49 protein-coding genes, 1 tRNA gene and 1 pseudogene (1 of these 51 only partly in view) are annotated in these 57,671 nt (G+C 57.1%); 18 read left to right on the plus strand and 33 right to left on the minus strand.

Annotated features, from left to right (window positions below; translation table 11 throughout):
- The first annotated feature begins 96 nt into the window (after window positions 1-96).
- From rpmF to AB1495_RS14640, 7 genes are all read left to right on the plus strand, one after another.
- Window positions 97-303, plus strand: coding sequence for a 50S ribosomal protein L32 (gene rpmF, locus AB1495_RS14610; protein WP_005853791.1), 207 nt, complete (start codon window positions 97-99; stop codon window positions 301-303).
- A gap of 42 nt (window positions 304-345) precedes the next feature.
- A complete protein-coding gene (gene plsX, locus AB1495_RS14615; protein WP_037953718.1) occupies window positions 346-1,422 on the plus strand; it encodes a phosphate acyltransferase PlsX in 1,077 nt (358 codons plus the stop codon).
- Complete coding sequence (locus tag AB1495_RS14620) at window positions 1,419-2,390, plus strand: beta-ketoacyl-ACP synthase III (protein ID WP_037944395.1); 972 nt, start codon at window positions 1,419-1,421, stop codon at window positions 2,388-2,390. Before plsX ends, AB1495_RS14620 begins: the two co-directional genes overlap by 4 nt.
- A 97-nt stretch (window positions 2,391-2,487) precedes the next feature.
- Window positions 2,488-2,790, plus strand: a complete 303-nt coding sequence (gene ihfA / locus AB1495_RS14625; RefSeq protein ID WP_005853794.1) for an integration host factor subunit alpha — start codon at window positions 2,488-2,490, stop codon at window positions 2,788-2,790.
- Between the two features lie 4 nt (window positions 2,791-2,794).
- Window positions 2,795-3,805, plus strand: coding sequence for a MerR family transcriptional regulator (locus AB1495_RS14630; RefSeq protein WP_074634823.1), 1,011 nt, complete (start codon window positions 2,795-2,797; stop codon window positions 3,803-3,805).
- Between the two features lie 69 nt (window positions 3,806-3,874).
- Window positions 3,875-3,951, plus strand: a tRNA-Pro gene (locus tag AB1495_RS14635).
- 64 nt (window positions 3,952-4,015) lie between these two features.
- On the plus strand, window positions 4,016-5,095 hold the full coding sequence (locus tag AB1495_RS14640; RefSeq protein WP_074634822.1) for a 2'-deoxycytidine 5'-triphosphate deaminase: 1,080 nt from the start codon (window positions 4,016-4,018) through the stop codon (window positions 5,093-5,095).
- 25 nt (window positions 5,096-5,120) lie between these two features.
- Here AB1495_RS14640 and AB1495_RS14645 read toward each other — a convergent pair whose 3' ends face one another.
- From AB1495_RS14645 to AB1495_RS14675, 7 genes are all read right to left on the minus strand, one after another.
- Window positions 5,121-5,363: a hypothetical protein gene (locus tag AB1495_RS14645; protein ID WP_037953720.1), complete on the minus strand. Its 243-nt coding sequence runs from the start codon at window positions 5,361-5,363 to the stop codon at window positions 5,121-5,123.
- 83 nt (window positions 5,364-5,446) lie between these two features.
- A complete protein-coding gene (scpB, locus tag AB1495_RS14650; protein ID WP_074634821.1) occupies window positions 5,447-6,100 on the minus strand; it encodes an SMC-Scp complex subunit ScpB in 654 nt (217 codons plus the stop codon).
- Window position 6,101: 1 nt separating this feature from the next.
- A complete protein-coding gene (locus AB1495_RS14655) occupies window positions 6,102-6,887 on the minus strand; it encodes a ScpA family protein (RefSeq protein ID WP_005853799.1) in 786 nt (261 codons plus the stop codon).
- The gene (gene nagZ / locus AB1495_RS14660; RefSeq protein WP_074634820.1) at window positions 6,880-7,884 is read right to left on the minus strand and encodes a beta-N-acetylhexosaminidase; all 1,005 of its coding nucleotides are present in this window, start codon (window positions 7,882-7,884) and stop codon (window positions 6,880-6,882) included. The genes AB1495_RS14655 and nagZ overlap by 8 nt, the downstream gene beginning before the upstream one ends.
- Entirely contained in the window at window positions 7,884-8,888 is a 1,005-nt protein-coding gene (locus tag AB1495_RS14665; protein WP_244268830.1) for an SPOR domain-containing protein, read from the minus strand. The genes nagZ and AB1495_RS14665 overlap by 1 nt, the downstream gene beginning before the upstream one ends.
- 75 nt (window positions 8,889-8,963) lie before the next feature.
- On the minus strand, window positions 8,964-10,706 hold the full coding sequence (gene argS, locus AB1495_RS14670; protein WP_074634818.1) for an arginine--tRNA ligase: 1,743 nt from the start codon (window positions 10,704-10,706) through the stop codon (window positions 8,964-8,966).
- A gap of 63 nt (window positions 10,707-10,769) precedes the next feature.
- Complete coding sequence (locus AB1495_RS14675; RefSeq protein WP_074634817.1) at window positions 10,770-11,912, minus strand: deoxyguanosinetriphosphate triphosphohydrolase; 1,143 nt, start codon at window positions 11,910-11,912, stop codon at window positions 10,770-10,772.
- A gap of 84 nt (window positions 11,913-11,996) precedes the next feature.
- Between AB1495_RS14675 and AB1495_RS14680 the strand changes: the two genes are divergently transcribed.
- On the plus strand, window positions 11,997-12,320 hold the full coding sequence (locus AB1495_RS14680) for an iron-sulfur cluster assembly accessory protein (RefSeq protein ID WP_009824761.1): 324 nt from the start codon (window positions 11,997-11,999) through the stop codon (window positions 12,318-12,320).
- An 83-nt stretch (window positions 12,321-12,403) separates the two neighbouring features.
- Here the strand turns inward: AB1495_RS14680 and AB1495_RS14685 are convergent, their stop codons facing one another.
- Window positions 12,404-13,495, minus strand: coding sequence for a hypothetical protein (locus AB1495_RS14685; protein WP_074634816.1), 1,092 nt, complete (start codon window positions 13,493-13,495; stop codon window positions 12,404-12,406).
- Between the two features lie 55 nt (window positions 13,496-13,550).
- Window positions 13,551-13,781: a hypothetical protein gene (locus AB1495_RS14690; protein WP_074634815.1), complete on the minus strand. Its 231-nt coding sequence runs from the start codon at window positions 13,779-13,781 to the stop codon at window positions 13,551-13,553.
- A gap of 349 nt (window positions 13,782-14,130) precedes the next feature.
- Here AB1495_RS14690 and xth point away from each other — a divergent pair, with 349 nt between their 5' ends.
- Window positions 14,131-14,913, plus strand: a complete 783-nt coding sequence (gene xth / locus AB1495_RS14695) for an exodeoxyribonuclease III (protein ID WP_074634814.1) — start codon at window positions 14,131-14,133, stop codon at window positions 14,911-14,913.
- A 26-nt stretch (window positions 14,914-14,939) separates the two neighbouring features.
- On the opposite strand, the gene AB1495_RS14700 is transcribed toward xth, so the two are convergent.
- From AB1495_RS14700 to AB1495_RS14715, 4 genes are all read right to left on the minus strand, one after another.
- On the minus strand, window positions 14,940-15,524 hold the full coding sequence (locus AB1495_RS14700) for an HNH endonuclease (RefSeq protein WP_005853809.1): 585 nt from the start codon (window positions 15,522-15,524) through the stop codon (window positions 14,940-14,942).
- Between the two features lie 213 nt (window positions 15,525-15,737).
- Window positions 15,738-16,403 (minus strand): alpha/beta hydrolase, encoded by a 666-nt coding sequence (locus AB1495_RS14705; RefSeq protein WP_005853810.1) that lies wholly within the window; start codon window positions 16,401-16,403, stop codon window positions 15,738-15,740.
- Window positions 16,400-17,032 (minus strand): DNA-3-methyladenine glycosylase, encoded by a 633-nt coding sequence (locus AB1495_RS14710; protein WP_074634813.1) that lies wholly within the window; start codon window positions 17,030-17,032, stop codon window positions 16,400-16,402. Before AB1495_RS14710 ends, AB1495_RS14705 begins: the two co-directional genes overlap by 4 nt.
- Window positions 17,029-17,787 (minus strand): precorrin-6A/cobalt-precorrin-6A reductase, encoded by a 759-nt coding sequence (locus tag AB1495_RS14715; protein ID WP_074635190.1) that lies wholly within the window; start codon window positions 17,785-17,787, stop codon window positions 17,029-17,031. The genes AB1495_RS14710 and AB1495_RS14715 overlap by 4 nt, the downstream gene beginning before the upstream one ends.
- A gap of 75 nt (window positions 17,788-17,862) precedes the next feature.
- On the opposite strand from AB1495_RS14715, the gene AB1495_RS14720 reads away from it, so the two are divergent.
- Window positions 17,863-19,086, plus strand: a complete 1,224-nt coding sequence (locus AB1495_RS14720; RefSeq protein ID WP_009824766.1) for an MFS transporter — start codon at window positions 17,863-17,865, stop codon at window positions 19,084-19,086.
- A gap of 2 nt (window positions 19,087-19,088) precedes the next feature.
- Here AB1495_RS14720 and AB1495_RS14725 read toward each other — a convergent pair whose 3' ends face one another.
- From AB1495_RS14725 to cysS, 3 genes are all read right to left on the minus strand, one after another.
- A complete protein-coding gene (locus AB1495_RS14725; protein WP_074634812.1) occupies window positions 19,089-19,856 on the minus strand; it encodes a squalene/phytoene synthase family protein in 768 nt (255 codons plus the stop codon).
- Window positions 19,857-19,861: 5 nt separating this feature from the next.
- Window positions 19,862-21,478 carry a citramalate synthase gene (cimA, locus tag AB1495_RS14730; protein ID WP_074634811.1) on the minus strand — a complete coding sequence of 539 codons (1,617 nt, stop codon included), beginning with the start codon at window positions 21,476-21,478 and terminating at the stop codon, window positions 19,862-19,864.
- 172 nt (window positions 21,479-21,650) lie between these two features.
- The gene (cysS, locus tag AB1495_RS14735; protein WP_074634810.1) at window positions 21,651-23,093 is read right to left on the minus strand and encodes a cysteine--tRNA ligase; all 1,443 of its coding nucleotides are present in this window, start codon (window positions 23,091-23,093) and stop codon (window positions 21,651-21,653) included.
- Window positions 23,094-23,318: 225 nt separating this feature from the next.
- Here cysS and AB1495_RS14740 point away from each other — a divergent pair, with 225 nt between their 5' ends.
- Window positions 23,319-24,497, plus strand: coding sequence for a pyridoxal phosphate-dependent aminotransferase (locus tag AB1495_RS14740; protein ID WP_074634809.1), 1,179 nt, complete (start codon window positions 23,319-23,321; stop codon window positions 24,495-24,497).
- 151 nt (window positions 24,498-24,648) lie between these two features.
- Here AB1495_RS14740 and AB1495_RS14745 read toward each other — a convergent pair whose 3' ends face one another.
- Window positions 24,649-25,257 carry an outer membrane protein gene (locus AB1495_RS14745; protein WP_074634808.1) on the minus strand — a complete coding sequence of 203 codons (609 nt, stop codon included), beginning with the start codon at window positions 25,255-25,257 and terminating at the stop codon, window positions 24,649-24,651.
- Between the two features lie 371 nt (window positions 25,258-25,628).
- On the opposite strand from AB1495_RS14745, the gene AB1495_RS14750 reads away from it, so the two are divergent.
- Entirely contained in the window at window positions 25,629-26,993 is a 1,365-nt protein-coding gene (locus AB1495_RS14750; protein ID WP_074634807.1) for a phosphatidylserine/phosphatidylglycerophosphate/cardiolipin synthase family protein, read from the plus strand.
- Window positions 26,990-27,697 (plus strand): endonuclease/exonuclease/phosphatase family protein, encoded by a 708-nt coding sequence (locus AB1495_RS14755; protein ID WP_083350861.1) that lies wholly within the window; start codon window positions 26,990-26,992, stop codon window positions 27,695-27,697. The genes AB1495_RS14750 and AB1495_RS14755 overlap by 4 nt, the downstream gene beginning before the upstream one ends.
- A 99-nt stretch (window positions 27,698-27,796) precedes the next feature.
- On the opposite strand, the gene AB1495_RS14760 is transcribed toward AB1495_RS14755, so the two are convergent.
- Window positions 27,797-31,213 (minus strand): indolepyruvate ferredoxin oxidoreductase family protein, encoded by a 3,417-nt coding sequence (locus tag AB1495_RS14760; protein ID WP_074634806.1) that lies wholly within the window; start codon window positions 31,211-31,213, stop codon window positions 27,797-27,799.
- Between the two features lie 118 nt (window positions 31,214-31,331).
- Between AB1495_RS14760 and AB1495_RS14765 the strand changes: the two genes are divergently transcribed.
- A complete protein-coding gene (locus AB1495_RS14765; protein ID WP_074634805.1) occupies window positions 31,332-31,802 on the plus strand; it encodes an Lrp/AsnC family transcriptional regulator in 471 nt (156 codons plus the stop codon).
- A 337-nt stretch (window positions 31,803-32,139) separates the two neighbouring features.
- On the opposite strand, the gene AB1495_RS14770 is transcribed toward AB1495_RS14765, so the two are convergent.
- The 12 genes from AB1495_RS14770 to AB1495_RS14825 all read right to left on the minus strand — a co-directional run bounded on the left by AB1495_RS14770 (window position 32,140) and on the right by AB1495_RS14825 (window position 49,675).
- Window positions 32,140-33,978 carry a TniQ family protein gene (locus AB1495_RS14770; RefSeq protein WP_074634804.1) on the minus strand — a complete coding sequence of 613 codons (1,839 nt, stop codon included), beginning with the start codon at window positions 33,976-33,978 and terminating at the stop codon, window positions 32,140-32,142.
- Window positions 33,979-34,977: a TniB family NTP-binding protein gene (locus tag AB1495_RS14775; RefSeq protein ID WP_074634803.1), complete on the minus strand. Its 999-nt coding sequence runs from the start codon at window positions 34,975-34,977 to the stop codon at window positions 33,979-33,981.
- A 208-nt stretch (window positions 34,978-35,185) separates the two neighbouring features.
- Window positions 35,186-36,409 carry an IS256 family transposase gene (locus AB1495_RS14780; protein WP_367581959.1) on the minus strand — a complete coding sequence of 408 codons (1,224 nt, stop codon included), beginning with the start codon at window positions 36,407-36,409 and terminating at the stop codon, window positions 35,186-35,188.
- Between the two features lie 45 nt (window positions 36,410-36,454).
- Entirely contained in the window at window positions 36,455-38,515 is a 2,061-nt protein-coding gene (locus AB1495_RS14785; protein ID WP_083350922.1) for a DDE-type integrase/transposase/recombinase, read from the minus strand.
- On the minus strand, window positions 38,512-39,186 hold the full coding sequence (locus tag AB1495_RS14790; RefSeq protein WP_074637682.1) for a hypothetical protein: 675 nt from the start codon (window positions 39,184-39,186) through the stop codon (window positions 38,512-38,514). The genes AB1495_RS14785 and AB1495_RS14790 overlap by 4 nt, the downstream gene beginning before the upstream one ends.
- A gap of 3,136 nt (window positions 39,187-42,322) precedes the next feature.
- Window positions 42,323-43,360 carry a reverse transcriptase family protein gene (locus AB1495_RS14795; protein WP_074637683.1) on the minus strand — a complete coding sequence of 346 codons (1,038 nt, stop codon included), beginning with the start codon at window positions 43,358-43,360 and terminating at the stop codon, window positions 42,323-42,325.
- Window positions 43,361-43,612: 252 nt separating this feature from the next.
- Window positions 43,613-43,972, minus strand: a complete 360-nt coding sequence (locus tag AB1495_RS14800; RefSeq protein WP_074637684.1) for a hypothetical protein — start codon at window positions 43,970-43,972, stop codon at window positions 43,613-43,615.
- Entirely contained in the window at window positions 43,969-44,754 is a 786-nt protein-coding gene (locus AB1495_RS14805; RefSeq protein WP_139283866.1) for a hypothetical protein, read from the minus strand. The genes AB1495_RS14800 and AB1495_RS14805 overlap by 4 nt, the downstream gene beginning before the upstream one ends.
- Before the next feature lie 470 nt (window positions 44,755-45,224).
- On the minus strand, window positions 45,225-45,692 hold the full coding sequence (locus AB1495_RS14810) for a hypothetical protein (RefSeq protein WP_139283868.1): 468 nt from the start codon (window positions 45,690-45,692) through the stop codon (window positions 45,225-45,227).
- 333 nt (window positions 45,693-46,025) lie between these two features.
- Entirely contained in the window at window positions 46,026-46,607 is a 582-nt protein-coding gene (locus AB1495_RS14815) for a hypothetical protein (protein WP_074637687.1), read from the minus strand.
- A gap of 453 nt (window positions 46,608-47,060) precedes the next feature.
- A complete protein-coding gene (locus AB1495_RS14820) occupies window positions 47,061-49,025 on the minus strand; it encodes an FAD-dependent oxidoreductase (protein ID WP_074637688.1) in 1,965 nt (654 codons plus the stop codon).
- Window positions 49,026-49,051: 26 nt separating this feature from the next.
- Window positions 49,052-49,675 carry a cupin domain-containing protein gene (locus AB1495_RS14825; RefSeq protein ID WP_083350924.1) on the minus strand — a complete coding sequence of 208 codons (624 nt, stop codon included), beginning with the start codon at window positions 49,673-49,675 and terminating at the stop codon, window positions 49,052-49,054.
- Between the two features lie 1,078 nt (window positions 49,676-50,753).
- Here AB1495_RS14825 and AB1495_RS14830 point away from each other — a divergent pair.
- Window positions 50,754-51,233, plus strand: coding sequence for a CIA30 family protein (locus AB1495_RS14830; protein WP_074637689.1), 480 nt, complete (start codon window positions 50,754-50,756; stop codon window positions 51,231-51,233).
- A gap of 210 nt (window positions 51,234-51,443) precedes the next feature.
- Here AB1495_RS14830 and AB1495_RS14835 read toward each other — a convergent pair whose 3' ends face one another.
- From AB1495_RS14835 to AB1495_RS14845, 3 genes are all read right to left on the minus strand, one after another.
- Entirely contained in the window at window positions 51,444-52,715 is a 1,272-nt protein-coding gene (locus AB1495_RS14835) for a Y-family DNA polymerase (protein WP_074637690.1), read from the minus strand.
- A complete protein-coding gene (locus AB1495_RS14840; protein WP_039911895.1) occupies window positions 52,712-53,146 on the minus strand; it encodes a LexA family transcriptional regulator in 435 nt (144 codons plus the stop codon). The genes AB1495_RS14835 and AB1495_RS14840 overlap by 4 nt, the downstream gene beginning before the upstream one ends.
- Window positions 53,147-53,322: 176 nt before the next feature.
- Window positions 53,323-54,045 (minus strand): hypothetical protein, encoded by a 723-nt coding sequence (locus AB1495_RS14845; protein ID WP_074637692.1) that lies wholly within the window; start codon window positions 54,043-54,045, stop codon window positions 53,323-53,325.
- A 260-nt stretch (window positions 54,046-54,305) separates the two neighbouring features.
- On the opposite strand from AB1495_RS14845, the pseudogene AB1495_RS14850 reads away from it, so the two are divergent.
- The 3 genes and pseudogenes from AB1495_RS14850 to AB1495_RS14860 form a co-directional block, all read left to right on the plus strand.
- Window positions 54,306-55,616 (plus strand): annotated as a pseudogene (locus AB1495_RS14850) (transposase); the annotation flags it as partial.
- A 63-nt stretch (window positions 55,617-55,679) separates the two neighbouring features.
- Window positions 55,680-56,869 (plus strand): IS3 family transposase gene (locus AB1495_RS14855; RefSeq protein ID WP_139283870.1). Its coding sequence is split into 2 segments (ribosomal slippage): window positions 55,680-55,932 and window positions 55,932-56,869, totalling 1,191 coding nucleotides; the frame shifts between segments, so codons are not numbered across the junction.
- A 7-nt stretch (window positions 56,870-56,876) separates the two neighbouring features.
- Window positions 56,877-57,671 carry the 5' end (the start) of a TrlF family AAA-like ATPase gene (locus tag AB1495_RS14860; protein ID WP_139283872.1) on the plus strand. It continues 1,734 nt past the right edge of the window, so the window shows 795 of its 2,529 coding nt (coding positions 1-795); the start codon lies at window positions 56,877-56,879; the stop codon falls past the right edge of the window.

Here is a 57,671-nt window from a genome sequence, read left to right on the forward strand (position 1 = left end):
CTAAACGCACGTCACGCCCAAACCGGGAGTTGATCTGAAACACGGTCGTCTTTGGCAGGAAGCCGATGAACGACCCCGAAGGCAAAGGCACCAGACATGGCTGTCCAACAGAATAAAGTTTCCAAATCGCGTCGCAACAACCGCCGCGCACACGATTCGCTGACTGCAGCGAACCCGAACGAATGCTCCAACTGTGGTGAGCTGAAGCGCCCGCACCACGTTTGCGCAGCATGCGGTCACTATGACGACAACGAAGTTGTTTCTCTGAACGAAGAGATCGACCTCGACGAAGACGCGGCGTAAGCTCGTCACGTCAACCGCAGTTCATAAGAGGCATCGCACCAGATGACGGCCACGTCCGATCAGCCTAGCGCGAGAACTCAGCGCACCCTTATCTCAGTTGATGCGATGGGGGGCGATCAGGGCCCGGCAATCGTTGTTGCCGGGTGCTCTGCGTCCGCGCTAAAGAATCCCGATATCAGCTTTATCCTGCACGGCCCTGCCGAAACGCTGGAACCGCTGGTGGCAAAGCGGCCCGAACTGAAAGGGCGCTGCACCATTCGGGATGCCCAAGGGGTTGTCACAATGGATGACAAGCCCAGTAATGTCGTGCGCAATGGCAAGGGCACATCGATGTGGTCCGCCATCGAATCCGTGCGCGACAACGAAGCCTCGGTCGCGGTCAGCTGCGGGAACACCGGCGCGCTGATGGCGCTGTCGATGATCCGCCTAAAAAAGCTGCCGGGTGTGAACCGCCCTGCCATCGCCGTGCTCTATCCCTCCACCAACCCTCAGGGCTTTAACGTTCTGCTGGATGTGGGTGCGGATGTGCGTGCGGATGCCGATGACCTGCTGCGCTATGCGCTGATGGGCAAATCCTACGCCCGCAACGGCATGGACATCGAACGCCCGCGCATCGGGTTGCTGAATGTCGGCACCGAAGAACACAAAGGCCGGACCGAACTGAAAGAAGCCCACGAGTTGATTCGCGACGCCGCGGATGACGCGGGTTTTGAATTTGTCGGTTTCGTCGAAGGCGGCGATATCTCGGGTGATGTCGCAGATGTGATCGTCACCGATGGATTTACAGGTAATATTGCGATCAAGACCGGTGAAGGCACCGCGACGCTGATCGGCAATGGCCTGCGCCAAGCGTTCAAGAATTCGATCTGGTCCCGCGCGGCATCGCTGCTGGCCTATACCTCGCTGCGCCGCGTCAGCAAACGGTTTGACCCGCGCCGTGTGAACGGCGGTGTGTTTTTGGGGTTGAACGGCACGGTCGTTAAATCACACGGTGCCGCTGACGCGACGGGGGTTTCCTCGGCGATCAAACTGGCCGCGCGATTAGCGGAGAGTGAATTTACAAATCGGTTGGCTGCGCGTGTTGCTGCAGCAAAGCCGACGAAAGAGACCGAAGAATGACAAAAAGAGCCGTCGTAATTGGTGCCGGACACTACCTTCCGGAACGCATTGTCGAAAACGCAGAGTTTGAAGGCAAGATCGACACCAGTGACGAATGGATCCGGTCACGCTCCGGCATTGAACGGCGTCACTTTGTCGGCGAAGGCGAAACCACGTCGACCATGGCCACCGCAGCCGCCAAGGCCGCGTTGGCCGACGCGGGCAAGACAGCCGCCGATGTGGATGCGGTGATTGTCGCCACCTCTACCCCCGATCTGACTTTCCCCTCCGCCGCAACGATGGTGCAGGCGCAGCTTGAGATGGAGCGCGGCTTTGCCTTTGATGTACAGGCTGTGTGCGCGGGCTTTGTCTATGCGCTGGCCAATGCCAACGCGCTGATCGTCTCGGGTCAGGCTGACCGCGTGCTGGTCATCGGCTCCGAGACGTTCTCGAAAATCATGGACTGGACCGACCGCAGCACCAGCGTGTTGTTCGGTGACGGTGCGGGCGCGATCCTGCTTGAAGCGCAAGACGGCGACGGCACCGCAGCCGACCGCGGTATCCTCTCCACCGATCTGAATTCGGACGGGCGCTACAAAGACTTGCTGTATGTCGACGGTGGCATAAGCACGGGCACGACCGGCTATCTGCGCATGCAGGGGAATCAGGTCTTCCGTCACGCGGTCGAAAAGCTCGCCGCGTCGGCAAACACAGCGATGGACCGTGCCGGTGTCAGCGCCGAGGACGTCGACTGGATCGTCCCGCATCAGGCGAATATCCGTATTATTCAAGGCACTGCCAAAAAGCTGAACCTGTCGATGGATAACGTCGTCGTGACGGTTCAGGACCACGGCAACACCTCTGCCGCGTCGATTCCGCTGGCCCTTTCCGTCGGGCAAGAGCGCGGCCAGATCAAGAAAGGCGACCTGCTGGTCACCGAGGCGATCGGCGGCGGGCTGGCCTGGGGCGCGATCGTTCTGCGCTGGTAAGCGGCTTTTCTTCGCGCGAACAGCACGTTACGCCCCATAGTTGTTGACTTGCGGAAAAATCACAGCCTATGCTGCTTAAAACACATGGGGGGAAGATATGGCCGACAAAACGTTGACCCGGATGGATTTGAGCGAAGCAGTCTTTCGTGAAGTAGGTCTTTCCCGCAATGAAAGCGCACAGCTGGTCGAAGCGGTGCTTGAACATATGTCCGACGCGCTGGTCAAAGGCGAACAGGTCAAGATTTCATCTTTCGGCACTTTTTCGGTGCGCGACAAGTCGGCCCGCGTGGGCCGGAACCCCAAAACCGGCGAAGAGGTCCCGATTAACCCGCGCCGCGTGCTCACATTCCGCCCGTCCCATCTGATGAAGGACCGGGTTGCAGACGGGAACAAGCGATAACCTAATGCCCAAGTCTCCGGACGCATTCAGAACCATCTCCGAAGTTGCAGAATGGCTTGAAATTCAGGCACATGTCCTGCGTTTCTGGGAAAGCAAGTTCACGCAAGTCAAACCGATCAAACGCGCAGGCGGGCGGCGATATTATCGCCCCAACGATATGCTGCTGCTTGGCGGTATCAAACGCTTGCTGCATGAAGACGGGCTGACGATCAAAGGCGTCCAGAAGGTATTGCGCGAAGAAGGCATGGGCCATGTCGCGGCCCTGTCTGCGCCTCTTGACGGGGTCACGCAGGATGATCTGGATGCGGGTGGCGACACGATCGACATGACCCCCGCGCCGATGCACGAGGATGCAGAACAGACCCACGAGGGTGTTGTCCTCCCGTTCGAGCAACGCGGGAGCAAAGCGGCCAAGCCAGCCCCTGTCGAAGCGCCCGAAACACACGCAGAAACCACTTCGAAGCCCGAGGTGTCGGCAGAGGATACCCCCCCCCTGCCTACCGACGAACCGACCCTCGACGCGACAGAGGCGGAGCCGGAAGAGACCACCGTCGCCCCCGCTGATACCTCTGCGGAGGACGGTGCTACCCTGCCCGGCTTCCTGCGCCACCCGATGACCGACGCACCGGTGCCGCCAAGCGATAACACGCCGGACGAAGCCCCTGACGCTGCGCAAACACGCACCCCGGATCAGGACGCGCCCGCGCCGACCATCGACAGCACGCCAGAGGCAGCGCCGGAAGACAGCACCGCCGAAGCGCGGAACGTCGAAATGCCAGAGATCAACGCCGCACCGGAAGACCCTGTTGTTGCAAGTCCCAAGCCGCGTGTGATCGATCTGCCGCCTCTGACGGCAGAAGAAGACTTCCCCGCCAAACCCTCTGTGCTTTCTGCTGCATTGCTGTGCCGCGATCTGCCCGAGGATTCGGCCCGCGATATCGCCCCTTTGCTGAGCCGTTTGGGCGAACTGCGCGATTCCATTCGGGCCGATGTGGTCCGCGGCACAAAAGTCTAAGCCGCGCGTGCGATTTGCGACAATTCCCCCTTGCACGCACGGTTTTATCAGGTATGAAACGCCTCATGTCGGGCTATGGCGCAGCCTGGTAGCGCGTCCGTCTGGGGGACGGAAGGTCGCAGGTTCGAGTCCTGCTAGCCCGACCAACCGACATACAACAAACGCCCGTACCCTAATGGGTGCGGGTGTTTGCATTTGAAAGGCCCGGATATGATCGGCGTAGTTCCCAACCAGCATATCACCGACATGATCGCTTCGGGTCAGATCATCGGCACACCGCCTGTCGACAGTGCCCAGATCCAGCCTGCGAGCCTAGATCTTCGTCTAGGAACAGTGGCTTACCGCGTGCGTGCGTCTTTTCTTGCGGGGCATGGGGCAAAGGTCGCCGACCGTCTGGAAGAGTTCGAGATGCACCGCGTCGACCTGACGAATGGGGCGGTGCTGGAAAAGGGCTGCGTCTACGTTGTCCCGCTGATGGAAAGCCTCGCCCTGCCCCAAGGCACCTCAGCGGCGGCGAATGCCAAAAGCTCCACCGGGCGGCTGGACCTGCTCACGCGCACCATCACCGACGGCGGGACCGAATTTGATCGCATCGCGCCGGGCTATACCGGCCCGCTTTACGCAGAGATTTGTCCGCGCTCTTTTTCGGTGCTCGTACGTCCGGGCATGCGGCTGAACCAGATCCGTTTTTCCACCGGTGCCGCCACGCTTGACGATGCCGCGCTGCGTGCATTGCACGCCGACAGCCCGCTGGTGGACGGCGAGGCCGTGATCGATGATGGTCTGGGATTCTCGGTCGATCTGCGCCTGCCTGACACCACGCTGGTCGGCTACCGCGCCAAGCCGCATACGGGTGTGATCGATCTGGACAAGATCGGCCATTATGACCCCGCGCAGTACTGGGAAGAGGTCCACAGCGACAACGGTCAGATCATCCTCGACCCCGGTGCGTTCTACATTCTGGTCAGCCGCGAAGCCGTGACCATCCCGCCCGAATATGCCGCTGAAATGGCCCCCTATCTGGCGATGGTGGGCGAATTCCGCGTGCATTACGCAGGTTTCTTTGACCCCGGTTTCGGCCATGCCTCTGCAGGGGGTGCGGGATCACGCGGCGTGCTTGAAGTGCGCTGCCACGAGGCCCCTTTCGTGCTGGAGCATGGTCAGGTTGTCGGACGGTTGGTCTATGAGAAAATGACCGACGTACCGACCCAGCTTTACGGGTCGGGCATCGCGTCGAACTATCAGGGTCAGGGTCTCAAGCTCAGCAAGCATTTCAGCGCGCCGCGCTAAGCTTCGCAGCGCCTGATCACGCGGGTTAGAAACGCGTCAGCTTGCGCATGTTCTTGACCATATTGCGCGCCTGTTTGCCCTGCTCGCGGCTGCTTCTGTCACGACGGGCCATTTCCTCGGCGCTTGGTTGGACAGGATTACCGTCACGGTCCACTGACGCCCGACGCCCCTTGCCCAGTTTTGATGCCTGATCAAAGCCGATATCCACGCCTTTGTTGATCAAACGCCCCATCACGCGACGCATGATCATATTGATTATCTGGTTCATGTCCTGACCTCTTTACCGCGCGTTAAACTGTGTCTGAGGTCAATATAGCACCTATTGCGGCGATTTTCAGGCCGCCTGCGGGATTAATCCTCGAACAGCTCGCTCTGGCCTTCGGTCGCTTCTGGCTCTTCTTCGCTGTCGACACCGGGCATCTCGCCAAAGGCGGGGCGGCTTTCCAGCAATCCGGCAGAGCGGAGCTCTTTCAACCCCGGCAGGTCGCGGGGGCTTTCCAGCCCGAAGTGGGCCAGAAATTCCTGTGTTACGACAAAGGTCACCGGACGACCGGGGGTCATTTTGCGGCGGCCAAAGCGAATCCAGTCCAGCTCAAGCAGCTGATCCAGCGTGCCGCGCGATACGGATACGCCGCGGATCTCTTCGATCTCGGCGCGGGTGGCGGGCTGGTGGTAGGCGATGATCGCCAAGGTCTCGATCGCGGCGCGCGACAGTTTGCGCGTCTCTACCGTTTCGTGCTGCATGAGATACCCCAGATCCGCCGCCGTGCGCATGGCGTAGGCATCCCCGATGCGGCACAGCTCGACACCGCGGCCGGTGTAGCGTTTGCGCAGATGCACCATCGCTTCGGCAGGGTCACAGCCATGCGGCAGACGCGCCGCGATCTCGCGCAGGGTCATCGGCTCTGCGGTGGCGAAAAGGATCGCTTCGATCATGCGCTCCTGTTCGGCCAATGGCGGGGCCTCGAACAGGCTTTCTTCTGTGTGTTCAACGGGTTCGGCCACGTCAGATATCCTTCTTGCGCAACTGGATCGGGGCAAACACGCCCTCTTGGCGAATTTCCAGATGCCCTTCCTTTACCAATTCAAGCGACGCCGCAAACGTCGATGCCGTGGCCGAGCGGCGCATTGCCGGTTCTTCGCCCCATCCGTCGGGCATGTAGCTGGTCAGGTCAGACCAATCACCAGAAAAGCCAATCAAGCCGCGCATGCGTTCCAGTGCCTGCTCCATCGTAAAGACCTTGTCACGGTCCATCACGAAGGGGCGGAAATCGTCGCGGGTGCGGATACGCGCGTAGCCCTGCATCAGGTCCAGCAAGGTCGCGGTATAGGTCACGCGGCGGGTCTGGCGCATTTCCTGCGTCTGGCCGCGGGCAAAGAAGTCGCGCCCCAACTGGTCGCGGGCCATCAGCTGGGCCGCCACGTCGCGCATCGCTTGCAGACGTTCAAGCTGGAACGCCAGATGCGCGGCCAGTTCCTCGCCCGAGGGGCCATCGTCCTGCGGATCAGGCGGCAGCAGCAGGCGGGATTTCAGAAAGGCGAGCCACGCAGCCATGACCAGATAATCCGCCGCAAGCTCAAGCCGCAGCGCCTTGGCCTTGTCCACGAACATCAGATATTGGCGTGCCAGTTGCAGCACAGATATCTTGCGCAGGTCGACCTTCTGGGTGCGGCTGAGGGTCAGCAACAGGTCCAACGGGCCCTCGAACCCGTCGACATCCACGATCAGCGCCTCGGCCGCGAGCCGTTCAGCAACTTTCGTTTGCCCGTCTTCCAACTGCGTTTCAGCCATATACCGTCCCGCCCAAAAGCCTGTCGAGCTTTGCAGTCAGGGCAGGAATGTCAACATCATCAGGCGTCCGGCGCATGGCAAGGGCGCGCACGGCCCGTGTTTGCGCGGCCTCGGACATCTCTCCGGCAGCATCGGCAACACGGGTGCGATCCTCAAGCGTGGCGTTGCAGTACAACACCACATCACAGCCTGCGGCCAACGCTCCGGCGGCGATGGCATCCACCTCGCCCGCCAGTGCTTTCATCGAGATGTCATCCGTCATGATCAGGTTATCAAAGCCGATATCCTCGCGGATCAACCGCATCATCACGGGCGACAGCGTGGCAGGGCGCGGATCAATCGCGTCATAGACCAGATGCGCCGTCATTCCCATCGGCAGGTCGTTCAACGCCTTGAACGGGGCGAAATCATGGGTGTCCAACGCGGCACGCGGCGCATCAACCTGCGGCAAGTCGAAATGACTATCCATGGTGGCGCGCCCATGTCCGGGCATATGTTTGACCACGGGCAAGACGCCCCCCGCCAGCATTCCGTCAGCCGCCGCACGGCCCAAAGCCGCCACCGCATCGGGCGTCGTGCCGTAACAGCGGTTGCGTAAAAATGCGTGGGTTTGCGCCCCCGCGACATCGACCATCGGCGCGCAATTGCTGTCGATGCCCACGCGGTGCAGCTCGTCCGCGATCAGTCGAAAGCGCAGATACATCGCCTCTGCCGCGTTGGGGCCTGCTGCCTGCACGAAGTCCAGCGGTGCCGTCCAGTCACGCCAATGTGGAGCGCGCAAACGCTGCACCCGCCCGCCTTCTTGATCCACGGTGATCACAGCCTCGTGGCCCGCCGCCTCGCGCAGTTCATCACACAGCGCGCGGACCTGATCCGGCGTGTCGATATTGCGCGCAAAGAGAATGAACCCAAAGGGCTTTACGGCGCGAAACAACGCCTTTTCCTGCGCCGTCAGCCGAAGCCCCGACGCGTCCAGTATCGTCGCCCCGTATCGCATCAGCGTGTAACGACGGGAATGCAGTCGGTGTTTTCAGCAACCAGCGCCGAACAGAAGCGTCGCGCATCCGCGATGTCCGAGAACCCATGCGCGCGCAAACGGTAGAAGGTGCGCCCGCCGCTGCTGGCCTCTTGGATGATGCGGTCCTTGCCTTCCATATAGGCCCCGAAACGCGCGTTCAGACGGACCCATTGCGCACGTGCGATCTGCGGTGAATCGAATGCGCCAAGCTGCACCAGACGCGTCCCTGTCGGCAGGCTGTCGGGCGAAAGCTCTTTCACTTCGGCGGCGGCAACCGGTGCGGGTTCAAACGACGCTTTGGTCGCCACGGCACGGCCACCGGGGCGCGTTTGAGGACGCAAGGAGGCGCGCACGCCCGGCTCTTCGCCCATGGCAACGGCCACCGCGTTCGACACCGCCATCTCAAGCGGATCGACATCCATCGTGGCACTTGCGTTCATCGGCTCTGGCACGGCGGTGCCGTCTTCTTCGTCTTCCAGTGGTTCCACCCCATCGGTGAGAGAGGCGACAAGATCGTCCACATCGCCGTTTTTCAACGCCTCTGCCACGTCAGCCGCAGGCGAAGATTGCGTTGGTGCCTGTTGCGCAGGTGCAACCATCGCGACGGGAATGGGCTGGTCTTCTTCTTCCAGATCCAGTGGCTTCGGGGCCAAAATCAGCTGTTCCGCGAATTGGTTCGCCGTCCCTTCAGAGGCCACGGCATTGACCGACAGACCCTGATTGTCCGCCAGTTGGCCGCCCGGATTTTCGGGCCGCACGCGCATATCGCCCTGGGCCGCACGCACCACCGGAATGCCGGTAACATCGCGCACCAACAGCTTGTAGCCCCAGACCCCGATGCCGACGATCAAGGTGATGGAAAGCGCCGCGCCTGCGAAATTTGCAAACTTGGTCAAGGGTTTGGCCGCAACTTGCGGTGCCAACCCTGCGTCATGTTCAAAGGAGTACCCCCCACCCTGGGAGGAGGACGTGTAATCTGCCATTTCTGCCTCACTGCCCGCGTCAGATATCACCCGCGCGGGTCTGTTTTTTGAACCTGCCTGACCAGCATTGGTGCGTTATCGCATCTCTTCCGCTGGCTTGACCCCAAGAATACCAAGACCTGACGCAATTACAATCGCTGCGGCTTGGGCCAGCGCGATTTTTGACTGGGACAGGGCCGCATCATCCTGCAGGAAACGCAGTTCAGGCACGTCGTTGCCGCGGTTCCACAGGCCGTGGAAATCGCCCGCCAGCTCGTAGAGATAAAAGGCGATCCGGTGCGGTTCGTTGCTGCGCGCCGCGGTCTCTACCATCCGGGGCCATTCGGCCAGCTTTTGCGCCAGTTTCAACTCTGCTTCGTGGTCAAGCTGGCTCAGGTCGGCACGCTGCAAGGTTTCCATATCCGTGGCAACACCCGCCTCTGCCGCCTTGCGCAGGACAGAGTGCACACGCGCATGGGCATATTGCACGTAGAACACCGGATTCTCGCGCGACTGTTCCAGCACCTTGGCAAAGTCAAAGTCCAGCATCGCGTCATTCTTGCGGGTCAGCATGACAAAACGCGTCACATCAGGGCCCACCTGATCAACCACATCGCGCAGGGTGACAAATGTCCCTGCCCGTTTGGACATCTTGAATTCCTTGCCGTTCTTGAACAGCTTGACCAGCTGCGTCAGCTTGATGTCGAGCGGCACCGACCCCTCGGACAGCGCCGAAACAGCGGCTTTCATCCGTTTGACATAGCCGCCGTGATCCGCGCCAAAGACGTCGATCAGCATGTCAAAGCCACGCTGCACCTTGTCATAGTGATAGGCGATATCGGGCGCGAAATAGGTCCAGCCGCCGTCGGACTTCATCACCGGACGGTCAACGTCATCGCCATGGGCGGTGGATTTGAACAGGGTCTGCTCGCGCGGCTCCCAGTCCTCGGGCTTCTTGCCTTTTGGCGGCTCAAGCACGCCCTCATAGATCAGCCCCTTGGCTTTCAGATCATCAATCGCGGATTCAATCCGGCCCGTGCCATAAAGCGACTTTTCAGAATAAAATACATCCATCTCCACCCCGAGAGAGGCGAGATCATCGCGGATCAGCTTCATCATCTCGTCGGTGGCAAAGTTGCGCACCTCTTCAAGCCAAACGGATTCATCGGCGTCGATATAGGCGTCGCCCACCTTGTCTTTCAGCGCGGCCCCCACATCCTTCAGATAGTCGCCGGGGTATGTGCCTTCGGGAAAGGCGACCTCTTGGCCGTGCGCCTCCAGATAGCGCAGATAGACAGAGCGCGCCAAAACATCGACCTGCGCGCCGCCGTCGTTAATGTAATATTCACGCGTGACATCGAAACCCGCGAAATCCAGCAAGGACGCCAGCGCATCGCCAAAGACCGCACCGCGGGTGTGCCCTACATGCAGCGGCCCCGTCGGGTTGGCCGAGACATATTCGACGTTGACCCGTTTGCCCTGCCCCAGATCGCCGCGGCCAAAGTCTGTGCCCTGCCCCAGAACGGCACCGACAACGCCCTGCCAAACCGCAGCACTCAGCCGCAGGTTCAAGAACCCCGGGCCCGCCACATCCGCCGCCGTGATCCGTGGATCCTCGGCCAGTTTTTCGGCCAGTTTCTCGGCGATATCGCGCGGTTTCATACGGGCCGGTTTCGCCAGCACCATCGCGGCATTGGTCGCCATATCCCCATGCGCCGCATCGCGCGGCGGCTCTACGGTGATGGCGTCAAAGCTCAGCCCCTCGGGCAGAAACCCGTCGGCAACCAGCGTATCAAGGGTGGACAGCACGAGGCTGCGGATATCGGCAAATAGGTTCATAACGGGGTTCCTTCGACTTGGCCCCGTGTATCACCTGAATATGCGCCCATAATCAAGGGCGGTTCAGCCTTTAACGATCAACCGCTCATGTTCCTGCAAGGCAAAGCGATCTGTCATCCCCGAGATATAGTCGCTGACGATCCGCGCAAGCGCCGTATCGCCGTCCGCGTCCTCTACATCCTTGCGCCATTGCTTGGGCAATTGGTCCGTATGCGCGCAGAAATAGGGGAACAGATCCTCGACCACCTGCGTGACCTGCTTGCGCATGATCACCACGGATGGCGCGCGGTACATGCGGTCGAACAGAAAGGCGCGGATGACCTTGAGATCCTGGAAAACCGGATCGGAGAACTGGATCAACGTGCGCCCGGCCATGCGAATATCGGTGGCGGTTTCGGGCTTCATCTCGGCCAGACGGTGCCGCGCGACGCTGATCACGTCCTCCACCAGTACGCCAAAGAAACGGCGCAGCGCTTCGTGACGGCGGCGATAGTAGTTCAGACCGGGATACAGCCTGTCCACTTCGGCGAAATTCTGCTTCAGGATCGGCAGTTCGGCCAGCTCGTCCGTCGAGAACAGCTCGGCCCGCAGACCGTCATGCAGGTCGTGGTGGTTATAGGCCACATCATCGGCAATCGCCGCCACCTGCGCCTCGGCACTGGCGAATGTCTCCAGCTCAAGATCATGCTGACACTCATAGGCCGCAAGCGCCCACGGCAGCTCTCCCGTCACCGGCCCGTTATGTTTGGCCAACCCCTCCAGCGTGTCCCAAGTCAGGTTCAGCCCGTCAAAATCCGCGTAATGCCGCTCCAGATGGGTGACGATGCGGATGGCTTGGGCGTTGTGGTCAAACCCGCCATAGGGGGCCATCAAGGCTTCCAGCGCGTCCTCGCCCGTGTGACCAAAGGGCGGATGCCCCAGATCATGGGCCAGGGCGACCGCCTCTGTCAGCTCGGCATTCAGACCCAACGCACCGGCGATCGTGCGTGCCACCTGCGCCACCTCGATCGAATGGGTCAGCCGCGTGCGATAGTAATCGCCCTCATGTTCGATAAAGACCTGCGTCTTGTGCTTGAGCCGCCGGAAGGCGCTGGCGTGGATGATCCGGTCGCGGTCCCGCTGAAAGCAGGAACGAAAGGTGCTTTCCTCTTCCGGTATCAACCGTCCCCGGGTCAATGCCGGATCAGAGGCAAAAGAAGCGCGCATAGTCGGTGGTCCTTGTGGCCTGTCCTGCGGGTTTCTATATTGTAAGACAACACAGATGGAAACCGATCACACCGGAGCCCGAAAATGAACCTGCCCCCCCAAGTTACCCCGCGCGCCTTTGACCGCCTTGCCGAAATCGGTGCCGCCGCAGAGGGCAAAGCCCTACGCGTCGCAGTAGAGGGCGGCGGCTGCTCCGGCTTTCAGTACGACATCGCGCTGGATGATCCCAAAGACGATGACCTGATCCTTGAAGGGGCCGGCCAGAAAGTTGTGGTCGACAGCATCTCCCTGCCCTTTCTTGCCAATGCCGTCATCGACTTTTCCGAGGAATTGATCGGCGCGCGTTTCGTGATCGAAAACCCCAATGCCACCAGCGCCTGCGGCTGCGGCACGTCTTTCTCGATGTAACGCCCGCCCGATACACGAGCCCGCTTCATTTTGCCGAAGTAAACTCCCGCCGGAGGCTGGCCTCATGCCCGCATGAGGCCATTCTAGTGCCGTCGCTGCACCATAGAAGCCACTGCCGGGATCGGTGCCCGCGCAAACCGCGCGAAAAACGCTTCAAATTGCGGGCAGGACGCCTCTGCTCCGGTCAGTATCTCTTGCGCCTCAGGGTCCAGCGCTCTCATGACCCGTCCACGCATAAGCGACCACTGCGCTTGCCGCGTCTCTCCCATGTCAAAAAGCGCCGCCGACAGCGCCTGCAGCGCCCCGTTTGGCGGGGTATACCGGATGGCCACTGCCCCTTGTGGCACCGGTTGGCAGAATGCCGCCCCTCCGGACATGTGCGCGGCCCAGCCGCTCACCAGATAGGCGTGATACCCGTCCACCGGTCCGCCCCCCTGCTGCGGTACGATCCGGCAGGCACGCGCAGCGGACTGAACCGCATCCTCCCACAGTGCAGGTGCCGCAGCGCCTGCAAACCGTAGCGCGGCACAAATCTCGGCCAGCAGATCCATATCCTGATCAAGATACGCCAGAATACCGGCAAAATTCAGGCCTCTGATCGCTGTCGCCGGCAGTTGGGGGTCGCGCTGACCGTAGTCGGACAGATAAAAAACGATATGTGCCAGCTCATAGGATGCTTTCTTGTTGGGCAGCGCAAAGGTTTCGGATCGCGTGAAAAACCGGCGCAAGCGTGACTGCAGAGCGTCATCGCGCGGCACGGACATCCGACGCGCCAGTAGGCGCTGCGCTTCGGCGCGTTGCAGGTCAGACAGTTCCCCATCCGCCAGCCGCATGCGGGCCACCCAATGCACCAACCGCTCCCCCGCGTCGCCGGGCAAGCCCAGATCCTCAAGGTCCAGCGCGAGGGACAGGAAAAAGCGGTAGTACTGCGGAAAAAAGCGGATCGTCTCTTCGATGTGGTCATAGAAGGATGCATAGGGCACCAGAGCGTCTGGCGGGACAGGCATGTCCGCGCTTGCCAGAATCCCCAGCCATTCCGCGTTTTCCTTCAACCAGAACACATCCCCCGCAAGGCGTCGCTGTACCGCAAACATACGGCTGATCGCGGCGCTATCGGCGTGTTTGCGACCGCTATTGCGCGCACGTACGGATGAAAGCGGTATAACATTCGACATAGGCCCCCCTTGGCAAGAAACCCCTGCGCCGGTTCCAGCGCAGGGTGTGTTTGGATTAGCAGCCGGTGGTAAACAAACCGGTAAGCTCCCCAGTCGCCATGCCGCCTGCCTGCGGTCCCGACTGTAGCCCTGTGGTGAACAGCCCGGTGCCGTGGCCGCAATGGGGGTCTTGCCCTGCACGGATACAGCCGGTGGTATAAAACCCTGTCCCCGCCCCCTGATGGAGCGATGCCGCCCCGGCGTGAACATTCGGGAAAGCAGTTTCGACGTAGGCAATAGCGGTCATGAGTTTTCCTTTTTGACGTGATTTTGAAATCGGCAACTAAACCTCAAGCTGCACTCTCTTCATCAATCACCACCTAAGGGCTTTAACCTAGGCGACAAAAAGATCGCATTTTAACGATGTAAATCATCCACATGCGCTGCGTCTTTGATCCGGTTGAAACCACGCGACGATGCCGTGTTCTCCACAATAGCGACAATTGTAACGGAACGCAGGCAAAGCACCCCGCGGCGGCGCAGGCACTGTCGGCTCACCTTCGAATCGCGGGCGAAACATGCCCAAACCGGTGCAGCCCCCTTGCCCCATATTGCGGTATGCGCGATAGCTGCGGGGACCAATGCAGGGGGCCGCCATGAAAATCGCCACGTTCAACATCAACGGGATCAAAGCGCGGATCGACGCCCTGCCCCAATGGCTCGACGAAGCGCAGCCCGACGTCGCCATTCTGCAAGAGATCAAATCCGTCGACGAAGGCTTCCCGCGCGAGCTGTTCGAGGATCGCGGCTATAACGTCGAGACCCACGGGCAGAAATCATTTAACGGCGTCGCGATCCTGTCAAAGCTCCCGCTTGAGGATGTGACCCGTGGCCTGCCCGGGGACGACAGCGACGAACAGGCGCGCTATATCGAGGCAACGGTCGTGGGCGATCATTCTTCGGTTCGGCTTTGTGGGTTGTATCTGCCCAACGGCAACCCCGCGCCGGGCCCGAAGTACGATTACAAACTGGCGTGGATGCAGCGTCTTGAAGACCGTGCGCGCGCACTCTTGGCCGAGGAAACACCGTTTCTGCTGACGGGCGACTTCAACATCATTCCCCAGGCCGAAGACGCAGCAACGCCGGATGCCTGGCGTGAAGATGCGCTGTTTCGCCCTGAATCCCGCGCCGCCTGGCGACGTCTGCTGGCCCTTGGCCTGACAGAGGCGTTCCGCGCACGGACCCAAGGGCCGGGGCATTACAGCTTTTGGGATTATCAGGCAGGCGCGTGGAACCGCAACAACGGCATCCGTATCGACCATTTCCTGCTGAGCCCTACCATCGCCGACAGCCTGCGCGACTGCCAGATCGACAAGGATGTACGCGGACGCGAGAAACCCTCCGATCACGTGCCCGTCTGGGTGGAGCTTGACCTCTAGCTCGGACGCACAAGCGCGGCCCTAGATCACGCCTGAAGCTCGGCGTCCCAATAAAGAAAATCCATCCAGCTATCATGCAGGTAGTTGGGCGGGAATTTCCGGCCCATATTGCGTAAATCCTCGGCTTGCGGCTGGCGCGGCGGTTTGCGCAGCTGAAACCCGGTCTGGTGCAGCGCCTTGGACCCTTTTTTCAGATTGCACGGGCTACACGCCGCAACAACGTTCTGCCAGCTTGTGATACCGCCCGCCGCACGGGGCACCACGTGGTCAAAGGTCAGATCCCCCCGTGCACCGCAGTACTGGCAGCAGAATTCGTCCCTCAGAAATAAATTAAAGCGCGTGAAGGCCACGCGCTTTTGAGGTTTGACATAATCTTTGAGAACGACCACCGACGGGATGCGAATTTGCATCGACGGGCTGTGAACATAGTCGTCATATTCAGCGACGATATCCACCCGATCCAGCCATTTGGCCTTCACCGCTTCCTGCCAGGGCCACAGCGACAACGGATAGTAGGACAAGGGCCTGTAATCCGCGTTCAGCACAAGGGCCGGTTTGTTTTTCAGCCCTGCCGGGCTTCGGGTGAATTCAGTTCTAAAGTCGCCGTCCATTGTTCGATAGCCCCTTGCCGTTCCGCGTCCGGTCCAGCGGGACAGCCCCGCTGATGCTTTCGACTATATCTCGTGGTTTGCGTCTGACAAGTCGCAAACGGATACAAGATGTCGCAGAATGCGTAAGCTGATTACGTAACAGGCATGTGACGGAAACGGCCAATCCGGCCGGGGCCTTCCTGCGGGTCGCGCATGCGCCCGCAGGGGATGGGATCAAAGACCCAGTTTGTCGCGCATAAAGGCCAGCGCCACGCTCAGCCCGTCGGGGGCGATTCCGTGGCCTGTGCCCTTCATGATATGGGCGAAAACGTCCGTCCATCCGGCCTCTTGCAAGGTTTCGGCGGCCTGCGGCAGGGATTGCGGCGGGACAACATCATCGGCGTCGCCGTGCACCAGCAAGACCGGAGGGCGCACGACCGCTTCGTCTTTCAGGCTCTCGGGAGACAGCAAGCGGCCCGAAAACGCGACAACACCGGCCACGGCATCTTCGCGGCGCGGCGCGACATGCAGCGCCATCATCGTACCTTGGGAAAAGCCAAACAGCACAACCTGTTCGGGCAGCAGATCTTCGTCGACCATCAGCGCATCGAGAAAGGCGTTCAGGTCGTCGACCGCCTGCATCATCCCGCGTTCGGCTTCTTCCTCAGAGGAGTTATCGATCCAGGGGATCGGGAACCACTGGAACCCCATGGGCGCACCGGCACAGGCTTCGGGCGCATCGGGGGCCACGAACAGGGTGTCGGGCAGATGTTCCCCCAACGGGTCGGCAAGCCCCAGCAGATCGGCACCATTCGCGCCATAGCCATGCAGGAACACGACGGCAGACCGCGTTTCCCCCGAGACCGGTTCGCGGCGCTCTGCGTTTAGTACTCGTGTCATGAAATCCCTTCCCGTTGTTTTGCCACGCGGTAGTACGAAAACAGGATGCGGGCTGCAACCGATCGCCAGGGCGACCAGTCCTGCGCCATGTCCGCAAGCTGCTTCGGCTTTGGTCGCTGGGGCAGATCAAACAGGATTTTTGCGGCCTCTTGCAAGGCCAGATCGCCCTGCGGCAGGATATCGGCGCGGCCCAGCGAAAACATCGCATAGATCTGCGCCGTCCACAGCCCCACACCGGGCACCGCGGTCAGCGTCTCGATCACCACGGCATCAGGCGCGTCCCGCAACGCGGTATAGTCGATCCCGGCCTCGGCCAACGCCAACGCATAGCGGATTTTCTGGCGGCTCAGCCCCGCCGCGCGCAGGCCATCCTCGCCCGCGGTGAGTATCGCCGTCTCATGGGTCAGTCCCGCCGCATCCATCTTGGCACGCATGGCATTGGCCGACGCGACAGAGACTTGCTGGCTGATGATCGCCCCGATCAATGCGTCAAACCCGTCCGCACGCAACCGCAGAGGCAAAGGGCCAGTTGCGGCCAAGGCGGTAGCAAACTGCGGCACATGGGCCGCGAGCCACTCCGCCCCTTCAGCGACATCCGCGTCGCCAGTGATAATCCGTCCGATGCTCATCCGGTTTTGCCCCCCTTTGTCAGCGTCTCGACCCAGTGGATCGCCGCATCCGGCGCAGCGCGAACCTGCGCGCCGACGGGGGCCGCCGGACGGTCAATGGCAATCACCCGTAGACCCAATGCGCGCGCTGCGTCCAGTTTGGGGCGGCTTGGCACGCCACCGACGTTGCGCAGGACCAGCGTATCGATCTGCAAGGCGCGAAACAACGCCTCCTCCGCCGCCCGAGTGAAGGGCGGCTGGCCATAGACGGCTTCGGCAAAGGGGGGCAGCTTGGTCCGGGCATGCGCGTTGGTCTGCCGCAGATAAAGCCGCGCGCCTGCGAAGGGGGCGTAATCCTCCACCGTTCCGCGCCCCGTCGCGGCAAAGACCCGTGCTTTGGGTCGGATCATCCGTGCCGCCGCCGCGACCGACGCGGCCCGTTCGACCGGTGCCGCGATGTCCCACATGGGCCGCAGGACACGCAGATAAGGCAGCCCCAACCGCGCGGTGGCGTCATAAGCGATCTGCGAAATATCCGCGTCAAACCCGTGTCCTGCGTCCAGCACCGCGGTAAACCCATGGGCGCGCAGGTAAGCTGCCATCTCATCCACGGTGCGCGGCGACCAGATCTCTGATGGTACGGCCAGCGGGCCAAAGCTGCGCTCCGCCCGCCTTAACACCGCCCTTGCAGAGACGTCAGACCCCGCCAATGCAACAGCGATCTCATGCGCTTCGGCGCTGCCAGCGATCAGCAGAATATGGGGGGCCTGGTTCATGGCGCGACCATCGTTGACCCCGCCGCGGGACGCAAGGCCCTTGCAGCCCCCCAAAGCCCGGTCTACGCATTCACCATGACAGTGATTGATGACACCCGCGCCAAGCGCAACGTCGCCGTGCTGGTGACCGCGCAGGCCTTTCTTGGCAGCCAGATGCCGATGTATTTTGTGGTCGGCGGATTGGCGGGGCAACAGCTGTCGCCGAACGTCTGCCTCGCGACGCTGCCGATCTCTATGATCGTCTTCGGGTCGATGACCACGGCCCCGTGGCTGTCGACGGTGATGCAACGCTTTGGCCGTCGCGCGGGCTTTGTGGCGGGCGCATTTGGCGGGATGACGGGGGCCGCACTTTGCGCCTATGCCCTGACGATCCAGAGCTTCATGACCTTCCTGCTGGGCAGCTATCTGATCGGCATCTACATGTGCTCGCAAGGGTTTTTCCGCTTTGCAGCGACGGACACCGCATCTGACGCGTTCCGGCCCAAGGCGATTTCCTATGTCATGGCGGGCGGGCTGATCTCGGCCATCATCGGGCCGCAGCTGGTAGGGTTTCTGACCGGAGCAAACGGCGATGCGACGATGATGCGGTTTTTCCCGGTCTACCTTGCCGCGATTGCGCTGAACGCTGTGGGCATGGTGCTTTTCGCCTTCCTCAACATCCCCAAGCCGCCGGTGCCGGCCGTGGATGCCCCCAAGGGCCGCACCCGGATGGAGCTTTTGAAGACCCCGCGCATCGCCGTCGCTGTGATCTGCGGGATGGTATCCTATGCGCTGATGAACCTTGTCATGACCTCGACGCCGCTGGCGGTTGTGGGCTGCGGCTATGACATCGTGGATGCGTCCCATGTGGTCACAGGCCACGTTCTGGCGATGTATGCGCCATCGTTTTTCACCGGCCACCTGATCGCGAAATTCGGGGTCGAAAAGATCCTCGGCCTTGGCATCGCGATCCTTGCGGGGGCCGGTGTGGTCGCGCTGCAGGGGGTGGAGCTGAACAACTTCTACATCGCGCTGATCCTGCTGGGGATCGGCTGGAACTTCGGCTTTATCGGCGCGACATCCATGCTGGCCGGTGCCCATGAACCGCACGAGCGTGGCCGCATGCAAGGTCTGAACGATCTGCTGGTCTTTGGCGGGGTGACCTTTGCGTCGCTGTCAAGCGGCGGGCTGATGAACTGCTCGGGCGGCAACCCCGTCGAAGGCTGGGCCGCCGTCAATATCGCGATGATCCCGTTTCTGGTGCTGGCAGGCGGGTCGCTGATCTGGCTGATGCTGCGGCAACGTAGCGCGCGGGTCTAGCGCTACCAACGCCCCGACAAAGCCCGCCACGACAGGGCGAAATCATTCATCGGCGGCAGTTCTGCGGCGCTGACACGCCCGGGGGCGGCGATGGCCGCGCTCAGCACCTTGTCTGCCGCGCCGACGCTATACATCGCCGGTCGCGCCGCTATCGAGATCTTACCACGGTTGGCCCGCGCCTGTCGTAACCGCGCCCGTGCCTTTTGGGCCAGCGCCACAACGCCAGCGTCGGTGCCGTCCAACAACGGGACGCGCCCCTGCTCTACCAGCTGCGGGATTGCGTGCAGCCAAGCCGCCACCCCCGCCCCATAGGCCGCACCGCGCACCGTGGTCTCCTCCGCTGGTCCCAAAGCCCGCGCGGCCACCCACATCAGATGGCCCGCGGTCTGGTCGATATAGGCGTCGAAATGGGCGGCATCTTCAAAGGCGTCGCGGTAGATATCCCACCGCCGCGCGGCGGCCAGCGTGTCCAGCAACACAGCGTCTTCGGGCGAGATAGCCAGTGCAAGGGGCGTCGCAACCTCGTGCCGCCGCACAACGCCACGGTTCGCGATCTCGTCACAGACATCGCGCCACCACTGCAAACGCATCTCGGCGATCATGGTTTCCTGCGTCACCCAGGGCGCGCGCGCCACCTCGATATTAAAGGCATACAGCGGGAACAACACACGGCGTGCGGCCACGGGGGCCGCCATGCTGGCGCGAAAGCGCAGCGGATCGGCACGCTCGATAATTGCCGCGCAGGCGCTTAGATCGGCATCAAATTCCATGGGTCCTATCCCTTGCGGTCGCGGATCAGCTTCCAGCGGATCGCGTCCAACAGCGCTTCGAAAGACGCATCGACGATGTTGGCCGACACACCCACGGTAGACCAACGCCGCCCCTGCCCGTCTTCGCTGTCGATGATCACCCGCGTCACCGCCTCTGTGCCACCTTGCGTGATCCGCACCTTGAAATCCACCAGATGCATATCCTCCAGCAGCGCCGAGTACTGCCCCAGATCCTTGACCAGCGCCTTGCTGAGCGCGTTCACCGGCCCGCGGTCGCAGCCTTCGGCATCCATGCTCTCGCTCACCGACAGACGTTTCTCGCCATCCACCTTCACGACGACAACCGCTTCTGACAGGCTGACCATCTGGTCGTATTTGTTTTTGCGCCGCTCGACGGTCACACGATAGCGTTTTACCTCGAAGAGATCCGGCATCTGCCCCAGAGCCTTCCGCGCTAGCAGCTCAAAGCTGGCCTGAGCGGTGTCATAGCTATAGCCTTCGGCCTCGCGCGCCTTCACCTCGTCAAGGATCTGCCCCAAGGCCGGATCCCCCTTGGCGATGGTCAAGCCCGCACTTTCAAGGCGCCGGCGCAGGTTTGACTGGCCCGCCTGGTTCGACATGGGGATGATGCGCGTGTTGCCGACCAGCGCGGGGTCGATATGTTCATAAGTGGACGGGTCTTTCAGGATCGCGCTGGCATGCAGCCCCGCCTTATGCGCAAAGGCCGACGACCCGACAAAGGCCGCCTGTTTGGTCGGCACCCGGTTCAAGATCTCGTCCAGTGCACGGCTGATCTGGGTAAGGTTCGCCAGACCGTCTAGCGGGATTCCCGTGTCGAAACGGCTGGCATAGGGTTCTTTCAGCAGCAGGATCGGGATCAGCGTGGTCAGGTTGGCATTGCCGCAGCGTTCGCCCAAGCCGTTCAACGTGCCCTGTATCTGCCGCGCGCCCGCGTCAATGGCGGCCAGCGAACAGGCGACCGCGTTTTCGGTGTCGTTATGGGTATGGATGCCCAGATGATCGCCGGGGATGCCTGCGGCGATGACCTCGGCTGTCATACGCCCGACCTCGGCGGGCATGGTGCCGCCATTGGTATCACAAAGCACGATCCACCGCGCGCCAGCCTCATAGGCCGCCTTGATGGCGGTCAGCGCATAATCGGGATTGGCGCGGTAGCCATCAAAAAAATGCTCCGCATCGAACAGCGCCTCGCGGCCCTGCGCCACCAGATGCGCGATAGACTTCGCGATATTATCCGTGTTCTCATCCAGCGTGATCCCGAGCGCTGCCGAGACGTGAAAATCATGGGTCTTTCCCACCAAGCAGACCGTCCGCGTGCCCGCATTCATCACCGCCGCCAGCACATCATCGTTCTGCGCCGACATGCCGTTGCGCTTGGTCATACCAAAGGCCGTCATCTTCGCCCGCGTGGTCGGTGCCGCGTCGAAAAAGGCACTGTCCGTCGGGTTCGCGCCGGGCCAGCCGCCCTCGATGTAGTCCACCCCCAGCGTATCGAGCGCGGTCGCAATCGTGATCTTTTCCGCGGTCGAGAATTGCACCCCTTGGGTCTGCTGCCCGTCGCGCAGCGTGGTGTCATACAGATAAAGGCGTTCGCGGGTCATAGGCTGCGCCCTTTCAGTTGCTCACTCTTGAGGTCGTGCACTTCGCACGACCAGCCCCCGTCCGCCCCCACGGGCGGGGGCTTCGCCCCAACCCTCGGCCGGGGGCTGGTCTGCGTTGTGATATGGGTCATTAAGTGCCGATTTTTCGTGCGCAGACGCGAACAACCATTCATCACGTATCCGCCCATAATCTATCTAGTTTAGTGGCGTCAAAGTTCGGGAGCCGTTCGAAATGCGCTTCCGCACCAGTGTCTTTAACCAATACCCCAGCACCAAGCATCTCATCACGTATTTTATCTGCCAGATTAAAATCTTTGCTTTGCCTAGCAGTTTGACGCCTTTGCAAAAGGTCCTGAATCAACCCTGCCTCAGCATCGCTAAATCCATCAATTCTGGCCCAGTCTGGAATAGTACCGTCGAATAATCCTAGAAATGCCATCGATTGCCTTAGCTGCGAAACATCACCGCCAGTGGATAACGCGTGGCAATTTGTGATGGCATCCGGTGTGTTGAGATCATCTGCCAACGCGGCCAAAGTACCATCGTGTACATCATCGCCAAGTTTCGTAGTCGACAGACCAATTTGACGATACCACTTCCTCAACGTCTTCTCCGCCTCGTCCCGCTTTTTCTCGGTCCAGTCCATCGGCTTGCGGTAATGCGTGCTGAGCATGACGAAACGGATCACCTCTCCCGGAACGCCTTGATCCAGCAGATCGCGCACGGTGAAGAAGTTACCAAGCGACTTGGACATTTTCTTGCCCTCGACCTGCAACATCTCGTTGTGCAGCCAGTAGCGTGCCATCTCGTCGGTGCCATTGGCGCAGCAGCTTTGGGCGATCTCGTCCTCGTGGTGCGGGAATTGCAGGTCCAGACCGCCGCCGTGGATGTCAAAGACGTGCGGTGTGCTCTTCGCCTTGTCCGACAGACGGTCCTGACGCAGGGGCTCTTTCCACAGCAGCTCGTCCGCCATGGCGGAACATTCGATGTGCCAGCCGGGGCGGCCTCGGCCCCAGGGGCTGTCCCACCCCGGCGTCGCGTCGTCAGACGGTTTCCAAAGCACGAAATCCATCGGGTTACGCTTGTAGGGCGCAACCTCGACCCGCGCGCCGGCAATCATATCGTCGATCGACCGGCCCGACAGCGCGCCATAGGCTTTGTAGCTTTCGACTGAAAATAGCACATGCCCCTCGGCGGTATAGGCGTGGCCCTTGGCGATCAGATCTTCGATCATCGCGACCATCTGCGGAATATAGGCGGTGGCGCGTGGCATGTGGTCGGGCTCAAGCGCGCCGACGGCGGCCATATCGTCCAGAAACCACTGGGTTGTCTCGGCGGTGATCTCTCCGATCGACCGCCCGCTTTGCACTGCGCGCGCGTTGATCTTGTCATCCACATCCGTGAAGTTGCGCACATAGGTCACGTGGGCGTCGCCATAGACATGGCGCAGCAACCGGTTGAGCACGTCAAACACGATCACGGGGCGCGCATTGCCCAGATGGGCGCGGTCGTACACCGTGGGCCCACAGACATACATCCGCACGTTTTTATCATCAATCGGGGTGAAATCCTCGCGTTTGCGGGTTTTCGTGTTGTGCAGCTTGATCGTGGTCATGGCGCGTCCTTACGCAAGGATTGCGCGGGCATGGCACAGAAATCTCGGGAAGAAAACGATGTGAGCAAGCCCGCCGGAAGGTCTTAGCAGGTAATACAGCAAATAATGAGTGGCATCATCTTCATGCCGTCTGCGTAGCCCGACCCGCCACTGGCGGTCAAGCCTGATTGACAAATCAACCATGCTCTGCGCCCCTGCGTCTTCAAGTTACGAGGGAGAGACGGCATGCAACTATCATCGCGCATCACAGGGCTGCTTGGCGGCGGATCAGACGGCTGGGGCGTTTTCCTGCGCGCCCGCCAGATGATTGAACAGGGTACGCAGGTGACAGAGCTGACGATTGGCGAACATGACATCCGCACCGCCGCACCGATCCTGCAAGATATGCACCGCGCCGCTTTGGCCGGTCACACCGGATATGCGGCCATCCCCGGCACCACGGGTCTGCGCGATGCCGTGGCCGCGCGGTTGCAGGAACGTACCGGCGTGCCGACGACGCGCGACAATGTGCTGATCACGCCGGGCGGACAAAGCGCGCTGTTTGCCGCGCATATGGCGACCTGCAACCCCGGCGAGACAGCGCTTTATATCGATCCCTATTACGCCACCTACCCCGGTACGATCCGCGGTGTCAGCGCCCTGCCCCATGCGATCGCCGCCCGTGCGGAGGATGCGTTCCAGCCCCGTGCGGACGTGATTGCCGCCGCTGCGAAGCAGACCAACGCGGCGTCGCTGCTGGTGAATTCGCCCAACAACCCCACCGGCGTTGTCTACTCCCGCAAGACACTTGAAGGCATCGCGCAGGTCTGCCGCGATCACGACATGTGGCTGATCTCGGACGAGGTTTACGACACACAAGTCTGGGAGGGCGCGCATCTCTCGCCACGCGCGCTGGACGGGATGGCGGAGCATACTCTGGTCGTAGGGTCGATGTCGAAAAGCCACGCGATGACCGGCTCGCGCTGCGGCTGGATCGTCGGGCCCGTGGATGCGATCGAGCATCTGACCAATCTGGCGACCCACACGACCTATGGCGTGCCCGGGTACATTCAAGACGCGGCGCTGTTCGCGCTGAACCAAGGCACCGGTTTCGAGACAGAGATCGCCGCCCCGTTCCAGCGCCGCCGTCTGCTGGCGCAAGACATTCTTGCGCGACAGAACGCCGTCAGCCTCGTGCCCGCCCAAGGCGCGATGTATCTGATGCTGGATGTGCGCAGCACCGGCATGAGCGGCGAGGATTTCGCCTATGCGCTGCTGGAAAAACACCACATCGCGGTGATGCCCGGCGAAAGCTTCGGGACGGCAGCAGCAGGCCATATCCGCGTCGCGATGACCATCGAGGACACGCGCTTTGCCCAAGCGCTGGCGACAGTATGCGACTTCGCGGAAAGCCTCGCCGCCTGACGAAAACGTCGCGCGACCGCAGCTGCCAACATACGAAAAAGGCCGGAGGATGATCCTCCGGCCTTTTTGACTGGCACATTATTATTTCCTGCCGAGAGCACCGTTATGCGACGCCCTCGGCAGATACACCGCCAGTTGTCAGCGTGTCAGCTTAGAAGCGGTAGGAACCACGGATGTTGAATGTGGTTACGTCCGCGTCGTCACCGGAAACACCGTTTACGTCGTCAAACTTGTGCTCAAGCAGTTCTGCGCCGACGCTGTATTGCTCGGTGATTTTGTAATCCATGCCGATACCGTAGAAGGCACCGTCTTCGTCACCCAAGGATGTGTCGGCACGAGCGTAACCGCCGGTTGCGTAGATCAGAGTGCTACCCAAGTCGTAGCCACCTTTGATTTTCGCACGAGCAACGGAGTCGATGGAACCCTGTGTTACGCCTGCAGCGTCTTCTAGGTCGATGTCTGTCTTGTCGTAGTCAAGCTCACCGCCCAATACGAAGCGACCGAAGTCGTAGTTGTAACCAGCGTGGAAACCGTAGGACCCGTTGTCACCTTCCAGACCGTTGTCGATCTCAGCGTCGGAATAGCCCAGTTGCAGACCGGTGTAGAAGCCTGTCCAGTCGCCACCCAGGTCGGGTGCAGGAACAGGTGCGGTCATCACGGGCTCAACCACTGGCTCTGCCAGGCTACCGGCGTATGTTGCGCCAGCGAATGCTGTGGATGCCAGAACGGCTGCGGATGCAAGTTTCATAGTGCGTTTCATAATCGTAACTCCTCGATCAGTTTGTACCGGAGCGGGCGCTTCCCGCTTCATCGACACAACACGGCAGCTAAGATCTGGTTTCGGGATTTCCCAATCACGGGTTGGTGATCGGTAAATTGTTGCTCAAATGCACGGCGTCTCGGCGGCCCGTCGCCGCTATTAATCCTTTTTACCAAGGCCAAAACGCAGTTCCGCGGAGATGCGCCAAAATCACCCGAAATTAAATTTTCAAGAAGATGGAACAATCTGCGCGTAGGCTGCAGCAGGAATCCCGCGAAAATGCTGCAAAAAGTGGCGTTTACCCCCCTATGTGCTAGGTAGCGATGCGGCGCGGATGACAGCATGTCCGGCATAATCGAGGCGAAACGAGTATGATCAATTTCTTCATTACCCATATAGAGGTCGTTGGCGTCATCCTTTTGACCCTCGGCGTGGCCTTCATCCTGCTTCAGCAGCGCCGCAGCCCACAATCTACTGCCGCTTGGATCCTGTTTCTGGTGGTGATGCCCTATGTCGCCGCGCCCTTGTTCTTGGCGCTTGGCTTTCGCAAACAGGGCAAACGCTACGAGCCTATTATCTTTACCCAAAAAGAAGACCCGCAAACGCCCGTGCATGCTCTGGACGAGATGTTCCAGAGCTTCAACCTGCCCCCCGCGCTGGAAGCACAGCGACTGAACCTGCATGATACACCGCAAACCGCCTATGCCGCCGCGATGGAGGTCATCGAGAGCGCGACACAGACGATTGATGTGCTGTTCTATATCGTCTCGGACGATGACACCGGCAATCACGTGGTCGACGCCCTGACCGAAAAAGCCCGCAACGGCGTCAAGGTGCGCCTGCTGATGGACCGGCTTGGCACCCTGCGCGGCCCCTCCAAGGCGGTCAAGGCGCTGCGCAAGGCCGGCGGCGAGGTGCTGTTCTTTTCGCCGATCCTGCAACTGCCCAGCAGTGGCCACCTGAACCTGCGCAACCATCGCAAGATGATCATCGCCGATCATGCCCGTGCTTTTTCAGGCGGGATGAACATTGGCGAACACTATATGTCAGACCATCCCCACACCGATCACTGGGTTGATCTGGCCTTCACCCTTGAAGGGCAATCGGTACAGACCTTCTGCGATGTCTTCCGCTCGGACTGGGAAGTCGCCTGTGGTGAAGACGTGGATCATATCACAACGCCTGCCCCGACCACTGCGGGCAATGCCACCGTGCAGTTGATACCCTCGGGCCCCGATATTGTCGAAGACCCGCTGCACGACGGGATCATTCGCGCGCTGCATCTGGCGAAAACCCGTATCTGGATCGCCACCCCCTATTTCGTCCCGACCGAGCCGCTGGCCAATGCGCTGCGCATCGCGGCGCTGCGCGGGGTGGATGTGCGTATTCTGGTGCCACAAAAGTCGAACCAGCATATCGCGGACTTCGCCCGTGGCGGCTATCTGCGCGATGCGCATACCGCAGGGGCCAAGGTCAAATACTTTGAACCTGCGATGATCCACGCGAAAGCCGCGCTGATTGATGATGTGGGGCTTGTGGGCACGGCGAATTTCGACGTGCGCAGTATGCTTTTGAACTTTGAGGCGATGTTGTTCGTTTATGATGCACGCAGCGTGTCAACCCTGTCGGACTGGTTCACGGCCCGCGAGGCAGACTGCCACGAGAATATGCCAAGCCCGCATTTGCCCCGCCGTCTGGCCGAGGGCGTCTTTCGCATAGGAGCACCGATCTTGTGACCCAAGCCCCCCTTCGCATCGCCAGCTACAACATGCGCAAGGCCATGGGCACTGACCGCAAACGGGATCCCGCCCGCATCCTGCGCGTGATCCAGACGCTCGCGGCGGATATCGTCGTGCTGCAAGAGGCCGACATGCGCCTTGGCCCCCGCCCCTCGGCGCTGCCCATGGATCAGGTGACGGCGCAGACCGGTTTGATCGCCGTGCCTGTCCCCAGTGAGGTCAGCATCGGCTGGCATGGCAACGCGGTCTTGCTGCGCCCCGAGGCAGAGCTGATCGAGGTCAAACACCTGAACCTGCCGGGGATGGAGCCGCGCGGTGCGATGGTGGTGGATTTCGACCTGCGCGATATCCCGCTGCGCATCATTGCCACCCATCTGGGGCTGATGCGCCGGTCGCGGCGCGCTCAGCTTTCCGCGCTCATCGCCCATCTGGATGCACAGTCCAAACGGCCGACGTTGATCGCGGGCGATATGAATGAATGGTCGCTGAACGTCGGGCTCGGACGTCTGGCGCATCACTTTGACATCTACGCACCGGGTAAAAGCTATCACGCGCGCTTGCCTTTGGCCGCATTGGATCGCATCGCGGTGGACGACGCGCTGCATGTGATTGACGGTGGCGTCTGCGAGACTGACGATGCGCGCCGCGCCTCGGACCACCTGCCCATCTGGCTGGATTTCGCGCGTTCTACAGGTCAGTAGAGCGCGCGAAATCAGCTAAATTATCAGGTGAGACTGCCAGCACAACCTATTGATAATTATAATACAAACGCCACACTTAAACCAATTTATGAAGTACCGTCAGAGCAGTTTCCGCAGCCGCGCCTCCTCTGCGCGCGCCTGTTCGATCGCGGCGTGTTTCACCGGCCCATAGCCCCGAATATCCATCGGCAGTGCCAGCAGCTTTTGCACCGTCTCGACCGTTGTCTCACAGGTCTTGGCGGGCAGCTCTGCCAGCAAGGCTTCATACCAGCGGATCAGCGCCACTTCTTCGCGACGTTCCTGAGTGTAGGAAAACACATCCAGCGCCGTGCCCCGTAGCGGACGCAGCTTTGATAGCGTGGCCAGCACCGGCGCGAACCACGCACCGAACGCGCGCTTGACGGGCCGCCCCCGCGCGTCCTTGCGCAGAGACACGATCGGCGGAGCCATGTGGTAGTTGATCTTGAACCCCGGCTCGAATTCCTGTGCCAGCATCTCGGCGAAGGCAGGATCACTGTGCAGCCGCGCGACCTCGTATTCATCCTTGAACGCCATCAGTTTGAACAGGGCCTTAGCTGCCACCTGCGTCAGCGCGTCGGCATGAGCGGCGGGGACGGCGGCGCTGAACTGCGCAAGCCGGTCGCGGTAGCGCTGCGCGTAGCTGTCGTTTTGATAGGCCCGCAACCGGTCGGCCCGATCCGCGATCAACGCGGCGCAGTCCAGATCGGGCTGTTCGTTCGACGGCAAGGCTAGAGCGTCAGGCGTTTCGGCCATCACGCGGCCCAGATCAAAGGCACGGTGGTTTTTGTCGATGGCCACGCCGTTTAACACAATCGCCTGCCGCAGCGCGCCGTGAGACACGGGCACCAGCCCTTTCTGCCACGCGAAGCCCAGCATGATCATATTGGCGAAAACCGTATCACCCAAAAACCGTTCTGCCATCGCATTGGCATCGAAACCGGCAAGGTTTTCACCCCCCACGGTATCGCGGATCACACTCTCGCGCTGGTCAGTGTGCAGCTGCGCGTCACGGTGCAACACCAGATCGCCCGTGGGCATTTCGGCGAGGTTCAGCACCACCTTGGTCGCGGGCCCGTAGTAGACCGACGCCTGCGCGGCAGAGGAAACGACGATGTCGCAGCCAATCACCGCATCCGCCGCCCCGTGATCAATGCGCACCTGATGGATTGCATTAGGGCGCGCGCCGATCCGGATAAAGCTAAGCACCGTGCCGAACTTCTGCGCGAAGCCGGTGAAATCCAGCACGCTGGCACCCTTGCCCTCCAGATGCGCGGCCATGGTGATCAGCGCCCCGACCGTGATCACGCCGGTGCCGCCCACGCCTGTGACCAACAGATCAAAGGGCGCATCAAGGCTGGGCAGTTCGGGACGCGAGATACCCGCCAGCAGCGCGTCCACGTCGACCTCTGCCCCGGTTTTCTTGCGCCGCACCGCCCCTTCAAGGGTGACGAAGCTGGGGCAGAACCCGTTCAGACACGAGAAATCCTTGTTGCAGCTCGACAGGTTGATCTTGCGCTTGCGGCCCAGATCCGTTTCTAGCGGTTCGATGCTCAGACAGTTGCTTTCAAGCGAGCAATCGCCGCAGCCCTCGCATACAGCGGGGTTGATGAAGGCAAAGCGTTTGGGGTCCTCCATCTGCCCGCGCTTGCGGCGGCGGCGTTTTTCGGTAGCGCAGGTCTGTTCGTAGATCAGCACCGACACGCCTTTGACCTCACGCAGTTCGCGTTGCACAGTGTCCATCTCTTCACGCGGGTGAAAGCTGGTGCCTTGGGGGAAATCGCCGCGGTCGAATTTGTCGATCACATCCGACACCAAGGCGATACGCTGGACCCCTTCAGCACGACAGGCCTGCGCGATCCCGGTCACGCTGATCGGCCCGTCGACGGGTTGGCCCCCGGTCATGGCCACCGCGTCGTTATAGAGGATCTTATAGGCGATATTCGTCCCTGCCGCGACAGCCTGCCGAATGGCAAGCGACCCTGAATGGTACCACGTGCCCTCGCCCAAATTCTGGAACAGATGTTTGCCGCCGTTGAACTTAGAGGCCACCACATGCGGCACACCCTCGCCGCCCATCTGCGCATAGCCACCGGTTTCGCGGTCCATCCACCCCGCCATGACGTGGCAACCGATGCCCGATGCGGCCTGCGACCCCTCGGGCAGCTTGGTCGAGGTGTTATGCGGGCAGCCCGAACAGAAATATGGCGTGCGTTTTGCCCCCGGCACATTCAGCAGGACAGGAGGCTTTTCAGTCAGCGCGCGCGCCTTTTGCGGCAGGTTTTCATCGGGGAAGAACGCGTCCAACCTCTCGGCCACCACGGGCACCAGCGCCAGCGGGCTTAGTTCGCCGGTCCAGGGCAGCAGCGGGTCGCCGGCCGCGCGGTGTTTGCCGACCATGCGACCGGGCTTGTGCCCCGGCCAGTCGTAGAAATATTCCTTCAGCTGGCTTTCGATGATGCCGCGCTTTTCCTCGATCACCAGCACTTCTTCCGTGTCGGCAACAAAGGCCAGCGCATCACGCCGCGCCAAGGGCCAGACCATGCCGACTTTGTAGATATCGATGCCAAGACGGCGGCAGGCGGCTTCGTCCAGACCCAGCAGACGCAGCGCCTCCATCAGATCCAGATGGCCCTTGCCGGTGGTGACGATGCCAAAGGTGGCATTGTCCAGATTGTAGATACGCCTGTCGATCGGGTTGGCCTCGACAAAGGCTTCGACGGCGCTGAGCTTATGTTGCAACCGGGTCTCGATCTCGGGGCTTGGCATGTCCGAGCGGCGCACATGCAGCCCGCCGGGCGGTGGCGTGATCTGGGGCAGCGTAAACGCGCGGTCAGGCTGCAACGCCACCGACTGCCCGCTTTCCACCGTCTCGGAAATCGCTTTGAACCCGACCCATGTGCCGGAAAAACGGCTTAGCGCGAGCCCATAGGCCCCGAACTCCAGAAACTCTCCGACATTCGCGGGATTCAGCGTCGGCATCATCCAGGTCATAAAGGCGACATCCGATTGATGCGGCATGGACGACGACACACAGCCGTGGTCATCCCCCGCCACAACCAGCACGCCCCCCTTGGGCGAAGAGCCATAGGCGTTGCCGTGGCGTAGCGCGTCCCCCGACCGGTCCACCCCCGGCCCCTTGCCGTACCACATGGAGAATACGCCCTCGACCTCGCAATGGGGATCAAGCACAGCCTGCTGCGCCCCCAGAACCGCCGTGGCCCCCAAATCTTCGTTCACCGCGGGCATAAAGGTGATGTTGTTGTCCTTGGTCACATCCCGTGCGCGCCATAGTTCAAGATCGACCGCGCCCAAAGGCGATCCGCGATACCCCGAGATAAACCCCGCGGTGTTCAGCCCCTGCTGCTTATCGCGCCGCGCCTGATCCAACATGATCCGCACCAGCGCTTGGGTGCCGGTCAGAAACACCGTTCCTTCTGTGCGCGCGTAGCGGTCGGATAAGGCATAGGGGTAAAAATCGTGGGTTTCTTTGGTCATGATGGCAATCCTTGGCTGTCTTGACCATCAAACCACGTTTCCGTGAAATATCTGCCCCCTCTTGCGCCTGCACGCGGAATAAACGAATGTTTTATTCAGCATATAGGGGATTGATGAAATGTCTGACCAAATGCGCTTTGACGACCGCGACCGCAAGATACTGGAGCTGTTGCAGCGCGACTGCCGCATCTCGAACGCCGACCTGGCAGAGCGGGCCGGCATGTCCGCCTCCGCCTGCTGGCGGCGGGTGAAAGCGTTCGAGGACGCCGGCGTGATCGAACGCTACCGCGCGGATGTGTCCCCGACCAAAGCGGGCAACAGCTTTCAGGCGCTGGTGCAGGTGCAGCTTGCGCGTCACAATCAGGAAAAGCTGGCCGAGTTCATCAAAGCCATCGCGCATCGTGCCGAGGTGCTGGAATGCTATGCCACCACCGGACAGGCCGACTACCAAATGCGCGTCCTCTGCCGCGACATCGCCGCCTATAACCGCTTTCTCGAAGATTTCCTGTTCCGCCTCCCCGCCGTCGAAAGCGCCCAAACCAACGTGGTCCTGCGCGAGATCAAACGGAATACGAGCGTTCCGATGTAGCGACACCAAACGAAGAAAGGGTGCCCGATGGGGCACCCTGAGTTTCGCCTGACCTTGCTCATCGTTCACCGCTCGTTTGTTTTATGCCTGCGGCAAGGCCAGCGTCAGGGGCAAGCGCACCTGCCCCATGTAGAAAGCCCCGACCGCAAGTGAAACGCCAACCAATTGAAGCCCATAGCAAGAAGTTAAGGCCTTATTTTTAATGATTCTTTTTCGACCCGTAACCAAAAACGGCGGTTTAAGTGTACTTTTGCAAACCAATTATCGCCCACTGAAAATCATTGTTGAACAAAAAAAACCGCCCCAGAGGGCGGCTAAATCGTTTAAAGTTCGAGGTTTAGATATCTGCGATCCTGTAAAATTCCGCGTTTGCATCAGCAGGATTCCAAACTGGAAAAACCCCTCTCGCTTGTAAGTTGGTTCGTAGTCGATTTGGATCGCCACCCCAGTAGCCTTCTATCGAAGATAACTTTCGATAGCGCTCTTTGAAACGCGTCACACTATCTTGGTCGACAAGATTACGCATGACTCCCATATGACGGACGCGACCACTGACCTTTAATGGCGTCTCGCCTTTACCCTCTTCAGCAATTAACAAAAATTCAACCGTTTCAGCGCTCACACCGAGAGCCTTGGATGTCGCTGAAACGGTCATACCGCCCTCGCCCGTTCTCGCGCCGAGCTTGTAGGCAACTTCCTGAACGTTGATTAATACGGAGTTGAACTTCAGGTCCTCCGAGAGCAACTCGACATGTTCAAGCTGGCCTTGCAGCACCAGCGAAAGCACTTCCATCGATGAAACATTGAGTGCCTTTGCAACGTGGCCGATATCCATCATGCCTTTGTTCGGCACTCGAATGTCCTCCCCAAACCGCCGCATTTCAACAATGAGCTGGTCAAGGTCGTCGACATCGACACCTTTATAGCGCGCTGTACGGTTTTCACCGTCTTCAACGACAGTTCTTAAGAAGCCTTTTTCCAGTAGCAAAGCGACCTGAGGCCGCGTGCACCCGATGCGCTCTGGAATCTTGGCGACTGGAATTGCGCGCTTCAACTTGGCAATTAGTTCTTCTGCTGGCTCCGCCTCAACAGTTTGCCGACTATCTGCATGATATACATCTTTGGGCAACATACCCGACTGTGACAAAATATTGGCTACGGTTTTCGGGTGTACCCCCATTGATGTGGCTAGGGAGGCAACGGTATGCCGCCTTCGTTTTTCAACAACCCGTCCAAATAGTACAGCTCCGGGTTTGATCGGATAATGATCTAGGATAAATTCGCTTAGAGTATCCAAAATTGGGCCAACCGGCTTATCCGACTTTCTGAACTGCACCCATTGATAAAGCCTCCCAAATGTCCCTTGTGGTCCACATTTAACCGCGCCCTTTTGAGGCTTCGTGTATAGATACTCTAAGGCTTGCCGAATGCCCGCGTCACCATTTGAAGTAAACTCAAATCCGACCTGACCGGCTCGGTCCCAGTCGTCATCAGTCAGTTCTGGGAGTGACGCATGGGGACCATATTCAACACATACTCCCAACATTTCAGTCGCTTTACATGCAAGGTCGATCTGTTGGGCGTCCAACCATGACGGCCCTGTGGCACCAGCAAAACGCGCAGTGACGTATTCTTGGAGAGCGGATGGTTTACGCTGTACTGAGTTACGCCAAAGCTCTTCCAAAGCTTTATGATCAGGTGTGTGTGCCCATACATTCAGCTCAAGGCCGCCCCCACTTTCACGAGGCTTCCTATATAATCCCACACCGTGGTGTTCACACGTTCTGATCGCGCTAAAGGCCCAGTTGCTACGCCCAATACCAATGGGCATACCTCCCGGGCGTTCTGAAATATCAGACAACAGACACGCTGGGCAGAAGGTAACTTGGCTTCGCAGCAAAAATTCCTTGAAAAAGACCTCACCATTATATCGATAGAGGCGATCCGAAACATGCTGAAAACTTTTGGATGCCAGCTCATCCGCAGGCATACCACAGATAGGCGATAGCCGGTCACAAATCTCGCGGCGACCCAAATTCAAATCTTGCTGCCTTAACCCGATAAATCTGAGGAAGTTGTCGAGTGATAACCCGAAATGTAAATGTCCAAAACGGTGCAACCAGGAAATCAAGCTCTCACCTGGCTCGGGAAGTAAGCATGGCTTCAACAAGTCCATTCAGCGTCTCCCGACCTGACGGGTTTGCCGCTTGGTCCGCTCTGCTTCGAAATTTTCTGCATCCGTATCAAGCTCAATCGCGGCCCAATCAGTAGCGGCAAAGACGTTTTGCTCCCAGTCACATCCCTCCTGCATCCCCCAAGCTGTTGCGAAATGCTCCCATGTCAGAACTCGAGTTCCCTCCTCCAACGCGCTTTCGATAGCATTGATAACCGTTTCAATTGCTCGACCAAAACGGTGTCGGCTTGCGTGGATCAAGCGAAGTGCCAATGTGTCATCGACCTCAGGTTTTAGCCCGACCTCCGCACAATACTCCTCGATCATACTATAGAGCGGCCCCTCATCCACTCCCTGACATAAGGGCTTTGGTACGACCTTGGTTAGCCGCCGGTTCACTTGTTCATCAAAACGCGTGATTTCCGCCAGGCGTTGAGTGCCACTGAGAATGGGGATTACGGCGGAGTCATTCTGCATCAACGATTTCAACATTTTCAGCATATCGTCGATTTCACGCGCAGAACCGGAGAGAAACATGTCGTGTGCTTCATCAAACCAGAGAACAACGATACCTAAAAGAGCGAGCCTGTGTCGGACGACCCCCCAGATTTCCCAGGCAGATGCTCTCGGTGATACGTCTACTAAACCTGTAGCTTTTAGGACCTCCCGACCGAGACTCTTCAGAGTAGCCGGGCTAGGAACTTGGATTCGCAGGAACTTCGGCGGGTCGCCTGCCGAAGTCGGTTTTAATACAGGGTGTGTTGATAGCACTCGATCCACAGCAGTCGTTTTGCCCGAACCCGAGCCTTCGATAAGGGCAATGCCGCGAGTTTCAAGGTTGCCTGTAAACCGCATCGGTTCAGCAATAAGGCTCCCTTCGTCGTCATGTTTTAAGAGCCGGTTTAGCTGCCGCAGAATTTCTTCGTCGCGCTCAGTAGAAATGTGATGACCCCGGAGTGTGGCGAGAGATTTTCTCCAGCTATGTTTTGCTACGCGGCCCATTATTGATCTCCCTTTTCGATTTTCCAGCTTTTCTTCATGGTCGTTTCTGGTTTCGCCGGAGCAGGACGTGTTGATTTCGTAGGTGTAGCCTCAAGCCGGGCTTCTGAAGGTTGCAATGTTCGGCCGAACTGGCTCGAAGCACTTGTGGTAGGAGCTTCTGTTCCAGCAATATTGAGACTGTGCAGAATTTTGTGCGTGACGCGTTTTCTTACGCCATCGGGAAGCGGTCTTCGAACATGATGGCAAGCTGAGATCTGACAGCGTGCCATTCGCGGACCGAACGCTTCCACTCGGTCGATGTAGCATTGAGCGCCAGATAGATCAATTTCGCCGCAGCGTCGTCGCTTGGGAAATGACCTCGGGTTCTGACGGCACGGCGAATTTTCGAGTTCAAGGCCTCAATGGAATTCGTGGTGTAGATCAGCCTGCGGACCTCGGGCGGGTAATCGAGGAACGGGATGACCTCGTTCCAGGCCCGGCGCCAGCTCGGCGCGATCGCCGGATACTGCCTTGCCAGATCGCTGTCCTCGAACTCAGCCAGAGCCAGTTCTGCCGCCTCGACGTCCACGGCCGTGTAGATCGCCTTTAGGGCGGCGGCGACGGCCTTGCGGTCCCTGTAGCTGGCGAAGTTCATGGAATGGCGCAGCAGATGGACGATGCAGGTCTGGACCCGAGTCTGGGGGAATGCGGCCTCGATGGCCTGGGGAAAGCCCTTCAGCCCGTCCACGACGGCGATGAGGATGTCCTGGACGCCCCTGTTGCGCAGGTCGCTGAGCACTTTGGCCCAGAACTTCGCGCCCTCATTGGCCTGAAACCACAGGCCCAGAACGTCCCGCGTGCCATCCGGCAGCACCGCGAGGGCCACGAAGACCGCCTTGTTCGAGACCGCCCCGTCGCTGCGGATATTGACCCGGATCGCGTCCATGAAGACGATCGGATAGCAGGGATCCAGCGGGCGGTTCTGCCAGGCGGTGACCTCCTCCATGACCGCGTCGGTGATCGCGGAAATCAGGCTGGGCGAGGCCTCGACGCCGTAGATTTCCTCGATATGCCCCTGGATCTCTCGGGTCGTCATTCCCCGGGCATACATGCTGACAATCTTGCGGTCGAATTCAGGAAAGCGCCGCTGATACTTCGCGATCAGCATCGGATCGAAGGTGCCGTTCCGGTCGCGGGGAATGTCCAGAACCACCTTGCCGCTGTCCATGGTCACGGTCTTCTGGCTGCTGCCATTGCGCCGATTGGGCGGCTGGTTCTGGCCCTCAGACGCATCATCTGCGCGCTCTTCATCGAGATGGACATCCATCTCTGTGCTCAGCGCGCGTTCCGCCAGCGCCTTGGTCAGCTCCGCCAGGATGCCGTTCTTGCCAAACAGGTCACCGGGTGAACGCCCTTCCATCAGACGGTCTAGCAAGTCTTTGTCGATGCTCATACGTGGGTCTCCTCTGTGAGCAGTTACCACGTCAGCGCACAAAATTCAGGATAGTCCCGCAATATTGAAACCGCAGAAAAGAGCTTCTTCAGCAGACGCAATGCGCTCTGAATTCCAAGGCTGTGTAATTAAACCGAACTCCAGAGTACGTTCGCCATTCATATTTTGAATGGCACAAATAGCGTTGCACACGACATCGTCGCGCCATTTAAGCTTCGCGGGGTCGCTTGTCTTCAAGCTGCGCCGCGCTGTGAGCCATTGCTGCGCATGCACCCCATCGAAAATACCAAGCACAGCCTGTACCTGATGCCACTCATCACCCAAGCGAACTTCGACGGCACCGATATCATTGGCCAGCCATCGTACATTCAAATCCTGCTTACCAAATTTGTTGTACCAATTCGAAAGCATCTCCGAGTGGTATTTGACACCGAGAACTGTCACACCGTATTTATCCAGCTGCCGTTCAACTGTTGTACCAAAAGCGAGCCGGTCATTGCGTACGGATGGGCTTGCTTTCAACGGATAGTTGCCAACTTTCATGTCATCTTCCCATTGTTCGAGCGGTGTTTTACCTCCCAAGCCCGAGTGTGGCGTATTATGGTAAATATCTACAATCCACCGGACAAGGGCGAAACAAAGGTCCTCAGGCTTCAGACAGGCTCGTGCCTCTGCAGGATGACTTCCTTTTTCCAGTACGGACGAGAACGTTCGGCCGTTCAACCGAGGCAAAAGGCCCATCGACGCTGTTCGGAAAAGGCGTTCTACGGTTCCCCTCATACTTGGCAATCCAGCAATTGAACGTTCATGAGTGATGCCCAAGTCGCTACACGCGGCCAAGAAATTCAATGCTTTGAAGGCTGATCCATTATCGGTCACCAGCGTCTCTGGTGTAGCAGCCATATGCCATCCCGAAACAGCGCCGACGGCATCCGCCCAATCGCCTTTGTCGGAGGTCGTCATGCGGAGACAGTCAAGAGCTGCGCAGGAAGTCGGATTAAGGGTCAATTTCATACCCAAAACGCAGCGTGTCCGACAATCGATAGATGCCGTGATCCACCAGCGTCCCGATTTATCGTCGAGACCTAAACGTTGAAGCTCTTCCATCGTAAAGAGCGACTTGAGCCCTGAACCGGCCAGAATGGTGATCAAATCGATATTCCACTCATCCATCTCTACTCGTTCATATGGACGATAGACCTGCAACCCAGAGCTAACCGGTTTAAACATCTTTACTGCCTCTTCGTGCCCTTTCCTCTTCAAAACCACTTGGAACTTATCAATACTGCCGATTGCGTTGCGAACAGCTTGGCGAGAAGGAACTCGATGCGGTGTCAAGCCTTGAGCTTTGCGTTTCAGGTTCTCGTTGTGGAATGCTACTTTGACGTCGTCTGCCGTAGTCTTTTGGGATGGCCGGTTCAGCGATAGATAGCTTTCGTAAACAGTGCGCATCAGTAGCTCCTTCTCCTCGGCACTGAAGTAGCTTGTCCGGTTCCCTCGATTTGCAACGGAGTCGGCCAAACCTGTCATTCCGAAATCGTTGAACAAAGCGAGCCATTTTCGAAGCGTTCGCGGATGCACAGGCGCTACCGACGGTGTGACGCACCCGCCACGAGGTTTTCGACGCAAACCATCGCGAATTTCGTTTTCGCGCAAAATTGTTTCAGGGCTTGGAGCCTCCTCTAACAAGAACGCTTGTGCGCGCCGACAAATTTCGGGCATATTCTCTTCAATCGAAGCATCATTCACTGACACAAGCGCTTCATCCCGCATTTCCACCAAAGCTGAAACCAAAGCGTGCCTTACATGAAGCCGCTTACGTTGTTTGACGGAAAGATGCGACATTTGAGTGCTAACGCCTGTAGGACGATGCGCCGCCACATCAGGGTTATAGAAATCAGGCTCATGCAAAATCTGTTTGCTAGCGTTCAAGCGAGAAAGAAGGCCAAAATCAAATGTTTCTGAGATGCCTGATCCGTCTGCATCCATCAAGACATAGCCATTTCGTGTTTGATGCGCCAAGCGCAAAGCACGCCCTCGGATCGTGATCTTGTCGTGAGGCTTGATGTGAAAACGGCCAAAGTAGGTTTCAGAGTAGCTGGTCATTGTACGACCTCCATTTTGTTTACGAGAGTTTTGGGGTTGATAATTTCATGGTTCACAGGACGGAGATGATGATCCCGAACTAAACGGAGCAGAGCACGGTAGCCCTTCTCGTTTAGACCGGTCCTGACGGTTAGATCCCGAAGCGAAAGAGCTCCCGAAAGTTCAGATACGGTCTTCAAGGCAATGCGATCTGCTTCGGAATCAAGTTCGCGAACAGCCGCTAACTGCCTAGCGTTATTTTCGCTGATTGGATCGATGTCCCTCTCAGTGACCAACCTGACCTCGTCACAGAATCCGGCATCAAGCGCATGACGTGTAACGTCCTGCATTTCTGCAAGAAATTTGCCGGAGAGAAGACGGACCTCAGGTTTGACGGTAAAGGCAATCTTGCGGCCATCGACGAAAACCGCGATAATGTCGAAGTAGTGTTTTTTGTGACTTGCACCCTCGCACCATTCGAAGAGCACCTGCTCTTTGATTTGCGCGACACCTGGCAAGTCATTCACCACAAACAAGGTACGCAGTTCGAGATGGGACTCCGCCTGAAATCGACGGCCGTTGTCACTTCCTAAAATGACATGAGCCGTACAGTGGCCTTTGGAGGCCTTCGCAATAGATCGATCTGCCTGCGAAGCGGCAGGTAGTCGAATACCGGCTGTATTGGTATACATTTTTCTTCCCCACACTTGACCAGGTGACAGCCCAAATCAGGGCAAATACACCAAGTCGATTTCGAATATGACGTGTGAAAGGCGGCTTAACCGCCGTATCAGACGACTATTCGCGTGAGGGAATTGCTACGACGATAACTTTGGGTAATTGAAATTCCAACAAAGCTACAGTGCGCTTCGCTAACTCCAATAAAATAAGGATAGGATTTCATGATGAAGATTCCGATACCAATTGAACACTAAGTTAGGGATTCAAGGTAACGCTCAATCAAGGTAGCAATCGTTAGCCAAACAGATGATCGAGAGCCCTTTAAAGGCCCCATATCTGGGTAAGTGCAATATGATCAGCTACATTCTTCATACGTATATTTAAAAACAACTTTTTTGGAAGCGCAAGACCAAAAATGGAAAAAATTGATTTTGCTAAGATATCATCAAATTTTGGGGGTCGGCAGAGGTGTAGAACCAACCTATTCATTCTTGCAGTCAAGTTGACTCAAAAAATTGATTTTGAAGAAACATTCCCAAAAATGGTCATAACTCACATCAAACTTAGCGAGAGAATCATCTGAGAAACCGACATCGATATGAGGTGATTCGGTGGAAATGAAGCAGATATTGGATACGAAATTACCAATTTAGGGCACTAACGGCTTAAGGATAGCGAAATCAGAAAAGGTTTCGCTATCGTTTAATTTCCCCGCATCCAATCCTTTTACAATTCATTGCATGATCCGGACAGAGGATTAGGCGTAGCCTAATCCTCTGAAATTATAATTCTGAATTTCAGCCTATCCATGGATAAGTTATCCTTATCAGATACTTATTGACTCGACCCCTTCCAAATCTCACAATTTACCCATCAGCGGATTGTCAGTTTTGATAGTCTGGAATTTGGGATTGGAAGTGGAGGATACAATGACGTTTGCGAACGAGATGAACGGAGGCTCAGATCAGCGCGTTCTAGAGTGCGGCGCAGGTTACACAAGGAACCCGTGCACTGGTCCGAGAGCCAACTGGGTAATGCCTGCTGAAATCTATCGCGATGGCGTTCTGCGAAATGGGAGTTATGCCAGCATTGCATTTTTGTACTTTCTGATGAAGAAATATCTTCAGTCGATAAGATAACATCCGCTATTGGCATATTTGATAGAAGTAAAAAATAGAATACATCCAGTTTATAATAGGCTGAAGAAAAACAGCCCCACCATTTTCAATGAATGAAACTATCTTGAACTAATTTTCCAAACGCATTGCGCGATTTCCTTCAGCGAGCTTTTACGCCTAACGTGAAAACACAGCCCAAGAATTCAGTTAGTACGCCCGAAGGAGCCCCCCCCCATAAACTATTGCTTGTAAATTTCGCTCAATTCCATGTCAGACTATTGGCACTATGTAGTTCGAAAGCTCCCCACTACTCGGGCTCGCCTACCAATACGCCCTCTACCACCTCGTCGAGCACCTCTAGTCTACATTGATCCTGATTATGGCATGGTCGACGGGGAGATCAGGCCTAGATCGTGAAACTGGGATCACCTTAAGCGTGGTCACCGAATTTTGCGTGATTACGTTATAAATCAACGAAGTATAAATGATCTCACGCTCACTAGGTACCAGTTGACGGAACAGCTTAACTCACAATTGTCGCGGTAGAAGCTTGACGGCGCAGATTATCTCGATCTATCAGTTAAGGATGACCTATAGATTCCACATAACTCTGAGCGCTCGAATACCGTTTTAATTCTCAAACGGATTTTCGGGAGTGCCATGGTGGGACGCGGGATTTATACACCCTTCAGCAGTAGATGACTGTGTAGTCGACGGTTCAAATCCGTCCATTCCTACCAACCGTTTGGTTGGTAGGGTAACCGAACGAACAAAATTTAGGCCCCATTTAAAACTGATGCGACTGTTCTCGCCCTTATTACAGATCTCATGTCAGTGATGACCGCTTCCGGTCACCTGAGACCTTGAGTAAAGTATGTCTGCTACGATAAAGCTGCGTATGGTGTCGAATTCTGATCAGCTTTGACCACGGAATTTGTAACTCCATCAGCTAGGCTATGGTTACATCAGCGTTATTTGCACCCATCCACAGTTCTCAGCATTGCACTCAAGGGTCTAATTTCCAGCGGCTTGCGAGCAGATAGAGCACATCGCACGACCTCTTACGGCCGCTTCCAATGCCTACTAGGCCCTGCCACTTACCGGACTGTCCGGCAACAAGAACACGAACAGCGACGCTGGCGAATTGCCCTTGGTCAATCATACCAGTCTCTCGAAACACCGTTTACACACATGCCGCCTCAAGAGCACCGATATCGGGGACAGAACTTCGGACATCACGAATGCTCGCCATGCCCCACCTCCCTTTCCGTAGCTTTGAAATTTCATCATTCCGGGCTCTAACGGTTAACCAATGTGGGATCGGTTAGGGATTGGCGTTTTTGTGAGCGGGGGTTTCTTAAATCTGATCGCAATTGCGTATGTTAGGTCGATACTGCGACAGCAACGCACGCACATAATGAACTTATCGGCGGGTACGGATCCCCAGCAAAAGAGAGTAACTGTCCAAAATGTGAACTCCTCCCCTATATTATCGTAACGAATGAGCGCTGACAGCATCACCACTATTTTCTTGCGGACTACCACGCAAGGTGGCCGGTTTTTTACCCTATTCTAATTATTGAAATAGGGTAAAAATTTTTGCTGAATGAGAGGTTCCAGACTTGCTCGTTTTAGGACTGAAACTCAGCCTCTAAGTCATCGCAGAAAACCCCAACCATAAAGTAAATCAATCTACGTTCGCGCGAAAGTTTGAGATCCGGAAACCCTACAGCTTAAAGTGATACCTCTGCGTGCCTCACGGCATCAAAGTCACCCCATGTACAGGTAAAATCCAATATTGTGTTCGCGCTCCTCGTCAAGAAGGGCCGGAAGCTGACCTTCGTAGCGCTCTGCATTGAGACCCGTAGGGCGGATTTTGCTGCCTTATGCTGCGGGCGCACATCCTCCATTGCAGTTGAGAAGACCTTTTGGAGGAAGGGCGGAGAGCTGCCGTTCGGCGCGTCTTGGACGAATGGCAACTCTGCGCGGACGAGCTAACTTCGCAGACTTTGGCTAGTTAAAGTGGGGTTTACCTTTGTCGGCCATACAACTTGCGGAGCTCAACCACTCGCTCCATGGTCTTCTTCATTTGCACATTGTCCGGCTCAATGTGTTCCCAAAATCGTGCTCTTCCTTCCAATTGCTCAATATAATTTGGAAAGAAAATTCTGCGTCGCGCTACGTGGCTAGATAATCCTGACGACCAGACGAAATACACGTCTCGTTTCAAATCACGGCGGAACTGCCTTGTCGGTCTCGGCTTGCCGGAGGTTATATCCAAGCCGGTTACGATCTTCTTGTCGCCTTCACACAAGAAACGAACTTTTTTCTCATTAACTTGGAAACCCTCACTAGCAATAACTTCGAAGAACAGTCTCCTAATCCCTTTGGGGATGGCTTTTCCAGAGATAACGATGTCATCCGCATACCTAGTGTATCTCAAACGCCTGGACTTGCAGATCTTCATGATCCTTTGATCCAAATCTCGGCAAATTATATTGCTTAGAAGTGGGCTAGATGCGGCTCCTTGCGGTAACTTTCGATCCAATGTGCAGAGGTTTGCCAGCAGAAAGGCTACATTCGAGGGATATCCGAAATCAATAAAAACCTTAACCACCCTCGAAAAACCAATAGAGGGGAAAAAGTCCTTAAGGTCTATCTTGAGGACTTCCTTTCTGCCGCAATGCACGAGTGCGTTATCTAAAATAGAGACGCCTTCTCGATATCCAGTAGAGCAAACCGGCAGTCTGACCGAAGAAAGCACTTCACCGACTATCCAGCGCTGCACTTCAAGCAGTGATGGATAGGGGGCTTGAATTTCTCGCAAGCCTCCTGATCTCTTTCTGATCTTGAAACTTCGGTAGTAACTCTTGGCTCCAAATCCCATCGCGCTAAGGTCAGCCGGATTTCGCCCAACTAATACCGCTAGGTGGGAAGACTCAAAAATGGGTGGAACCCCATTTGAAATGCAGCGCCTTATATATGGCGTATAAGAGCGCACCAAATCACTTCGTAGCCCTATGTCTTCGAAATACTGATGCCACTTGTATAGTAAATTGTCGTTCATAGCGTGGCCACCGCTACCAGATCTCTTCGATGCTCGCATCGCTTACGCCTGAAATTCGATGAATTTCCATTTTCAGCATTGAAAATTGAAATTTCATCGTATTTCGGGCCTGCCGACGCAAGGAGGCACAGTAACACTTTCTTGAGAAACTCAAGAAATGTTACTGTAAGGCTTTCGCCCACCTTAACCGTAGAAGCGACTACACTTCTAAACGCTAGCGGTGACCACTCTTCTGCCCGCATATCACACACTTTAGTCTCCTCCAATCCCAAAGTAGCGCTGCGATAGCTTTGAAACTCTAGGAGCGTATGGTTCAAACGGACTGATCTTGCTGCCCTTGAAGCGTTCTGGCACCTCTCTCCAAGTTTTCTTACCTCTGAAAGCAAACATTTCTTGATTGGCCTGAATCCAAGAAAGCCCAGCCTTCGTAAGGTGCAAAGAAACGCCTTTCGCGGCGATGAGGTTGAACTTTGTCAGGTTCCTAGTTGCCCTTGATAGGTCTTTAATCGAGACGCCGAACTTCAAGGTCAACGAGGAAATGGTCACACCACCTTCTCCTCTGCGGGCCTGATCCAAAATTCTCAATTCAAGGGAGGATAGGCGATTTGTCATAACTCGCTCCTATAGACGAGTGTATCTCGTGGCTTTCCACGCCAATCTTCTGGCCACCAGAGAATTGGGAAGTTGGAATTGGGTGCATTGTGTCCCTTTAGACAAAACAAAGCCTCTGCTCGCCCGTAGCCAAAGCTCGGAAGCATTTTTCCGTCGATTATTTGCGCCAAACCAGATTCAAGTCGATTCATGTGACAAGATTTCACGCCTAGCTCTGTTCCAGAAAAGTGGCCAGATAAGCCAGGCTTTAGCTTCGCCAAAAACTCCACATCAACCCCCAAATCGGACAAATACTCAAAGGCCCTCTCCATTCCAAAGACTACCTTGACTTGCCCTGTCACTGGGAATTTTCGAGATTTCGACTCCGCAAATATGTGTTTCAGTCTCCCACGCACAGTACTTCCGGTTCCTGCGAAATCATCCACTAGAACAAAGTGGGGATAATCCTTCATGTTTTCTTTCTTTAAATACATTGGAACACTATTGAAGAGCTTGATACTATCTCCTCGTGGAAGCATTGGTTTTAGTCTCTGCAAAACCATTTGGGAGCTGTCGGCCCCCTCATTCCAAGCCATGGCGACAACCGCTACGTATGCCTTCTTAGAGGAGACTTGAATTATTCTTTTTGCTAGCTCCCTTAAGTATTTCTCAAACTGGTTCTCTGATAAGAGGATAAACTTTTCCAATATATGCTGCAAAACTTCAAACTCCCCAGTATTGTCACATTGACTAGCAAGTTCGAGAATCTGCTTCTCACAATCCTCCAGGTCTTGACGGCGCATGAAAAGGTCCATCAGCCAGTAGTCTATTGTCTCTTGAGGTATCGCCACTTTTGAAATTTCCCAGTTCAGTACTGCCTTGGCCAGAGAAATCCACCGCCGCTGACGGAGACCCTAGCTTTACTATAGGGGAGTGAAAAGCTAAGTTTTTCCTATCTACCCCATTCCTGGATTGTGTTGTCCATCAGGGATGGACAACGGGAGAAGCTTCCCCATTGAGCGCCGACCGACCATGCTGCCAAGGTTCGCTTTGCGCGCTTCCGGTCATCCGCTGCGCCAAGCATGAATGTCCGGAGAGGGCCGCTCCTGCCGGATCAGCTTATCCTGCAATTGCGAAGACCTTCGTTCCTCACGCGGTCAGTTTGGGCTCGAAGAAGACTTTAGCTGCAACGAACACCGAGGTCTGCTGGGCGGGACAAAGTGTGAATTCGATTTAGAAACCCAAATGGCCGCTTAATGGCTCACCCTGACCCCTACAGCTCACCTAACTCCTTTGCACAATCGAATGAGACTTTTGCGATACCGTTGAGGTCGTTCTGGGAAAACAGCCCTACTTCTGGCGAGCCAGCAGACACGCAACCTTTGCCATAGAATTGCACCCGCAATTGACCTGTTGAAAGTCGCTGCCATAATCCATGGCAAACCATGTTTCTATATTTTATTCCAAGTTCCATGTTCTTGTAAATGTCGGCAATTTGTTTTCGATCCAAAGCCTTGTGCTTTTTGGCAAGCCCGCAAAACACTTGAAGTCTAGCCTTCAGAGCCGAGCCGTCCTCAAGCACATTCTCGATCTTTTCGTTGTCTTTATCGGATATGTCTTTGGGGCCGCCGCTGACGCTGATCGCAGCACGAATGAGCTCGTGTTCGAGGTAGCCGTAGGCAACCACAACGGCTCCAATACATGCATGATCGTCAGGGGTTAAAATGGGAGGGTCGGCCATAGCGAAGTACTCCATCTTTATCAGCGTTGATCGCTATTAGTTTAGGCTGCTTCCCAATGCATCAAATTTAATCGTCAGCGGTTAGCAGTCATTAGGACTTTTTGCAGCATCGGTCATGGTGGGCTCGAAAGAGACATTCTCTGCGTTGCTCACGAAAGTCGTCTGCGGGCTGGAAGCTGACCTTAGTGGCGCTTTGCATGGAGGTCCGCAGACCAGATTTTGCTGCCGTTCGCTGTGGCAATACAAATGATTGCTAGTGCGAACTGTTCGCCAAACCTTTGTATACGAAAAGCTAAACATTTCACTACCGTCAGAAGGCTTGCATGTTCCAGGCTATAAAAACAGCAACAGTTCAATTGTGCGCATTGCTGTAATCCGATTGCGATCATCCGAAGAAAACTTTTCAGAAAAATGGTTCAACCGGTCATTAAGACAATCTGCTGCACCCCAACAGAAATGTAGATAACAGAGGTAAGACGGCTGAGTGTTGATGCGGTGAGTTTTGACGTTGAACCGCGCGGCGACCTTACTGTCCCAGATCGGAAATACGGCAGGGTTTATGAAATGCAGGAACTTGCTTGTGCCAACCCATGAGTTGTTTAGTAGACCCTTAGAAACTACTCCCGAAACCAGCGAGGCCGCGTCATCCAATTTCTCACAGGATCGTATTTCTTTTATGGAAAGCTCGCCCGAATCGAACTCGGAGAAATCCCAAGTTTTCAAGATAGTCGGCATCCAAGCGTAGACGGCGCAACCAAGCGCTAATAGATTTTCTGTTGGCGCAACATCTGGCAAATTGTCAGCTAGCTGAAGTAAAGCACTATACGACTTTGCATACTGACAAGGCAGATCGGGGATAGCACCCGGTTGTTCCATGCGTTGCTGCAAGAATTTTTTCGCACTCTTACAGTCCATTTTTTTCCTTATTTGTCAGAGACGTTAATTGATGGTCGGAACATGTTGTACCTAACATTGAAGATTACTTCACGGGATTATATTTTTCCCAAAATGCCCCCGATTTGGTAGCGGCAAATTGGGTACGCTCCAAAAAACCTCCTTTTTATGCACATAACCAAATTACTCCGATTGGCGAGTTCGAAACCGCTGTATTAAAATCTCTCAAGATAGTTAGAAGCCTCTGCAGCGAAGGTTATCTGAGATGCGCCGCGGGGCTCTAACTGGACTCGCGCTGCACCCGCAGGCAAGGTCAGCAAGCAGTGAGAGATGCGGCCGGTGGCCGAACTGCGGAGCTTACTGCCGTTCACTATAGAAGTAACGAAGACCGCTTCCGGCCTGAAACGGTGGCCTCCTTGCTTAGCTTGCAAGCAAGGAAGTTTGTGCGGCGTGGCAGCTTATATTTTGCTGCCATCATACGGCACGACCTGCGAGAAGCCCTTCCAGTACAGCCTCTTCGGCTGTACGCGGAGAAATGCAATCACCCGTAAGGTGAAATTCAATTCCCAGTTTGCGCACCACTGTCTCGATGGTGTTATCAGGAATATGACCTTGGCAAAGAACCAGTGTATCGACACTCTCGCAGATCACTGGTTCATTATTCATGATGTGCTGCAAATAGACACTGTTCTCGTCGGCCCCAAATAGCCGCATATACGGTATGGTTTGAACACCAAGGCTGTGCAAACGCCCGATACTGGCATCGCGCACGTACATCTGAATGGTCTGACCTGGCATGTAACCGTTGACGGCGAGCCTGACTGAATGGCCCTTTTGAGCAAGAAGTTCAGCCACACCGATACCGATCCAATCGGCGCGCCAGTCTGCAACGACAACGGAATTGCCGATTGCCACCTGCCCCCGCAAGACCTGCCAGGCGTCAACCACATGGGCGTCGTCCCGCCCTTCAAAATCGGGCCAGCGGGGGATTGCACCTGTGGCGAGAATGATCGCATCGGCGGTGTATTCGCGGATCAATGCCTCATCGACGGCCACTCCCTTACGGACATCAACACCTGAGAGTTCCAATTCACGTGTCAAATTGGTGATGATCCCACCGAATTCCGCTCGATGAGGAAGAAGTTGGGCAAGTCGGGCCTGTCCCCCAAGTTGGGCCTCGCGCTCAAATAAAGTGACATCATGCCCTCGCTCGGCGGCGACAGCTGCCGCTTTCATTCCGGCGGGGCCACCACCAATGACCATGATCCGGCGTTTCCCCGAAATCGGTGGGACCTCACCCAAGCGAGTTTCACGACCACTAATCGGATTTTGTATGCAGGAAATCGGATAGCCATCATGAAAATGCCCGATGCACGCCTGATTGCATCCAATACAGGCGCGAATATCATCCGTGCGTCCCGCCTTTGCTTTGCTGCCGATCTGAGGGTCACAAATCATGGCACGTGTCATGCCGCACATATCCGCCTGACCCGACGCAATGATTTTTTCCGCATCCTGCGGCTGGTTGATCCGACCGGTGATAATGGTCGTGAGGCCCGTGCGTTCACGTATGCACTGTCCGAGCGGCGCTGTATAACCGACCTCTTGAAACATCGGTGGCGCGATATGGATGGAGCCTGCAAGCGTTGCCGATGATCCCGCGACAACACTGAAGTAATCGAGCTGTTTGGCCGCTGCAATTGTTTCGCAAGCGTCGAGCATCTCGGATTGGTCAACGCCCTCATGGCTCAATTCGTCGCCCGAAAGCCGAAGCCCTACGACAAAGCCCGGATCAGTCTTACGCCGTATATCCTCAATAATCTCGCGGATGAACCGTGTCCGGTTGACCAGTGATCCACCGTAGTCATCTTTGCGCTTGTTGACGTGAGGGTTCAGAAACTGGGCGGGCAAATATCCATGCGAGCCGACGATTTCCACACCATCCAGACCTGCAGTTTGCATCCGGCGCGCCGCATCGCCATAAGCAGCGGTGATCTGTGTGATCATTTCGCAAGGCATCGGGCGGGGCATTACGTGAAATCGCTCATTCGGTGTAGCCGAGGCGCTATAGGAGACGGGTGCGGTTCCGTCTTCTGAGGCCAGCATCTCACGTCCGGGGTGGAAAAGCTGCGCGATTAACCCGGTATCGTGCTGGTGGATGGCTTTAGCCAATCTCGAATAGCCGGGGATACACTCATCCGTATCAACACGGATCGGATCGGCCACAAAAACCGCACTCGAATGGACCAGCGCGACTTCAGTCACGATTAACCCCGCTCCGCCTTTGGCGCGTGCTTCATGATAGGCAATCATTGCATCGCCTATTTTGCCCTGCTCATTGAGGTGGGTCTCATGACCCGTCGAGACGATGCGATTTCGCAGGGTCATTCCACCGATAGTGATGTGCGAAAGGAGAGCGGGAAAACTGGTCTGGCTCATGTGGGATCCTTACCTATGCGATGCGGTTAAAAATTGGGTGGCGTGATCGCCCAAATTACGACTGTTTTCTCATCTGAGGGGTTGCGGTAGCGATGCGGTGTAGAGCTATCAAAAGCAAAGCTGTCGCCAGCATTCAGCCGGTACCGCTTGTCGCTGAGCCAAAGATCGAGCATCCCACTGATCACAACACCAGCCTCTTCGCCTTGATGAGAATAAACTGTATCGACACCGCTGCCGGGTGCGAAGGCGCAGGAGAGCAGCTCCAACTTTCCGCCGAGCGTTGGGGTCAGAAGTTCATCCGTGATGCCATCGTGATACGCGATAGAGCGGCGATCCCCTCGGCGCACGACAGCCGCCTCTCTTTCGCTGTTGGCGGGGCTGGGGGCAGAAAAGAACCAACTGACCGATACGCCCAGTGCTCGGCTGATCTTGAAAAGCGCAGTAACAGAGGGGCGGTTTTGCCCGCGCTCGATCTGGCTGATGAAGCCGATAGACAGCCCCGTGAGCTCGGCGAAATTTCCAAGGGTCAGCCCCTTGGCCTTGCGCAAATCCCGGATATCTTCGCCCAATCCCGGATCATGGCGCGAGGCTTCCACCTCCTCTATTTTGATGGTGCTGAAGACGATTTCGCCTTCGTGATGATTGGGCATCGGGCAGCCTTACTTGTAAAATATAATATAAAAATTTATACAATAATATAATATGTCAAGATACTTTGCAGTATTCTTATAAGAGACAACTTATATGCCAAGCGCTTTATGATCACATGCAAAGTCAGTTTAAATTTGCTTAGCCCCCATTCAAGACAGGCGCAGCGGCTGTCGTTATGCGCCGGTCTCAGCGATGAATCCTCTGCTGCCGCTGCGAAGCCGTTGCCTGCCGCCAAAGTCAAGCTGCGCTCCTTGAAAGAATTTGTTGCAAGTTTCATTGTTTACCGCGCTGCAGACGAAGCTGACCTTTGGCCACAAAGATATTGCTCGCACTCAAGCGGACAACTATCGAGGGCGGCAATATGACCGCTTTTGAATGAGATCTGACTGCAATCATCGGTAGGCCGTCGACGCAACGACCCTTTGTCTGCGCTGGTCATCCGTCGGCGCGTCCAGCATGGGTTGTAGGGCATGATGCGGCTACGATGGGCGGTGACTGGTGGCGATTTTGGTCCTCTTATAGAGGGTTCGATATCGCCTCTTGCGCAAAGACTACGACGCAAAACGGACGGTGCGCCCTAGGGGGCCGTCAGCTACACGCCTCCGAATTGACCGGCTCAAGGCCTTTGTTCCCAACTTACTGGAAACCAACATTTTCACGACGCCGTCAACGAGAATGGGAAACATGCCTGCCAGCAATATCAAGGCTTTTGATTTACTTTTGACCGCATTCAGGCCTCGTGTCATAATTGCTCATGGCGTGAACTCAGCGAAAAATCTCGCCGGCTGGACAGGCGGAGAGTTCATAGCATGCCGGTACCTCTCTCGAGCGGGATATGCAGTAGTTGATGAAATTGACGGAAAGCTTCGAGACCGCTAACCCACCCCGTGCCACTGCCAGAGGCCCTTATGGCACACGTGGTAATCGTGGGCTTTCAAACGACCTTCGCCACGGTTCGGAGTACGTCAGTTTTGAGTTTGTAGCGCCTAGCTCAATCAACGACTGTTTTCCGTTATTCCAAGTCACATTGGCTACGATTATCTACCCGGCCCCGCAGAAATCAGGTAGACGGTAGCCATGAACCAACTCGCGCCTAAATGGGAATTCGTGTCAGACACCGTCATGGGCGGTGTTTCAACCGGTTCCGCCACAGAAGAAATCGTTGGCGGCCACCACGCCACAGTTCTTCGCGGCACAGTCTCGCTCGAGAACAACGGTGGCTTTATCCAGATGGCATTTGACCTTCACGAAGGTGGTACGGATGTCGACGTAAGCGCCTGGGACGGCATAGAGATGGACGTATACGGTGATGGTGGCACCTACGATGTTCGGCTTCGCACGGCGCAGCTATCCAGACCTTGGCAATCTTTTCGCGCCGATTTTGGCGGTGAGCCACACTGGCACAACGTTAAGATACCCTTTTCTTCACTGGTATCGCATCGGGTGGAAGCAATCTTCGACCCAACTTGCCTTAGACGCATCGGGATACTGGCGATAGGACGCGCACGTGATGCCTGTATTGCTGTATCCAATATCGGGTTTTACTCGGCGAACTAAGTAAAATTTCTGCGTGCCACACGACATGGCTGAAGATAGTATCTAACTTCGCCGCATCGCACGTCAGCTATATTAAGGTTCTGGTGAGATACTGGCACGACCTCTTATCGAAATCGATGTGTAGGTCGGCATGAGCCCCGAAGCGTGCAGTCAGATTTTAGATTCCTACTTCACAAGAAATGCCCAAGCGTTTGGACCGGTTACCCTCCCCTACCGCACCACCGGCAGGTCTTCCATTCGCGTGGTATAGCGCGGGCTCCGATGATCTGCGCGCAATCGCCACGTCTGGTTCTTACCTTCGCTGGCCAGAACCATCGTCTTCTTCCCGAACCTTTGATTCACGTCATCCAGAGCCTTCATCAAAGCTGGTGATTTCGGACGCTCCCGGTCGAAAAGCGTTTGAGGACGATCTTCGAACCGCATCAAGTCATTGAGCATAATGCCGGCCTTGGTGAAGCCAAAGCTTCCAGGGTCCGACTTTGGCCATCCGGCTTCTGCGCAGCGTCGTGCGGCTTCAACAAGGTCGAAGGTATCCGACGACATCGGGGTCATTCGGGTTGTTCTGGAAGCTGTATACTGTGGACGATCTGGCCGGTGCTTATTGGTGTGAAAGAACACAGTCAGCGTACCAGCGACCAAGCCGTGCTGGCGCAGCTTTTCAGCGCCCCGTGATGCGTGCGCAGTGATCGCCTGGAACAGCGTGTCGAAGTCTGTCATCGGAGTGCCTGCAGACCGTGTTACAGCCATACCTTTGCGCTGTGGCTCTACGTCCTCAAAGGCGAGACAGGCCTCACCCTGTAACTCCAGCACGATCCTCTCCAGCACCACGGTGCCGACAGCCCTTGCCTGCCGGATTGGCAGATCACGAAGATCAGCTGCCGTGTGTACACCCAAGGCTTTCAACTTGTCGGTGGTCTTTCGACCAACGCCCCAGATGTCCCCGACTGACACGCGTGGCAGCAGCCAGCTTGCAAGACTCTCGTCCATCATATCCAAAACCCCAGCAAAGATGGGGTTCTTCTTGGCGATATCGTTCGCACATTTAGCAAGGGTCTTGGTTGGGGCGATGCCGATGCGTACTGGCACCCCTACTCGTCTCAAGACCGCTGCACGCAGTGCCTTGGCATGTGAGGTGCGATCTTTGAAACCAACAAAGTCGAGGAAGCATTCATCGATGGAATAGATTTCGACGTTTGGCGTAAAGTCTTCGTAGACCTCAACCACCCGACGAGAGATGTCGCCATAGAGGGTGTAGTTCGAGCTGAAGACGCGGATACCATGGGCATCAACCTTATCGCGGATGTGATGCAGCGGAGTGCCCATCTTGATCCCCAAGGCCTTGGCCTCATCGCTGCGCGCTATGGCGCAACCATCGTTATTGGATAGTACGATCACCGGGACGTTCTTAAGAGTCGGATCGAATATTCGCTCGGCGCTCACATAGAAGTTCGCGCTGTCGCTGATGGCAACAGGCCGCTTCATGCCAAGTCGTAACGCCGGACAACACCTGCGATAACGCCCCAGATTTCGCTATCCTCTGTAAGTTCGACGTCGGGGAACTGTTCTTGGCTATTCGCGGGCGCGAGGTAGTATCTGTCACCACGCTTACGCAGGATCTTTGCTGTGACAGCACCATCTACCACGGCCAGCACGGCTCGCCCAATGCGGCGCTTGCCAGCACGGTCTACAGCGATGATATCACCATCACGTATTCCAGCGTCCCAGAGGCAGTCCCCTTCTACGCGCCACCAAAATGTGGATGAAGGATGTCTAACGACCCAGGCCATAGGGTCGATCTCATCTTCGAGATCGTCTCCAGCTGGCGAAGGAAAACCTGCGCTGACTGGTGTGCTGACAATTCGAACAGATTGGGAAGGCATGTGGACGGGTTTATCAACTGGGTAAACTGGCATGGGAATCCTAACTGTTCGCTATTTGTTCTCAATCTGCGATTCACCTGCCCGATGTCAAGTTTGGTTTGGGGTGATGTGGACTGGAGGCTGGCATCAGATCGAACCGAGTTTGTGAATTCGACGATGGAGAATAGCACCCTGAGCCCCTGCCCTGCTTACAGAAGGTGAAGAGTGCCTCACTGCAAGGGTACCGACTGAAGCATATCGTCAGTGTCTAACTTCAAAACACTGCGCGAGAGCGGGCTTTTGAACACGTGGACAGCGCGCATTTCCGGGCCCTGGTCTTGGGTCGACATCAACAGTCCGGCCCATTCAAGCGGTCGCAAAACGCAGGCCTTGAACGCGTATGTGTCCCGCCGGGCAGCATTGCGGTCACTCTCCGGTTCACCATAGAGCTTTTGATATAGGGTAGCTTCGCTGATGCCGTGATCGGCCTCTACGTTGATCACATTCATCCAAACGTCCCAATTCCCGAAGGGTTGGTCATCAAAGCGCGCATAAGAGGAGTGATCTATCTGGTGTACAAAATACGGGATCAATTCGACAAACAAGCGCCCGGGCGATTGGGCCAACTCTTTGCCACGCTTGGTGAGCCGGAACTCGTCTTTGAAGTGGCGACCAAGGCGCAATTCGATCAGCAGGAAGTGCAGCACTTCGAGCGGGGCGAAGTCGGCTTCATTGACCACCTTATGATAGCGGAACACCTCATCCGCACCTTCTCTTGGCCAGTCAAAATTCTGTACAGCCCATTGAACGAAGGTACGCTTGAACGCCTTGTTTTTGGTGATCCCTATCGATCCGTGTTCCTGCGTATATTGCATGGTCAGAAGAGCTGCCCGTAGCAGCGGTGACCGCAAGAGGTCGGGATGGTCGTCAGCGAGGGTTTGGTATTCGATCATACGTGAAAGGTGTCACACACCGAACCGCAGCGCCATGATATTCGCATCAGCTACGTGCGTATGTCATAGTAAATACGGCATTAATTAAATATCTTATTTCGTTCTGAGACTTCGCAACATCTCGCGCGTATATAGGAAGACCAAGTAGCGCCGATAGTGTTACCTTATAGAACGCTAGGGGCGTATTTTGTTGAAAAACTCTTCCTTGATCGCGGCCTGAACTGCTGATTCAATTCCTTTATTCGGGGGGAGTATTGGCGATGATGGGACCACGACAGGAGGCGCAACCGGCGCTGTTCTACGAGTTCTCGCTGGAGGATCATGTTCCCCAAGATCACCTGCTTCGATCCATTGATCGGTTCGTTGACCTGAGCAGCATCCGCGCCCACCTTGCGGATTTCTACAGCCATACCGGCCGCCCGTCGGTCGATCCCGAGCTGCTGATCCGGATGTTGCTGGTCGGCTATTGCTTCGGCATTCGCTCTGAGCGACGGCTCTGCGAAGAGGTGCATCTGAACCTCGCGTATCGCTGGTTCTGCCGCCTCGATCTGAGCGACCGGGTCCCGGATCACTCGACGTTTTCCAAGAACCGGCATGGGCGTTTTCGGGACAGCGAACTGCTGCGCCACCTGTTTGAGACGACTGTCGCGCGCTGCATCGCCGAAGGACTGGTCAGCGGCCAGCGAATGGCGATTGACGCCAGCCTGATCGAAGCCGATGCGAACAAGCAGAACTCCACGCCGAAGGAAGACTGGGACGCAACGCACATTGATCCGGCTGATGCGCCCCGCGCCGTGCGCGAGTATCTCGACACGCTGGATAAGGCTGCATTTGGCGCGGCCAGCGAGGTGCAGCCCAAGTTCACCTCGCATTCTGATCCCGCCAGCCAATGGACGGCGGCGCGTAAGGGTCCGGCATTCTTCAGCTATTCCGATAACTACCTGATAGACACGGATCACGGTGTCATATTGGACGTCGAAGGCACCCGTTCGATCCGACAAGCCGAGGTTGGATCGACACAGACCATGCTTACACGGGTGAAAGCCAAGTTCGGCCTGGTCCCCGACTGGATGATCGCCGACACAGCCTATGGTTCAGGCCCAATGCTCGGCTGGCTCGTGGAACGCAAGATCGATCCTTACATCCCTGTGATCGACAAGGCCGGACGCCCCGATGGGACCTGGACACGCACAGATTTTGACTGGGATGCGATGAACGACCAATACATCTGCCCCGAGGGCCACGCGCTCAAACAGTTCCGCCGGAATTACTCTGATCCAAGCCGGGGGCCGACGGGCAAGGGCACCGCGCGCTATCGCGCCTTGAAAGAAGTCTGCCAGGTCTGCCCGTCCAAGCAAAAATGCTGCCCCAACGCTGAGGCGCGCAAGATCACCCGCGAGGAGCACGAAGACGCGCGTCAGGTTGCCAGAGATTTGGCCAATACTGAAGAATATCAGATTGCGATGAAGCTCAGAAAAAAGGTCGAAATGCTCTTTGCTCACCTCAAACGCATTCTCGGGCTGGGACGACTGCGATTACGCGGCCCATGCGGTGCAAATGACGAATTCCTCTGACCTGCCACGGGATTTTTCCTCCACGGTCGATTAGAGTCCGGCCCAACTTGAGGACGGACAATGAAGCGAACGAGATTCACGGACGAACAGATCATCGGCATCCTTGGCGAGCACGAAGCAGGCGCAAAATGCGCGGACTTGTGCCGCAAGCACGGCATGTCGGAAGGCACCTTTTATAACTGGAAGGCCAAATTCGGCGGCATGACGGTGTCTGAGGCCAAGCGGCTGAAGACGCTTGAGGATGAGAACGCCAAGCTGAAGAAGCTGCTGGCTGAGCAGATGCTCGATCTGGCTGCAATGAAGGAACTGGTTTCAAAAAAGTGGTGACGCCTGCCGTGAAGCGCGAGGCGGTCGCGCATCTGAAGGCCCTTCTCGGGCTATCGGAACGGCGGGCGTGCCGGATTGCCGGGGCGGACCGCAAGATGGTCCGCTACCAGTCTAAGCGTGCGCCGGACACGGTTCTACGCGGTCGGTTGCGGGATCTGGCCAACGAGCGTCGACGGTTCGGTTATCGGCGGCTCTTCGTGCTGCTGCGCCGCGAGGGCGAGCCCTCGGGGATCAACCGGATCTATCGGCTTTACCGCGAGGAAGGGCTGGCGGTGCGCAAGCGAAAGGCCCGACGCAAGGCTGTCGGGACACGGGCACCAATCTTGGTCGAAGCACGGCCGAACGCACGTTGGTCATTGGATTTCGTCCACGACCAATTCGCCAGCGGCCAGCGCTTCCGGGTGCTCAACGTGGTCGACGATGTCACCCGGGAGTGCTTAGCGGCAATCCCGGATACCTCGATTTCGGGACGGCGTGTGGCACGCGAGCTGACGGCCTTGATCGAGCGGCGCGGAAAGCCTGGCATGATTGTCAGCGATAATGGGACCGAACTAACCAGTAACGCGATCCTGCGCTGGTGTTCCGAGCACCGGATCGAATGGCACTACATCGCGCCGGGCAAGCCCATGCAGAACGGCTTCGTCGAAAGCTTTAACGGGCGGATGCGCGACGAGCTACTTAACGAGACCATGTTCCGCAACCTGGCACATGCCCGCGTCGTGATCCCCGCATGGGCCGCCGACTACAACACCGAACGCCCGCATTCGGCCTTGAATTACCAGACCCCGGCCGACTACGCGCGGACCCTGACCACCGCAATCGCCCGCCCCGCTACGCGAGATGAAAGCTCCGCGTGTCGGGCGATTGCTCAACCTGCGCCAATCGGCGTAAACATCAATCGGGCTCAAGTCACAGCTGGATGAGAGTTCCGTGGCAGGTCAGGCATGCCAAGATAATGGCGTGCATGTGGTCGCGCTTACCGATCATTTCCGTTTTGACGATTCCGAAAACCTCAGAGCGAAGTTGGAAGAATCCGGGATCAAGGTTTTTCCCGGCTTTGAAGCAAATTCCGCGGAGGGTGTACATATACTTTGCCTCTTTCCACCGGGAACATCTGGTACCGATATGAATGAGAATGTGGGTGCCTGCGATATTCGAAATCGCGACGATCCATCACCTATCGCACGCAAAGGATTCGAGGAAATACTCGAAGTTGTCAATGAGCGTGGCGGCATCACAATTTCAGCGCATGTGACCCAAAGCAGTGGCTTGCTGAAAGTATTCTCCGGTCAGACGCGCATGAATGCATGGAAGTCGCCACTGCATTTGGCGGCAGCTATCCCCGGCCCGCTTGGCGATGTGCCTACCGAATACCGGCAAATTTGCTTGAACAAAGATGGAGCGCACAAACGGGACCGGCCCGTCAGCTTTGTCAACGCATCTGACGTTTCAGCACCGGGGGATTTCGCGAAACCCGGCAATACGACCTTACTCAAAATGACAGAGGTCTCGATAGAAGGTTTGCGGCAGGCTTTTCTCGATGGTGAAAGCCGGATCATGCTCAACTCGGACGAACCACCATCTGAATTCACGCGTGTTGTCGCCGTCACTTGGGATGGCGGGCTACTCGATGGACAGTACATCGCGCTGAATGCCGGACTAAATGTGATGATTGGCGGTCGTGGCGCTGGCAAGTCCACAATCGTTGAAACCCTGCGTTTCGCC

Source organism: Sulfitobacter pontiacus (assembly GCF_040790665.1).
In the GTDB taxonomy this organism is placed as follows: domain Bacteria; phylum Pseudomonadota; class Alphaproteobacteria; order Rhodobacterales; family Rhodobacteraceae; genus Sulfitobacter; species Sulfitobacter pontiacus.

Bases quoted from the DNA above. Each gene is read 5' to 3' on its own strand.
- rpmF (WP_005853791.1), top strand. From the start codon at position 97: ATGGCTGTCCAACAGAATAAAGTTTCCAAATCGCGTCGCAACAACCGC.
- plsX (WP_037953718.1), top strand. From the start codon at position 346: ATGACGGCCACGTCCGATCAGCCTAGCGCGAGAACTCAGCGCACCCTT.
- AB1495_RS14620 (WP_037944395.1), top strand. From the start codon at position 1,419: ATGACAAAAAGAGCCGTCGTAATTGGTGCCGGACACTACCTTCCGGAA.
- ihfA (WP_005853794.1), top strand. From the start codon at position 2,488: ATGGCCGACAAAACGTTGACCCGGATGGATTTGAGCGAAGCAGTCTTT.
- AB1495_RS14630 (WP_074634823.1), top strand. From the start codon at position 2,795: ATGCCCAAGTCTCCGGACGCATTCAGAACCATCTCCGAAGTTGCAGAA.
- AB1495_RS14640 (WP_074634822.1), top strand. From the start codon at position 4,016: ATGATCGGCGTAGTTCCCAACCAGCATATCACCGACATGATCGCTTCG.
- AB1495_RS14645 (WP_037953720.1), bottom strand. From the start codon at position 5,363: ATGAACCAGATAATCAATATGATCATGCGTCGCGTGATGGGGCGTTTG.
- AB1495_RS14655 (WP_005853799.1), bottom strand. From the start codon at position 6,887: ATGGCTGAAACGCAGTTGGAAGACGGGCAAACGAAAGTTGCTGAACGG.
- nagZ (WP_074634820.1), bottom strand. From the start codon at position 7,884: ATGCGATACGGGGCGACGATACTGGACGCGTCGGGGCTTCGGCTGACG.
- AB1495_RS14665 (WP_244268830.1), bottom strand. From the start codon at position 8,888: ATGGCAGATTACACGTCCTCCTCCCAGGGTGGGGGGTACTCCTTTGAA.
- argS (WP_074634818.1), bottom strand. From the start codon at position 10,706: ATGAACCTATTTGCCGATATCCGCAGCCTCGTGCTGTCCACCCTTGAT.
- AB1495_RS14675 (WP_074634817.1), bottom strand. From the start codon at position 11,912: ATGCGCGCTTCTTTTGCCTCTGATCCGGCATTGACCCGGGGACGGTTG.
- AB1495_RS14680 (WP_009824761.1), top strand. From the start codon at position 11,997: ATGAACCTGCCCCCCCAAGTTACCCCGCGCGCCTTTGACCGCCTTGCC.
- AB1495_RS14685 (WP_074634816.1), bottom strand. From the start codon at position 13,495: ATGTCGAATGTTATACCGCTTTCATCCGTACGTGCGCGCAATAGCGGT.
- AB1495_RS14690 (WP_074634815.1), bottom strand. From the start codon at position 13,781: ATGACCGCTATTGCCTACGTCGAAACTGCTTTCCCGAATGTTCACGCC.
- xth (WP_074634814.1), top strand. From the start codon at position 14,131: ATGAAAATCGCCACGTTCAACATCAACGGGATCAAAGCGCGGATCGAC.
- AB1495_RS14700 (WP_005853809.1), bottom strand. From the start codon at position 15,524: ATGGACGGCGACTTTAGAACTGAATTCACCCGAAGCCCGGCAGGGCTG.
- AB1495_RS14705 (WP_005853810.1), bottom strand. From the start codon at position 16,403: ATGACACGAGTACTAAACGCAGAGCGCCGCGAACCGGTCTCGGGGGAA.
- AB1495_RS14710 (WP_074634813.1), bottom strand. From the start codon at position 17,032: ATGAGCATCGGACGGATTATCACTGGCGACGCGGATGTCGCTGAAGGG.
- AB1495_RS14715 (WP_074635190.1), bottom strand. From the start codon at position 17,787: ATGAACCAGGCCCCCCATATTCTGCTGATCGCTGGCAGCGCCGAAGCG.
- AB1495_RS14720 (WP_009824766.1), top strand. From the start codon at position 17,863: ATGACAGTGATTGATGACACCCGCGCCAAGCGCAACGTCGCCGTGCTG.
- AB1495_RS14725 (WP_074634812.1), bottom strand. From the start codon at position 19,856: ATGGAATTTGATGCCGATCTAAGCGCCTGCGCGGCAATTATCGAGCGT.
- cimA (WP_074634811.1), bottom strand. From the start codon at position 21,478: ATGACCCGCGAACGCCTTTATCTGTATGACACCACGCTGCGCGACGGG.
- cysS (WP_074634810.1), bottom strand. From the start codon at position 23,093: ATGACCACGATCAAGCTGCACAACACGAAAACCCGCAAACGCGAGGAT.
- AB1495_RS14740 (WP_074634809.1), top strand. From the start codon at position 23,319: ATGCAACTATCATCGCGCATCACAGGGCTGCTTGGCGGCGGATCAGAC.
- AB1495_RS14745 (WP_074634808.1), bottom strand. From the start codon at position 25,257: ATGAAACGCACTATGAAACTTGCATCCGCAGCCGTTCTGGCATCCACA.
- AB1495_RS14750 (WP_074634807.1), top strand. From the start codon at position 25,629: ATGATCAATTTCTTCATTACCCATATAGAGGTCGTTGGCGTCATCCTT.
- AB1495_RS14760 (WP_074634806.1), bottom strand. From the start codon at position 31,213: ATGACCAAAGAAACCCACGATTTTTACCCCTATGCCTTATCCGACCGC.
- AB1495_RS14765 (WP_074634805.1), top strand. From the start codon at position 31,332: ATGTCTGACCAAATGCGCTTTGACGACCGCGACCGCAAGATACTGGAG.
- AB1495_RS14770 (WP_074634804.1), bottom strand. From the start codon at position 33,978: ATGGACTTGTTGAAGCCATGCTTACTTCCCGAGCCAGGTGAGAGCTTG.
- AB1495_RS14775 (WP_074634803.1), bottom strand. From the start codon at position 34,977: ATGGGCCGCGTAGCAAAACATAGCTGGAGAAAATCTCTCGCCACACTC.
- AB1495_RS14780 (WP_367581959.1), bottom strand. From the start codon at position 36,409: ATGAGCATCGACAAAGACTTGCTAGACCGTCTGATGGAAGGGCGTTCA.
- AB1495_RS14785 (WP_083350922.1), bottom strand. From the start codon at position 38,515: ATGACCAGCTACTCTGAAACCTACTTTGGCCGTTTTCACATCAAGCCT.
- AB1495_RS14790 (WP_074637682.1), bottom strand. From the start codon at position 39,186: ATGTATACCAATACAGCCGGTATTCGACTACCTGCCGCTTCGCAGGCA.
- AB1495_RS14795 (WP_074637683.1), bottom strand. From the start codon at position 43,360: ATGAACGACAATTTACTATACAAGTGGCATCAGTATTTCGAAGACATA.
- AB1495_RS14800 (WP_074637684.1), bottom strand. From the start codon at position 43,972: ATGACAAATCGCCTATCCTCCCTTGAATTGAGAATTTTGGATCAGGCC.
- AB1495_RS14805 (WP_139283866.1), bottom strand. From the start codon at position 44,754: ATGCGCCGTCAAGACCTGGAGGATTGTGAGAAGCAGATTCTCGAACTT.
- AB1495_RS14810 (WP_139283868.1), bottom strand. From the start codon at position 45,692: ATGGCCGACCCTCCCATTTTAACCCCTGACGATCATGCATGTATTGGA.
- AB1495_RS14815 (WP_074637687.1), bottom strand. From the start codon at position 46,607: ATGGACTGTAAGAGTGCGAAAAAATTCTTGCAGCAACGCATGGAACAA.
- AB1495_RS14820 (WP_074637688.1), bottom strand. From the start codon at position 49,025: ATGAGCCAGACCAGTTTTCCCGCTCTCCTTTCGCACATCACTATCGGT.
- AB1495_RS14825 (WP_083350924.1), bottom strand. From the start codon at position 49,675: ATGCCCAATCATCACGAAGGCGAAATCGTCTTCAGCACCATCAAAATA.
- AB1495_RS14830 (WP_074637689.1), top strand. From the start codon at position 50,754: ATGAACCAACTCGCGCCTAAATGGGAATTCGTGTCAGACACCGTCATG.
- AB1495_RS14835 (WP_074637690.1), bottom strand. From the start codon at position 52,715: ATGAAGCGGCCTGTTGCCATCAGCGACAGCGCGAACTTCTATGTGAGC.
- AB1495_RS14840 (WP_039911895.1), bottom strand. From the start codon at position 53,146: ATGCCAGTTTACCCAGTTGATAAACCCGTCCACATGCCTTCCCAATCT.
- AB1495_RS14845 (WP_074637692.1), bottom strand. From the start codon at position 54,045: ATGATCGAATACCAAACCCTCGCTGACGACCATCCCGACCTCTTGCGG.